The sequence below is a fragment of the Rathayibacter caricis DSM 15933 genome (assembly GCF_003044275.1).
GTDB classification, from domain to species: domain Bacteria; phylum Actinomycetota; class Actinomycetes; order Actinomycetales; family Microbacteriaceae; genus Rathayibacter; species Rathayibacter caricis.
This window is the reverse complement of sequence record NZ_PZPL01000001.1, coordinates 111890-167716: the sequence shown is the minus strand read 5'-3', so window position 1 is coordinate 167716 and position 55827 is coordinate 111890. Positions and strand designations below refer to the sequence as shown.

Here is a 55827-nt window from a genome sequence, read left to right as displayed (position 1 = left end):
CCGAGCTTCAGCTGGCAGGACCTGATCCACACGAGCGCCGCCGTGCTCGGCTTCGCGTCGGCGTGCGTCGCGATGCTGCAGCTCGCCACGGCGCGGGAGCGGCCGGCGGTCGCCCGCCTCTCGCTGATCGCCGGGATCGCGGTCGCGGTGGTCGCCGGCGCGGGCGCGATCCTCTCGCTCCTCCGGGTGTGGATGCGCCTGGGCGGTACGCTGGAGTTCGTCGCCACCGGGATCGCCCTGCTGTGGCTGGCGATCGTGGGCGCGGTGCTCGCGCGCGAGGAGCTCAGCTCTGCGCGAGCCAGTCGCGGACGTGTCCCCGCAGCAGCTCCGTCTGCCGCTGCTGGCCGTCGTCCCGCGGCGGGACCCGCTCGAGCCGTGCCTCCGGAAGACCTCTCGCCCACTGCTCCGCGACGGCGACCGGGTGCACCGGATCGCGCTCGGCGGCGATCACGAGCGTCCGCGCGATGACCTGCGCCAGCTCGGTGGAGTCGCGGTAGGCCGCGTTCCGCGGGATCTCGGCGAGGCGGACGGCGCGCTCCTCGGCCTTCGGCGCGCGGAACTGCTGCGCGAGCGCCTCGGCGCCCGCGGGCGACTCCTCCTGAGCGCGGTGGAAGAGCCCGGACGCGCGGAACACCCGCTCGCCGCGTTTGGCGCCGTGGTCGTGCAGCAGCTGGGCGAGGACGGGGAACACCGCGAGGTTCTCGGGAAGGGGCTCCGAGGTGAACGCGGGACGGACGAAGACGGCGCGGTCGATCGGCAGGAACCGCCGGGCGGCGAGGCGCAGGGCGATCGCCGCGCCCATCGAGATGCCGAGCACCGTGAGCGGCTTGTGCGCGGCTCCGGCCCGGACGACCTGCTCGGTGACCTCGTCGGCGAGGGAGTCGAGCGAGAAGTCGGCGCTCGAGCCCAGGAGCTCGGAGGCGCCGTGCGCGCGGACGTCGGGCGCGATCACCTCGCTTCCGGCGGGCAGCGCCGGACGGAGCAGCCCCAGCGGCTGGGAGCGGTCGCCGCCCAGGCCGTGGAGGAGGAGGACGGTCACCGCGCGCCCGCGCGGGTTCTCTCGTGCAGCTCGGCCATCAGCATGCCCGCGAGGCGGACCAGGACGTGGATCTCGTCCTCGTCGCGGTCGACCCAGCGGAACTCGGGCTCGGCGTCGATCGGGACGAAGTCGCGGTGCTGCTCCCAGACGACCAGCGTGCGCTCGGCCCCGAGCACGTACTGCTGCCAGAAGACCTGCCGGAGGTAGTGGCGCGGGATGCTGCGCCAGGGCTTGGTCGTGGTCTTGATCTCGCAGAGCTCCAGCCGGCCGTCCTCGCGCAGGCCGATGCCGTCGGGGGTGGCGAGGTGGCGTCGCTCCTGGCTCGCGTGGAAGAGGGTGCTGCTGGGTTCGATCTCGTGCTCGCGGTGCACCCATGCGGCGATCTCGGGCTCGCGGGCCCGGCCGTGGTCGGTGAACGCGTTGCCGCCGAAGCCGCTGCCGTAGAGCTTGTCGAGCGCGACGCGGTCGATCGCGGCGGCCGAGGAGAGGCGGGCCACATCCGTCGCCGTGATGCCCCGGGAGCGGGCGCGCAGCCAGGCGACGCGATCACCGGAGTGGGCGACGACGCGCTTCAGGTGCGGCGGCTCGGCCTCCCGGAAGACGGGCTGCGTCTCCCAGGGGAACGTGAGCTGCAGATCGGGCACCGATCCATTCTGCGCCCGTTCCCAGGCGCTGCCGAATCGGCACGCGGGGCTCCGGCGTTCGCCGAGCGCGAGATCTCGCAGGATCCGGAGGACTGCGGGTGCAGGTCAGGAGGCCGCGAGGAAGGAGTCGACGACCGCGGGGGAGAGGAGGTGCCGACGCACCATCAGGGCGGCGCCGCGGACGCCGCCGCCGCGGTCGCCGGAGGCCTGCACGATGTCGAGGGAGCGGGTGGCCAGGGGGAGGGAGCGGCGGTAGACGACCTCCCGGACGCCCGCGAGGACCTCGTGGCTCGCCTCCGCGATGCTGCCGCCGATGACGATGACCGAGGGGTTGAGCAGGTTCACGCAGGTGGCGAGCACCTCGCCGATGTCGCGGCCGGCGGCCCGGGTCAGCTCGACGGCCGTCGGGTCGCCCGCGTTCAGCAGCCGCACGACGTCGGAGGTGCTGCTCACGTCGCCGCCCAGCCGGCGGGCGATCGCGGAGCCGCTCGCGATCGCCTCGAGGTCGGCGTCGCCGTGATCGCCCGGCACCTGCACGTGCCCGAGATCGCCGGCCGCGCCCAGGGCGCCGCGCTGCAGCGCGCCTCCGCTGACGATGCCGGCGCCGATGCCGGTGGACACCTTCACGTAGAGGAGGTCGTCGACGCCGGCGTAGTGGTCGGCGTGCTCGCCCAGGGCCAGGAGGTTCACGTCGTTGTCGACGAGCACGGGCACGGGCAGGGTGCGCGCGACGAAGGCGGGGATGTCGAAGCGGTCCCAGCCGGGCATGATCGGCGGCTTCACCGGGCGGCCGGTGGCGTGCTCGACCGGCCCGGGGACGCCGACGCCGACGCCGGCGAGCGGGCCCGCGGCGGGGCCCCGGCGAGCAGGGCGGCGGCGGTGTCGAGTGCGTGGCCCAGGACGGCGAGCGGTCCGTCGGCGATCGCGATCGCCTCGCGTCTCTCGGCCAGGACGACGCCGTCGAGGTCGGTGAGGGCGATGGTCGCGTGCGCGGCCCCGAGGTCGATCGCCAGCAGGCTGCGGGCGCTCGGGTCGAAGGCGATGCGGGCGGCGGGGCGGCCGCCGGAGGAGGGGGCGTCGTCGCGCCGGACGACGAGGCCGGTGGCGGCCAGCAGGTCGAGCTGGGCCGAGACCGCCGCGCGGGGGAGCCCGGTCTCGGCGACCACGTCGGCGCGGGTGCGGGCGTCTCCGTCGGAGAGGAGGAGGAGCAGCTCGCCCTGCGCGCTCGTGGCGGAGCGGCGGCGGGTCGGCATGGCGGAAGTCAACCACAGCACCGGGCCTTCTGCTGGCGACGCAACCGACTTCTCCTGCGGAGTCGCGAAGTTCTGCTTGTTGCCGGTCAAAAGTCCGCGTAGGGTTCGGAGCACCCACGTTCGACGTCGATCAGGAGCACCCCCGGTGGCCACATCCACAGACCTCTCCGTCCAGCTCTACTCGGTCCGCGAGCCGCTCGCCGCCGACCTGCCCGCCACCCTCGACCGCCTCGCCGGCATCGGCTTCACGAAGGTCGAGCTCTTCTCGTTCGTCGACCTCGCGGAGGGCTACCGCTCGGCGCTGCCCGCCAGCGGCCTGACGGCACCCAGCGCCCACGCGCGCCTCCTCGGACCGCAGGAGGGCACCTCCGTCGACGAGATCCTCGACATCGCCGCGTCGCTCGGCGTGCAGACCGTGATCGATCCGCACGTGGACCCGACCCGCTGGACCACCGCCGACGACGTGAAGACGATCGCCGACGAGCTCAACGCGCTCGTCGACTCCGCCGCCTCGCGCGGGCTCACCCTCGGCTACCACAACCACGCGTTCGAGTTCGAGAACCGCGTGGACGGCCTCAGCGCCTTCGAGCACCTCGCGAGCCTGCTCGACGACCGGATCGTGCTCGAGCTGGACACCTACTGGGCCGCGGTCGGCGGCGACGACCCCGCCGCGGTGCTCGGCCGCCTCGGCGACAAGGTCCGCTTCCTCCACATCAAGGACGGCCCGGTCTCGAGCGACACGCAGGAGCAGCTTCCGGCCGGGAAGGGCGCGATGGACATCCCGTCGATCCTCGCCGCCGCCCCGCAGGCGCTCCCCGTGCTCGAGTTCGACGCCTACGCGGGCGACATCTTCGAGGGCCTGACCACCGGCTTCTCCTACGTCTCGGAGCTCTCCGCATGAGCGGCGCGGGACGCGTCGGCGTCGGCGTCATCGGCGCCGGGAACATCAGCACGCAGTACCTCACCAACCTCACGGTCTTCCCCGACCTCGAGGTGCTCTTCGTGGCCGACATCGACCTCGAGCGCGCGAAGGCCCAGGCCGAGGCGTTCGGTGTCCCGGGATCGGGCACCGTCGAGGAGCTGCTCGCGCACCCCGGCATCGAGATCGTCGTCAATCTGACGATCCCGGCCGCGCACGTCGAGGTCGCGCGCCGGGCTCTCGAGGCCGGCAAGCACGTCTGGACCGAGAAGCCCTTCTCGCTCGACCGCGACAGCGGCGTCGAGCTGCTGGCGCTGGCGAAGGAGAAGGGGCTGCGCGTCGCGACGGCACCGGACACCTTCCTCGGCGCGGGCCTGCAGACCGCGCAGCGGGTCATCGAGAGCGGAGCCATCGGCACGCCCCTCTCGGCCATCACGTTGTTCCAGGGCCCCGGCCCCGAGGGCTGGCACCCGAACCCCGAGTTCTTCTTCGCGCCCGGCGGCGGCCCGCTGCTGGACATGGGGCCGTACTACATCACGACCCTCGTGCAGAACCTCGGCCCGGTCGAGAGCGTCACCGCGGTGTCCTCGCAGGCGCGCACCACCCGCGTCGTCGGCTCCGGCCCGCGCGAGGGGACCGAGTTCCCGGTCACGATCCCGACGCACATCGGCGGACTGCTCCGCTTCGAGTCCGGCGCCTCGGCGCAGGGCGTCTGGAGCTTCGAGTCGAGCATGCAGCGGATGGGCTTCGTCGAGATCAACGGCTCCGAGGGCACGCTCGTGCTGCCGGACCCCAACATGCACGACGGCGAGGTCACCCTGTACCGCCGCGGCGAGAAGGAGCCGGAGGTCATCACGGCCACCGGCTCGACGTTCTCGCGCGGCACCGGGGTGCTCGAGCTCGCCCGGGCGATCCGGGCCGATCGGCCCGAGGCGGCGTCCGGCGACCTCGCGTACCACGTCACCGACGTGATGCTGTCGCTCCTCGAGGCGGCCGAGACGGGCGAGAAGGTGCTCGTCGAGAGCACCGTCGCGCCGCGCCCGGCGGTCCCCGAGGACTGGGACCCGAGCGAAGCGACCCTGGTCTGATGGGCGGAGCCCTGCGCGTCGGCGTGCTCGGCGGCGGGTTCATGGCCGCCGTGCACAGCCGGGCGGCCCGGAGCGCCGGCGCGGTCCTGGCCGGCGTCGCCTCCTCCAGCCCGGAGAAGGGCGAGAAGGCGGCGGGCGAGCTCGGCTTCGAGCGCGCTTACGCCGACGCGCGGGCGCTGATCGAGGACGACGACATCGACGTGATCCACGTCTGCACGCCCAACGCGTCGCACGCCGAGCTCGCCCTGGCTGCGATCGCAGCGGGGAAGCACGTGGTCTGCGAGAAGCCGCTGGCCGCGACGGTGGCCGAGGCGGAGTCGCTCGCCAGCGCCGCGTCCGCCGCGGGGATCGTCGCGACGGTGCCGTTCGCCTACCGGTTCCACCCGATGGTGCGCGAGGCGCGCGCCCGGGTCGTTGCAGGAGAGACCGGTCGACTGGTCACGGTGCGCGGCAGCTACCTGCAGGACTGGCTGCTGGGCGCGTCCGAGGACAATTGGCGCGTGGATCCGGCCGCCGGCGGGCGCTCGCGCGCCTTCGGCGACATCGGCTCGCACCTGGTCGACCTGCTCGAGTTCGTGACGGGCGAGCGGATCGAGGCTCTCGCGGCGATCACGAGCACGATCCACGCCGAGCGGGGCGGCCGCGCGGTCGAGACCGAGGACGTGGCCGGGGCGATCGTCCGTCTGGCGGGTGGCGCCGTCGGCACCCTGCTCGTCTCGCAGGTCACCGCCGGGCACCGGAACGAGCTCGTGCTGGAGGTGTCGGGACTCGAGGAGTCGCTGCGCTTCGAGCAGGAGCTGCCCGAGACACTCTGGGTCGGGCGCCGCGACAGCGCGGTGCTCGTGCCGCGCGACGGCGCGATCCTCGCTCCCGACGCGGCCCGCCTCTCGATCGTGCCCAGCGGGCATCCGATGGGCTATCAGGACGCGTTCGCCGCGTTCGCCCGCGACACCTACGCTGCGATCGCCGGAGCCGAGGTCGAGGGTCTGCCGACGTTCGACGACGGACTCCGCGCCGCCCGCATCACCCAGGCCGTGCTCGACGCGGCCGACTCCGGCGCCTGGGTCACCGTGCCCGGCGCGCTCTGACACCCCTGTCGTCTGACACCCCTGTCGAAGGAGACAGCGCCATGAGCGAGAAGACCTACGCCGCCACGCACCCGGTGACCCTGTTCACGGGCCAGTGGGCGGATCTGCCCTTCGAGGAGGTGGCGCGCCTGGCCTCCGAGTGGGGCTACGACGGCCTCGAGATCGCGGCGTCGGGCGACCACCTCGACCTCCGGCGCGCCGACGAGGACGACTCGTACGTCGCGTCGCGGCGCGAGATCCTGGACCGCCACGGACTCGAGGTCTTCGCGATCTCGAACCACCTCACCGGCCAGGCCGTCTGCGACGACCCGATCGACTTCCGCCACAAGGCCCTCGTCCGGGACTACACCTGGGGCGACGGCGACCCTGAGGGCGTGCGGCAGCGGGCGGCCGAGGACATGAAGCGCTCGGCCCGCGTCGCCCGCAAGCTCGGGGTGGACGTGGTCGTCGGCTTCACGGGGTCGAAGATCTGGCCGTACGTGGCGCAGTTCCCGCCGGTGCCGGCCTCGGTCATCGAGGAGGGGTACCAGGACTTCGCGACGCGCTGGAACCCGATCCTGGACGAGTTCGACGCCCAGGGCGTCGTGTTCGCCCACGAGGTGCACCCGTCCGAGATCGCCTACGACTACTGGTCGAGCGTGCGGACGCTCGAGGCGATCGACCACCGGAAGTCGTTCGGCTTCAACTGGGACCCGTCGCACATGATGTGGCAGAACATCGACCCGGTCGGGTTCCTCTGGGACTTCAAGGACCGGATCCACCACGTCGACTGCAAGGACACGCGGATGCGTCCGCAGAACGGCCGCGCGGGCGTGCTCGGCTCGCACCTGCCGTGGGGCGACCCGCGGCGCGGCTGGGACTTCGTCTCGACCGGACACGGGGACGTGCCGTGGGAGGACGCGTTCCGGGCGCTCGAGGCGATCGGCTACTCCGGCCCGATCTCGATCGAGTGGGAGGACGCGGGGATGGACCGACTGCACGGGGCGGCGGAGGCCGTGGGGTTCATCCGCTCGCTGCTCTGGAAGACGCCGACGGCATCGTTCGACGCGGCGTTCTCGAACCAGTAGAGGGACGGACCGGGGTCGGGGAGGCTACTCGGCGGCCTTGGCGGCGCGCTCGGACTTCAGGCGGGCCTGCTCGCGGCGCACCTCGGCGTAGCGGTTCTGCTCGACGCGGAGCCACTCGGGCACCTCGTCGAGGAGGGCCTGGATCTCGTCGGTCGTGAGCGCCTCGGTGAGGCCGCCGCGGGCGAGCCCCGAGATCGAGACGTTCAGCCGCGAGGCGATGACGGGACGGGGGTGCGGGCCGTTCTCGCGCAGCTCCACGAGCCACGCGGGCGGGTTCGCGACGAGCTCGTCGTACTGCTCGCGCGTGATCGCCGACTCCTGGAACTCCTCCGGAGTCGCGGGCAGGAAGATCTGGAGCTTCTTCGCCGCGGTCGCAGCCTTCATCGTCTGTGTCGCCTTGGCCATGCGGCAACCCTACCGTCGCGCGCACAGCGCCTACCCTGGACGGATGAGCGACGAGCCGGACACCCCGCAGCAGGACGCCGACGTCGTCGGGACGGAGCGCCTGGACGAGGCTGCGGTCGAGGGGGACGAGACGGACGCTGCTGAGGCGGACGCCGCTGAGACCGACACGGCTGCGACGGACGCTGCGGACGCGGACGAGCCGGCCGGCCCGGTCTTCTCGGTCGCCCTCGCGCCCGGGGTCACCCCGACGAAGTGGACGCGCATCTGGGGCGACCGCCGCGCGGACCTGCCGCTTCGCGTGCTGGCGCTCGACGAGGACGAGACGCCGCGCGCGCTGCTCGACGGCCGCGCGCAGGTGGCGTTCGTCCGCGGCGACGTCGACTCCTCCCTCCTCAGCGCCATCCACCTCTACGACGAGCAGCCGGTCGTGGTGCTCGGCCGCGAGCACGCCTTCGCCGACGCGGAGTCGGTCGACGTCGCCGACCTGGCCGACGAGCACCTGCTGCAGGAGCCGTCGGCGGTGCCGGAGTGGGCGGCCGTCGCGGTGGAGATCGCCGACGGCTCGCGGCGACCGCTGCCGAGGATGTCCGGACTCGACGACGCCGTCGAGCAGGTCGCCGCGGGCGTGGGCGTGCTGATCGTGCCGCAGGCCGTCGCCCGCGTGCACAGCCGCAAGGACGTGCGGGCGGTGCCGGTCTCAGGAGTCGCGCCGACCGCGGTGCGCCTGGCCTGGGTCACGGAGGAGAAGACGGACGACGTCGAGGACTTCATCGGCGTGGTCCGCGGCCGCAGCTCGAACACGACGCGCGGCACGGCCGCGACGCCGAAGGTCGAGTCGCGCGCGAAGGCGGCGAAGGCCAAGGCCCGCGAGGCGCGCGAGAAGGCGGAGAAGGCGGGCGGCGGGAAGAAGAAGCCCGCACGTCCGGGCCCGGCGAAGGCCGTCGTGCGGCGCACGCGGAAGCCCCGTGGCCGCTGACTGGAGTCTGCGGGCGGCGACCGCCGACGACGCGGAGTGGATCGCGGAGCTCCGCGCCGTCGTGATGCGGCCCGACCTCGAGCGGCTCGACCGCTACGACGAGCACCGCGTGCGGCACCGGTTCCTCGACGGATTCGTGCCCGAGCGCACCCGGGTGATCGTGGTCGACGGCGTCGACGTCGGCTGCATCGCCTCGCGCGTCGAGGACGACGCGGTCTGGATCGAGCACTTCTACCTCGCGACGTCCGCGCAGGGCCGGGGCACCGGCTCCGCTGTGCTGCGGCACGTGATGACGGAGGAGGCCCGGGCGGGGCTGCCGTTCCGGATCGACGTGCTGAAGCTCAGCCCCGCCCGGCGGCTCTACGAGCGCCACGGCTTCCGCTGGGAGCGCGCGGAGGAGTGGGACGACATCCTGGCGACGCAGGCGGGGGCCTGACCCTACGCTGGGACGATGCGCCACGGCATCGTCATCCTCCCGCAGGAGACCTGGACCACCGCCCGCCGCAAGTGGCAGTCGGCGGAGGGGCTCGGCTTCGATCACGCCTGGACCTACGACCACCTGTCGTGGCGCTCGCTCGCCGACCAGGTGTGGCACGCGACGATCCCCACGCTCACCGCGGCGGCGCTCGTCACCGAGACGATCCGGCTCGGCACCTTCGTCGCGTCGCCGAACTTCCGGCATCCGGTGCCGTTCGCGAAGGACGTCGCGACGGTCGACGACATCGCCGGCGGGCGCTTCGTGCTGGGCGTGGGCTCGGGAGGGACGGGCTTCGACGCGTCGGTGCTCGGGCAGCCCGCTTACGCGGCCCGGCAGCGGCACGAGCGCTACGTGGAGTTCGTGACGGCGCTGGACGTGCTGCTCCGGCACGAGGAGCCGGGCTCGGGCGGGATCGACATCGAGGGCGACTGGTTCACGGCCCGCGGGGCCCGGATGGTCGGCGAGCCGGCGCAGCGTCCGCGCGTGCCCTTCGTGCTCGCGGCCAACGGCCCGAAGGGTCTCGCGCTCGTCGCGGAGCGCGGGCAGGGCTGGGTGACCACCGGGCCCGAGAGCACGACGAGCGAGGAGTGGTGGTCGGCGGTGGCCGCGCTGAGCGGGCGGCTCGACGACGCGCTGGACGCGGCGGGGCGCGATCCGCGGTCGATCGAGCGGCACCTGTCACTCGACTCCGGGCCGCACTACTCGCTGTCGAGCGTCGACCTCTTCGAGGAGATGGCCGGGCGGGCGGGGGAGCTCGGATTCACGGACGTGATCTCGCACTGGCCCCGGGCCGACGGGCTGTACGCGGGCGACGACGAGGTGCTGTACGAGGTGGCGGCGCGGTTCTGAGGGGGCGTGCGCTGTCGGGGCTGCTGGTGACGTGGGTCTCGATACGCCCCTGCGGGGCTACTCGACCAGCAGCAGGTGAGGCGGGTGCGCTGTGCTTGCTGATCGAGTAGCGCGCGGAGCGCGCGTATCGAGATCGGCGGTGTCTGGAGTAGGTGGGTCTCGATACGCCCCTGCGGGGCTACTCGACCAGCAGCAGGTGAGGCGGGTGCGCTGTGCTTGCTGATCGAGTAGCGCGCGGAGCGCGCGTATCGAGATCCGCGATGTCTGGAGTGGGTGGGTCTCGATACGCCCCTGCGGGGCTACTCGACCAGCAGCAGGTGAGGCGGGTGCGCTGTGCTTGCTGATCGAGTAGCGCGCGGAGCGCGCGTATCGAGATCGGCGATGTACGGAGTGGGTGGGTCTCGATACGCCCCTGCGGGGCTACTCGACCAGCAAGGGGGGCGTCAGAGGAGGGAGCGCACGAGGCGGCCGACGACCGGCAGCTCGGTGAAGCCCTCGGACGCGAGGAAGTGGCGGCCGCCGGGGACGACGTCGACCGGGGCGCCGAGTGCCGACGCCAGGGCGTCCGTCGCGGTGGCCGGGACGAACGGGTCGTCGTCGGAGCGGACGACGTGCACGGCGCCGAGATGCGGGCCCGCCTCGGCGATCACGGCTCCGGGGTCCTCACCGAGGAACGCGTCCAGTGCGGGCAGGGCGGGCAGAGGCTCGACGAAGCCCGACACCAGTACCGCGGCGTCGACGCGAGTCCCGGTGGCGGCGATGGCGCGCAGGGCGGTCACGCAGCCGAGGCTGTGCGCGACCACGACCAGGCGGCCCGGCCCGCGGGCGGCTCCCAGTGCCTCCGCGACGCTTGAGCGCCAGGCGGCCGCATCCGGAGCCATCGCGTCGGGCAGGACGACGCGCGTCACCGTCGCGCCGAGCGACTCGGCCTCGCGCTCGAGCCACGGGAACCAGTGGGCGCGGACCGAGGCGCGGTAGCCGTGGACGATGAGCAGGTGCGAGGACATGCGGGGGACAACCGCGCGGCGCGCAGCGGGATTCCCGGTGACGCGGCGGTCACTCCTCCGAGGTGAAGAAGGCCTCGACGGCGCGGGTGAGCGCGACGAGGTCGTCGACGTGCGCGAGCTCGCGGGCGGAGTGCATCGAGAGCAGCGGAACGCCCACGTCGAGGGTCGAGATGCCGAGGCGCGTCGCGGTGAGGGGGCCGATGGTCGAGCCGCACGGGACGGAGTTGTTCGAGACGAACTCCTGGTACTCGACTCCGGCCTCCGCGCAGAGGCGGGACCAGAGCGCCGTTCCGCGCGCATCCGTCGCGTAGCGCTGCGACGCGTTGATCTTGAGCAGCGGGCCGCGGCCGGCGACGGGGCGGTTCACCGGGTCGTGCTTCTCGGCGCGGTTGGGGTGCACGGAGTGACCGGCGTCGGCCGACAGGCACCAGGAGGCGGCGATCGCCCGCACGCGCTCGTCGACACCGGCGCCGAGGGCGGCTCCGATGCGGGTCAGCACGTCCTCGAGGAACGGGCCGCTCGCTCCGGAGCGGCTCGCGGAGCCGAGCTCCTCGTGGTCGAAGGCGGCGAGGACGGTGATCCGAGCGGGCGGTGCGGCGGTGGCGCTCGCCGCGAGCAGGGCGACGAGACCGGCGTGGACCGAGCTGAGGTCGTCCATCCGCCCCGCCGCGAAGAGCGTGCCGTCGAGGCCGAAGCGGCGCGGCTCCTGCGTGTCGGCGGTCACCAGGTCGTAGCCGGCGATGTCGGACGCGTCGGCGAGTCCCGCCTCTGCGGCGAGGAGGTCGAGCAGGTCGACCTCGGACGCGTCGCCGAGGCCGAACACGGGGACGGTGTGCTTCTGCCGGTCGAGGGTGAGTCCGTCGTTCTGCTCGCGGTCGAGGTGGATGGCGAGCTGCGGGATGCGCAGGAGCGGACCCGTGCGGACCAGCAGCTCCCTCCCGTCGCGGGTCACGACACGGCCGGCGAGCTCGAGCTCGCGGTCGAGCCAGGAGTTGAGCAGCGGTCCGCCGTAGATCTCGACGCCGGCCTGCAGCCAGCCCTCGGAGCCGATCGTGGGGTTCGGCTTGAGCGTGAAGCCGGGGGAGTCGGTGTGCGCGCCGAGGATGCGGAACGGCGTGACGGCGGTCGCCGCGTCGGGGACGTGCCAGGCGATGACCGCGCCGTCGCGGACGACGAAGTAGCGTCCGGGGGCGTCGGGCCACGCCTGCGTCTCGTCGAGGCCGATGAAGCCGGCGTCGCCCAGGCGGCGGGCGGTCTCGGCCGCGGCGTGGAAGGAGGAGGGGGACGCGGTCAGGAAGTCGGCGAAATCGGCGAGGTGGGCGTCACGATCGATCATCCCTCCAGTGAACCATCCGCCTCTCGGGGTTCCGCGCGCGGAACTCGCGGATTCCTCCGGGGCGGGAGGCCTCAGCGCGCGACAGACCGGTAGCGGCGTCCGCGTCGACCGAGCACGATGCTCTCGCCGTGCACCTGGGCATCGAGAGAGGAGCCGCCGAGGGCAGCGGCCCGTCGCCTGGTCGGTGCCCTCGCCGCGGTGGCGTCTGTCAGCGCGCGGTGACGGTGGGGTGGGGGCGCCGACGAGAATCACGGCAGAGGCGCTCGCCGCGAGCGAGTCGCTTCGGGTGACGCGTCGCCGCGAGCGACGAGCTCGGCGAAGCCGGCGGGGATGACGGCGAGTGCGGTGTGCATCCGCATCACCACAGCGTGATCGATGCTCTCGCGGGTGCTGGTGCGGGAGGGGTCGTCGGAGCCGAGGACGAGGAGGCTGGTGCCGCCGGCCGCAGCGAGGAGGCTCTGGACGGTCTCGCCGTGCGCGAACCGGAGGTCTACGGCGAGTGCGGGGTGCTCTGTGCGCACAGACGCGACGACCTGCGCGATGTCGAGACGGAGGCTGTCGATCTTCTCCTCGATGCGATGGGCGGGGCAGTCGGCCGCGTCCTCCTCGATCGGGCGCAAACGCCAGCTCTGCACGATGCGGAGGGGCTCGGACCGACGGTCGGCTTCGTCAGCGGCGAAGGCCAGTGCGGCCACTGCGGCGGCGGACCCGTTGTACCCGATGACGATTCCCGGGGCGCCGTGGCTGGAGTCGATCGGCACGATGACGACGGCGATCGTCCCGCGTCGCGTCAGCACCATTCCGAGCGAGCGCTCGAAGCGGCGAGGGTGCTCGTTGCGCGCGTCGGTACCGACGACGAGGACGGTGCCGTCCTGGCAACGGCGCTCGAGTTGCTCGGCGGGGTCGCCGTGCAGGAGCTCGGCTGTGAAGCGGATCCCCGTACGGTCGCGCTGCAGGGTTGCGGCGAGGTCGACGAGTGCCGAGTGAGGGGTCGGGCGCTTCTCGGAGGGGGCGGTGACGTGGCAGAGGATGACATGGCGATCGAGCAGGTATTCGCGCGAGATCGCCCAGTCGAGTGCGGTGAGGGCGGCGGTGGTGCCGGCCCAGGCGACGAGTGTTGTCATGACGATGCCCTCGGCCGCTCGCGGGCCATGTCGCTGCGAGCGCGTCGACGAGGACCCTCAGGGGAGCCGTGATGGAGCGGAGCCCGGGGTGAGGAGAGTCCGCGGACGTGTGCGGCGCCGCCGACGACGAGCAGGTCGACGCCCTCCAGGCGGAGTGCGGCGTTGACGTCGACGACCTCGACGTCGAGAGTCTCGGCGAGGCCACGGCCGATCGCTTCGGCGATGCGGTGGGTGGTTCCGAACTGGGATTCGTCGACGACGAGCGCGCGCACGGGGTGCCTTCCGATGAGTGGCGGCGAGGGCCTCCGTCTCCACTCTGCGCTCTGTTCAGCGGGCGGGAGTAGGGCCGTTGGTCCCCTTCCGCCGCACGCTCCGCGATCCTGACCCGGCGACGTACGCTCGCCCGATGACGAGCCCGCATCGCACGCCCCTCCCCTTCACCTGGCACCAGAAGCACAGTCGGTCGCTGACCTTCGGCGAACGGGCGGCGGATGTGCTGCGCAACTCGATGGGCAGCTGGCGGTTCGTCTTCGGCTTCGTCGCGTTCATGCTCGTGTGGGCGATCGTGAACTCGTTCGCGGCGGGGTGGGACGAGTACCCGTTCATCCTCCTGAACCTGTTCCTGAGCATGCTCGCGGGCCTGCAGGGGGCGATCCTGCTGATCGCGGCGAAGCGTCAGGACGGCATCGCCGCGGCGCTCTCCCAGCACGATTTCGAGACCGACGTGACTGCGAGAGCCGACATCGAGGTGCTGCTCGAGATCAACCGCGAGCAGGCGCTGCTGCTGGAGGAGATGCGGGGGATCCTGCGTCGCCTCGACGAGCGGGCGCTCCCGGCGGTGCTGTGACCGGCCAGGCGCCGAGGACGAGGAACAGCAGGACGAGCCGGAGGACGACTGTCCCGAGGTGGATCGTGTGCAGGAACGAGCGATGAGGAGAGCGCCCGCGTCTCCTGTCGCGGAGCCCGGGACGTTCGGCCCTGTCCGCACGGTCCGGCTCGGGCGAGCCTGAAGGGAGCCGGACCCGGCTGCCAGCAAGGGATGCCTGATGAATGCACAGCTCGTCGTCGGATGGGACGGGTCCGCTTCGGCGCGACGCGCACTCGAGTGGGCACTGGCGCAGAAGGCCGAGTCGATCCTCCTCGTCGCGGTCGTCGACGGTCTCGACCGGTACAGCGGCAACGATCTCAGCGCCGATCCGCGCGCGGGCGGAGCCGTCTCGGTCGAGACCGCGGCCGCCGACGCGGAGCGAGCGAACCCCGGCGCCGTGGTGCACTCCCGAGTGCTGATCGGTCATCCGGTCGAGCAGCTCGCCCGCCTCTCCGGCCCCGGCACCCTGCTCGTCGTCGGCGACCGCCGACGCACTCTCCTCCCACTCCGCGGCGGCTGGAGCATCGGCGCCCGACTCGCCGGGAGAGCCGCCGGCCCCGTCGCGATCATCACCGAGGACACGGCGGGCGACGGATCCGGGGTGCTCGTCGGGATCGACGACTCCGACGACGCCCGCGCCGCGCTCGCGTTCGCCGCCTCCTGGGCGGCGCGCACGCAGCAGACGCTGCACGTCCTGCACGCCTGGCGCACGCCGTTCCTCTGGAACGACGGCGTCCCGCCCGAGACGCTCCTCGGGGACATCACGGCTCAGCACGCCGAGGTCCTCGCGGACGCCGTCGCCGAGGCGCGCCGGCTGCACCCCGGGCTGGTCGTCGAGGGCGTCGAGGTCGACGGGGTCGCGGCCCGATCTCTGCTCGACGCGGCCTCCGGTCGCGCGCTCCTCGTGGTCGGTGACGGAGGCGTCTCCCGTCTCGAGCGGATGCTGATCGGCTCCGTCGGCCACGACGTCCTCGTGAACCTGGCCGTTCCCACCGTCATCGTCGGCCGGCGCAGCCCCGCTCCGAAGCCGAAGCCGAAGCCGAAGCCGATCGTCGAAGCGCCCGCCCGGCGTCAGGCACCGACCCGCACCGTCGTCGCCTGGGGCGGTGACGCCCCCTCCCGATCCGCGGTCGAGTGGGCTCTGATCCGTGAGACGTCCGGGAGCGTCGAGGTGGTCATGATCGCCGACGAGTCCGCGAGCGTCCCCGATTCGATCGCCGCCGCCGAGGCGGTCGCGCTGGACGATCGGGAGCTCTCGCGGATGCTCGAGCAGGTCAGCGCCGCCGCTCCCGATGTCGCCCTGCACGGCCGGGTCGTCCGCGGCTTCGTTCTGCACACCCTTGCCGCGCTGACACGACCCGACACCCTCCTGGTCGTGGGGACGGAGGATCGCGAGGGCCCGCGGTTGCGATTCGGGCTCTCGGTCGGCGCTCATCTGCCCGCGCTGGCTCACGGGCCGTTCGCGATCGTGCCGCAGACCCTGGACCCGGCGCTGACCGGCGTCGCGGTCGGCGTCGACGGCTCGGCGGCGTCGAACGCGGCGATCGTCGTCGCCGCGGCAGAGGCGGCGCGACGCGGGCAGACGCTGCACCTGGTGCACGCGTGGACCGAGCCTGCCCTCTACGACAGCACCTTCCTCCTCGACGGCGAGTTCATCCGCTCGCTCGAGGCCGACCACCGCTCGATCCTCGACGCTGCGGAGCGAGTCGCTCGGGCGAGCGGTTTCGACGTGCGCATCGAGACGCACCTGGTCGGGGGCGATCCGGCGCACGCCCTCGCCCATCTGTCGCCGAAGGCGGCGACGATCGTCATCGGCACCCGCGGACTCTCGGGCTGGCGCCGACTGGTGCTCGGTTCCGTGAGCCGCGATCTGATCCTCAACCTCGACACGCCCCTCATCGTGGTCGGCCCCCCGGATGCGCGACCTCTCGATGCCGCCACGCGCGATCAGCACGAGGTGGTCTCCGCATGAGCATCCTCGATCTCCTCGAGACCGCCCCACCGGCCCGATGGCAGTCACGGGCACCGCAGGTCCTCTCGGAGCGGTCCCTCGACGAGCTGGACGCCTGGTGGCGCGCCGCGAACTATCTGTCGATCGGGCAGATCCACCTCCTCGACAACCCGCTCCTGCGCGAACCTCTCGCCGCCGCTCACATCAAGGCGCGCCTGCTCGGGCACTGGGGGACGACTCCGGGGCTGAACTTCGTCTACGCGCACCTCAATCGCGTCATCCGCGACCGCGATCTGAACGCGATCTTCGTCACCGGCCCGGGCCACGGCGGCCCGGGGATGGTCGCGAACACCTATCTCGACGGCACCTACAGCGAGGTCTACGACGACATCGACCGCAGTACCGACGGGATGCGCAAGCTGTTCCGGCAGTTCTCGTTCCCCGGCGGCATCCCCAGCCACGTCGCTCCGGAGACGCCCGGGTCGATCCACGAGGGCGGCGAGCTCGGCTACTCGCTCTCGCACGCCTACGGCGCCGTCTTCGACAACCCGGACCTGCTCGTCGCGGCTGTCGTCGGCGACGGCGAGGCCGAGACCGGTCCGCTGGCGACGAGCTGGCACGGGAACAAGTTCGTCGACCCGCTGCACGACGGCGTCGTCCTGCCGATCCTGCACCTCAACGGTTACAAGATCGCGAACCCGACCGTCCTCGCCCGCATCCCCGAACGCGAGCTCGAGCAGCTGATGCGCGGCTACGGGCACACCCCGTACCTCGTCTCGGGCGGCTTCGACGGCGAGGATCCGCGCGATGTGCACCGCCGCCTCGCAACGGTGATGGACCTGGCGTTGAACCAGATCGCCGAGATCAAGGCCGATGCGCTGTCGGGGCGACTCGACGGGCGGCCCGCGTGGCCGATGATCATCCTCCGCACCCCGAAGGGCTGGACCTGCCCCGCCTTCATCGACGGCCTGCCCGCCGAGAACAGCTGGCGCTCGCACCAGGTGCCGCTCGCGAACGTCCGCGACAACCCCGAGCACATCGCGGTGCTCGAGCGGTGGATGCGCTCCTACCGGCCCGACGAGCTGTTCGACGAGGCCGGCGCACCCGTGCCGCTCGTCACCGCACTCGCCCCGGAGGGGGCGCGCCGGATGAGCGCGAATCCCATCGCGAACGGCGGGCTGCTGCGGAGGCCGCTGCACCTGCCCGACTTCCGCGACTACGCCCTCGACGTGCCCTCGCCCGGAGCGACGACCAGCTCGGCGACGACGGTGCTCGGCACCTGGCTGCGCGACGTCATCGCCGCGAACCCGCACGACTTCCGCATCTTCGGACCGGACGAGACCGCGTCGAACCGGCTGCAGGCCGTGTTCGAGGTCACCGACAAGCAGTGGGACGCCCAGGTCCGCGTCGCCGACAGGGACAACCACCTCGCGCGCTCCGGCCGCGTCGTCGAGATGCTCAGCGAGCACCAGTGCCAGGGCTGGCTCGAGGGCTACCTGCTCACCGGCCGGCACGGGCTGATCAACTCCTACGAGGCGTTCGTGCACATCGTCGACTCGATGGTCAACCAGCACGCCAAGTGGCTGAAATCGTCTCGCGAGATCGCCTGGCGCCGGCCCGTCTCGTCGCTGAACTACCTGCTCAGCTCCCACGTCTGGCGGCAGGACCACAACGGCACCTCGCACCAGGACCCCGGCTTCATCGACCACGTGATGAACAAGAAGGCCGACATCGTGCGGGTCTACCTGCCGTTCGACGCGAACACCCTGCTCTCGACCTACGACCACTGCCTCCGTTCCGTCGACTACATCAACGTGGTGGTCGCCGGGAAGCAGCAGGAGGCGAACTGGCTGTCGATGCCGCAGGCGATCGAGCACTGCACCCGCGGCATCGGCGTCTTCGGCTGGGCCGGGTCGGAGATCGCGGGGGAGGAGCCCGACGTGGTCCTCGCCTGCGCCGGCGACGTCCCCACCCTCGAGGTCCTCGCCGCCGCGGCCCTGCTGCGCGCCGAGGTGCCGACGCTGAAGGTGCGGGTCGTCAACGTCGTCGACCTGATGCGCCTGCAGAGCGAGGGTGAGCATCCGCACGGGCTCAGCGACGCGGACTACGACGCCGTCTTCACCACCGACAAGCCCGTGATCTTCGCGTACCACGGCTATCCGTGGCTGATCCACCGGCTCACCTACCGCCGGCACGGGCACGCGAACCTGCACGTGCGGGGCTTCATCGAGGAAGGGACCACGACCACTCCGTTCGACATGGTGATGCTGAACGACCTCGACCGGTACCGGCTCGTCCTCGACGTGCTCGACCGGGTACCCGGGTTAGCGGCCCGCGAGGCGGGCGTCCGGCAGCGGATGCAGGACGCGCGACTCGAGGCCCGGGCGTACACGCGTGAGCACGGCGTCGACATCCCGGCCGTCGCCGAATGGAGTTGGACAGGGAGCGGCCCGCAGGGCGCGACCTATCACCGCGCCGATGTCCACCCGCACGGTCACGAGGCGGCTGAGCGGGCTGCCGCGCTCCAGTAGGTCGCGCAGGGGGGAAGGGCCGGGCGGTCATCGCCCGGCCCTTCCTCGATCCCCGACCCTCAGGCCGGGACGACCACTGCGGGGCCGGCCAGGTTCATCAGGACGTCGTGAGTCGTCCGTCCCACGGCTGCTCCGCTCCGCCCGCTCGACGCTGCGAGGACGAGCAGGAGACTGGTGGGGGCGGCGTCCGCGAGAGCGACGGCCGCGGGGCGTCGGAGTCCCCGCACATGGACGGCCAGCCCCGGCGCTGTCTCGATCGCCAGCCGGCGCGCGGCCGCGAGAAGGCGATCGGATGCGCTGACCGTGTCGACGTCGCGGTCGGCGCTGCCGAGGGGAATGCTGATGTCACCGTGGATCAGGGTCAGCTCCTCCCCGAGGGCGGCGGCCTCCGTCGCGGCGAACCGCACAGCGCGAGACCCCGCCGAGCTGTCGGCGACACCGACGGCGACGCCGCGCCGCGTCCGGCCGGAGGCCTCCGGGATGATCGCCACCGGGCAGAGCGCGCCTGCCACGAGTCGCAGGCTCCGCGAGCCGAACACACGGCCGCGGAGGAATCCGGTCTTGTGGCTGCCGACGACGACGATCGCCGCCTCGGCGGACGCGGTGATCAGCTGCTCCATCGCGTCGCCGAGGACCATCAGCCCGCGCACCCGCCCGATGCCCGCCTGCGAGCGAGCGCTCATGACGGCACGGTCGAGGACGGAGCGGGAGGCGTCGTCGCCATCACCGTCGCGACCCGATGCGTGCAGGAACGCGAGATCGAGGTTGAGACGCGCGGCTCGCTCGATCGCCCAGCGCGTCGCCGCGTCGCTGGGACCCGAGCCGTCGACTCCGACCACGACCGGATCAGGCATCACGTCACCTCCTCACCCGAGCCTGATCGAGGCGTGGGCCCGTCCCCAGGGCCGAACGTCCCGATACCCGGAGGAGCCCTCGTCGACCCCGATACCGCGAACGAGGTGGTCACTTCCCGGGAAACGGTTCCCCCGGTGAGGGGGCGCACGCGATCATGGAGTGCTGGGTCAGCCGACCGACGGCGGAGCGGAGCACGCATGCCCCATCTCGACCCGTCGTCAGGCGAGGGTCGCGTCGACGGTCCCCTCCAGGACGGCGTGCAAGGCCGCCTGCGAGCGCTCCTGCGCGCCAATCGCGCCGTCGTCGAGGACATCGACCTCCCGGCCGTGCTGCGCCGCATCGTCGATGCCGCCGTCGAACTCGTCGACGCCCGGTACGGCGCCATCGGCGTGATCGGGAGCGACGGGTCACTGGAGGAGTTCCTCCACGTCGGGATGGAGCCCGACCTGGTCGCCTCGATCGGTCACCTCCCGGAGGGCCACGGCCTGCTCGGCGCGCTCATCGGCGATCCGCACCCGATCCGCGTCCCCGACCTGACCGTCGACTCCCGAGCCGTCGGCTTCCCCGCCCGGCACCCGCCGATGAAGTCGTTCCTCGGCGTCCCGATCCGCGTGCGCGATCAGGTGTTCGGCAACCTCTATCTCACTGATTCCCGCGCGGGCGCCTTCACCTCGAACGACGAGCACCTCGTCATCGCGCTCGCGGCGACCGCGGGCGTCGCCATCGACAACGCCCGCCTCTACGCCGAGACGCGCCTCCGCCAACGGTGGGCGCAAGCAGCGGCCGAGATGACCTCGGCGATCCTCGCCCCTGACGACGACGACGTCATCGGCCTCGTCGCCACGCGCATCCTCGATCTCGCGGGCGCGGATCTCGTCGGCGTCGTCTTCCCGACCGAGGACCCCGAGCAGCTGCGCATCGGTGTCGCCCGGGGGGTGGGGGCCGAGGCGTTCGAGGGCCGGATGATCGACGCGCGCGACTCGATCTCGGGGAGCGTCCTCGCCGGCGGCCAACCACGGGTGCTCGATCGGATCATGACGGCGACGAACGGCGGCACGCCCACGTCCGGCGGCCCGGTCCTCGCCGTCCCCCTGATCGCCGCCTCCCGGGCGCTGGGTGTGCTCGTCGTGACGCGCCGGCCCGGGCGTCCGCTCTTCACCACCGCGGACGTCGAGATGGCGTCCGATTTCGCGGCCTACGTCAGCGTCGCGATGGAGCTCTCGGCCGCGCGAGCCGATCAGCAGCGGATGGCGCTGCTCGAGGACCGCGGGCGCATCGCGCGCGACCTGCACGACCACGTCATCCAGGAGCTGTTCGCCACAGGCCTCGACCTGCATCAGGCCGCCGGGGCGCTGCCGCCGGGACGGGCCGCGACGAGGATCGAGCGCGCGGTCGCGAGTCTGGACGAGAGCATCTCCCACATCCGGACGGTCGTGTTCGCCCTGACCGCGAACCACGACGGCAGCGGGACCGTCCGTCACCGGATCCTCGACCTCGCCAACGAGCTCGCGCCTGTTCTCGTGCGCACCCCGAACATCAGCTTCGCCGGCGCCGTCGATCTCCTCGTCGTCGACGACCTCGCAGATGACGTCCTCGCGGTCGCCCGCGAGGCCCTCACCAACATCGCCCGTCATGCGGAGGCGACCGTCGTCACTCTGCACCTGACCGTCGCCGACGGCGTCGTCGTCCTCGAGCTCAGCGATGACGGTGGCGGATTCAGGGAGGGCGGCCGGCGCAGCGGTCTGGCGAACCTCGAGCAGCGCGCTCGGGCTCGAGGAGGCTCGTTCACGATCACCAGCGTCCCCGGCGACACCCGCGTGCGCTGGAGCGTCCCGTTCCTCCCGACGATCCCCTCGGAGCAGTCATGACCCGCGTCTTCCTCCTCGACGACCACGAGATCGTCCGGCGGGGTCTCGCGGAGCTGCTCGGGTCCGAGCCCGACCTCGAGATCGTCGGTCAGGCCGGCACCGCCGCAGCGGGGCTCCGCGAGATCCTCGCACTGCGCCCCGACGTCGCCGTGCTCGACGTGCGCCTCCCCGACGGCAGCGGGATCGACGTGTGCCGGGACGTGCGCTCCCGCGATCCGGGCATCCGCTGCCTGATCCTCACCGCGTACGACGACGACGAGGCCCTCTCCGCGGCCGTCATCGCCGGTGCCGCCGGATACGTGCTCAAGGACATCCGTGGCAAGGGCCTCGTCGACGTCGTCCGCGCGGCCGCAGCCGGCGACATCCTCCTCGATCCGGCGATCGTCGCCGCGGTCGCCGCCCGCCTTCGCGGGGAGCACGGGGTCGACCCGCGCCTCGCCGGGCTCACCGAGCGCGAGCGGCGGATCCTCGCGCTGATCGCCGACGGCATGACCAACCGGCAGATCGGCGTCGAGCTCTCCCTCGCCGAGAAGACGATCAAGAACTACGTCTCCAGCGTCCTGAGCAAGCTCGGCCTCGAGCGGCGCACCCAGGCAGCCGTCCTGCAGACAGAGCTGCGCCCTCCCAGTCCGCGGTAGGGCCTGGGAGGGTGCAGTGGTGCGCCGTTCGATTCGGGTCAGACGGCGGTCTCGGTCGTCTCCTCGCGGGGGAGGACGATGTCGTTGATCCGCACGTTCACCGCAGTGACCTCGAGGCCGACGATGGTCTCGACCGCGAGGATGATCGCGGAACGGACGTCGGACGCGACCTTCTGCAGGCTCATCGGGTACTCGGCCGTGAAGGTGACGTCGATGCCGACCGTCTGCTCGGTCACGGCGACGGTGACGCCCTGGTGATGATTGACGGTGTTGAGTGCCCCGCGCACGGCACCGAGGACGCGGGTAGCGGCACCGCCCAGCTCGTGCACGCCGGTGACCTCCGACGCGGCGAGACCGGCGACGGTCGCGACGACGTCCTGGTCGATGGTCGTGGTCCCGAGCTCGCCGCCGGTGGCGGTGGTCGAGACGATCGGGTCCGCGGTCGTGGGTGTGGCGGCCATGACGGCTCCTTCTCCGCCCGTCACCGGGCATCGCGGAGACGGCTCACGATCGCGTGTCTGCGATCGTGCCGCCGTTCCTGCGATCGACGCTACGGGGCGGGCTCCCGCGGTCGTAGGGCCGAAGGTCCCGGGCCGGGTGAGCGCGGATCAGGGGTCGAGGTCACCCGGATCCGCGGCGGGCGCGTCGGCGCCCAGGATGAGCACCGTCCCGCCCGGGTCGACGGAGAAGGCGGCGGCGTGTTCGACGGTCATGGTGATCTCCTCAGGAGGTTCTTCGGAGCGGGTCGCTCAGGTGCGGGCCCACCAGGATCTTCACCGCGGTCTCCTTGCGGTCGATGAGGGTGTCGAAGCCGCCGTCGATCAGGCGTTCCAGCGGGATGCGCGCGGTGATGAAGGGGGCGAGGTCGACCTTCCCGGACTGGACGAGGGCGATGGTCGCGGGGTGGTCGTCGACGTAGGCGATGGTGCCGCGGAGATCGATCTCCTTCAGCACCAGCTTCTGCATGTCGATGCTCGCCCGGCTGCCCCAGATGGAGACGTTGACGATCACGCCCGCAGGCTTCACGGCGTCGATGAGCTGATCGAGGACGGCGTTGACGCTCGTGCACTCGAACGCGACGTCCACGCCGATCCCGTCGGTGAGCTCGTGCACGCGGGCCAGGAGGTCCTCGGTCGTCGGGTCGATGACGACATCGGCCACTCCTGTCTCGCGGGCCATCGCCTGCCGGGCGGCACCGGGCTCGGACATGATCACTCGAACGCCTTCCGCTGTGAGCACCGCGGCGAGCAGGAGGCCGATCGGCCCCGCTCCGCCGATGAGCGCCGTGTCGCCGCGCTGGGCCCCGCTGCGGGTGAACGCGTGGTGCCCGACCGCGAGGGGCTCGATCAGTGCCGCCTGATCGAGCGGGATGCCGCCGATCGGCTGCACCCAGCGCCGGTCGACGACGACCTTCTCGCTGAGTCCGCCCCCGCCTCCCGCGAGTCCGATGAAGCCCATGCTCGTGCAGAGGTTGTAGTGCCCGGCGAGGCACGGAGCGCAGTGCCCGCAGACGGAGTACGGCTCGACGACGACGTTCGCGCCGACCTCGAGGTCGGTCACCCCGTCGCCGAGGGCGGTGATGGTGCCGCTGAACTCGTGCCCCATCGTGACCGGCACCTGCTCGTGCGTCAGCGGGTGGGGGTGCCCGGCGGGCGGGATGAAGATCGGACCCTCCAGGTACTCGTGCAGGTCGGTCCCGCAGATGCCGCACCAGGCGACGTCGATCGCCACGGCCCCGGGGCGGAGCTCCGGCTCGGGGACGTCGTCGATGCGGATGTCGTGCGGGCCGTGGAAGCGTGCGGCTCTCATGAGGTCTCGATTCACGTGTCGGGAGGGAAGGAGGGGGAGGGTCCCGCTTCAGTAGGAGGAGACGACGATGTCGTTCTGCAGGTGCGTGATGCTGGGCGAGGACCAGGCGGCGCGCTCGGCGGCGCGACGCTCGGGCCAGCTGCTGACGGTGCCGCTGAGAACGAGCCGGGTGCCGTCGAGGTGCGCCTTGATGCGTCCGGCGTCGACCGTCGCGTCGCGCACGAGCGCGTCGCTGATCCGGACCAGGGCGTCCGCCGCGCTGGGTCGTGCGCGCAGGGTGATCATCGACAGGACGTCCTTGATGCCGGGGACGTGGGCGAGCGCGTCGCGGGCGCTCTGGCGCTCGAAGTCCCAGTGCACTTCTCCGGCGAGGACGACGGAGCGTCCGTGGATCTCGGCGGTCACGGTCTCGGGGATGAAGCGTCCGCTCGTGAGCGCGGTCTGCACGCTCTCGGCGAAGTCGCCGTCGCTGATCGACGCGGAGCGGGCGGAGTGGACGGTCAGCTCGTCGACGAGGGTGCGCACGCCGTGCACGCGGAGGGCCGCGGTGCAGGCGTGGAGGCGCTCGAGGTAGGTGGGGGTCTCGCCCGAGAGCGTGACCGCGCCGTGGTCGACGGCGACTCCGATCGTGGCGGCGTCGACGTCCGGAGTCCAGTTCAACTCGTCCTGCACGGCGAGCTGGATCTGGTGATCGGTGCGTGCGGGGGCTGCGAGGGTCATGATGCGTCCTGCTCCGTGATCGCGGAGACGGCTCGCGACCGTGCGTGTGCGCTGGTGCCGCCGCTCCTGCTACCGACGCTAGGCACCGCGCAGTCGCGGCCGTAGTGCCGAAGGTCCCGGAACCGCCCGGGCACGGATCAGAAGCCGGGACGTTCGCCTCTACCTCTCCGCCCTCCCTCCGCCCACGCTCGAGAGAAGACCTCACCGCCGCACCGCGCGGCACCGGGGTGGAATCGAGCGTCATGACCGCGCCCATCGTCGTCGGGCTCTCCGACTCCTCCCACAGCAGGGCCGCCCTCGACTGGGCTCTGCGCCGTGCGGAGCGCACCGGCACCCCGGTCCTGGCCGTCTTCGTCTCCGACACCGATGCCGCCGCAGGGCATCCCGGCGCGGCGAGCCTCCAGGCGGCCCACGGCGAGGTCGTCCTCGCCCGCGACGCCTTCGGAGCAGCGTCCAAGGCCCCCGACATCTCCGTCACCACCGCGCTGCGCCGCGGCCGCCCCGTCGACGAGCTGACCGAGGACGCCCGAGGCGCCCGGATGATCGTCGTCGGAACCCACGACGACCGGAACGGGGCGGAGCCCGGCACCCGGCACTCGCCCGCCGTGGACCTCGCCGCGCGCTCGACAGCCCCGGTCGCCGTCATCCCGACCCCGCAGTCAGGACATCACGGCGGCATCCTCGTCGGCATCGACGGATCGCCGGCCGCACGCGCCGCCGTGCTCTTCGCCGCGAGGGACGCGGCCGAGCTCGACGAGCAGCTCACCGTCGTCCACGTGTGGACACCGCTGCAGGCCTGGGTCCCCGGCTTCGTCCCCGACCAGGGCTTCTACGACCTGCTCCGGACCGCCAGCCTCGACCTGCTCGCCCTCGAAGTCGCCGCCGTTCACGCGCAGTTCCCGGACCTCGGCGTGCACAGCAGATCCGAGACCGGGGACCCCGCGACCGTGCTCACCCGTCTCGGGAAGGACGCCCTCGAGATCGTCGTCGGCGCCACCTCCCGTCACGGCCTCCAGCGTCTCCTGCTCGGCTCTGTCGCGTACGACACGCTGCGCGGCGCCTCCCGGCCCGTGATCGTCGTCCCCGACCCGGCGGTCTCCGGATGACACTCGACCGAGACCAGGAGACGCCCATGAGCACCCGATCGAACACCACCCTCGTCGAGCTGACCACTGAGGAGTGCTGGCGTCTGGCGCGCTCGACGGACATCGGCCGCCTCGCGGTCATCGATCACACTCCGTCCACTCGCGGCCCGAGCGCCACGATCGTGCCCGTCAACTTCCTCGTCCACGACGGAGCGATCTTCTTCCGCAGCGGCCCGGGCAGCAAGATGATGGACATCACCCAGCACCCGCGCGTCGCGTTCGAGTTCGACGGGCACCGCGGCCGGCGCTTCTGGAGCGTCGTCGTCCACGGCGACGCTCACCGGCTGAACTCCGACATCGACATCGAGAACTCGGGGATCCAGCAGCTCGAGGCGTTCCACGACGACGACAAGAACAACTTCGTCCGCATCGACGTCGTCTCGATCACCGGCCGGTCCTTCTTCCGCTGGCCCGTCTACCGCCTCCGCCGCGCCCTCCGCCTGCATCGGGCTCGTCGCCCCGGCCCGACCAGCCTGCGGACCGCGGACTAGTGGCGTGGTGAACACGATCTCGCGTGCTCGCGACGGCGATCTCGTGTTCAGCACGCCCTCCGCCGCGGAACCGGTCCGGGGCGGGGTCGTCGGCCGCCTCGCCGGCGAGCGGCTGCCGGGTCTCGCGCTGGTCGGCGCCGCGCTCGTCGTGGCGGGGACGATCGAGCCGACCGCACCGGCCCGTGTCAGCTCGACTTCAGCGCCTCGCGGAGCTTCACCCGCGAGCCCATCCGGAGCAGCGAGTTCGTGTAGATCGTGCTCGCCACCGCCATCACGGCGGTCGTCGCGACGATGAGGAGGGCGAGCGAGACCAGCGGCTCCCACCAGTCGGCCTCGCCGAAGAACAGGCGCACGGGCATCGCCACGGGAGCGCTGAACGGGACGTACGACAGGATCGTCATGACGAGCGCGTTGTCGCCGAAGAGCACGACGCCGAAGTACGGGACCATCACGAGCATCATCGCCGGGGTCATCACCGAGCCCGTGTCCTCCTGGCGCGAGACCAGTGCCGCTCCGGCGGCGAAGACGCTCGCGACCAGGACGAATCCGAAGACGAAGAAGACGACGAACCAGATCAGCGGAGCCGAGAGCAGATCGAGCAGCTCGGTCTGGCCGGTGATCGCCAGCCCGAGGGCGGACGCGGCGGCGATGGCGGCCGCCGTGCCGACTCCGATCACCGAGTTGCCGAGGATCTTGCCGGCGAGCAGCGCCCGGGCGGGCACGGCGGCGAGCAGGATCTCGACGATGCGCGACTGCTTCTCCTGGACCGTGTTCTGCATGATCGTCGCTCCCGAGCCGAGGACGGCGAGCATGAAGACCAGGCCGAACGCGAGCCCGATGAGGGTGCGCAGACCCGACGGGGTCTCGGAGGGCTCGAGCAGGGCGACTTCGGGGCTGACGGAGAGGGCCGAGATCAGGCCCTCGGGGGCCTCGTCGAGGGCGACGATCGAGAAGCCGAGAGCGGAGTCGTCGGGGACGAGGGCCGCGTCGACGGTCCCGTCGCGCACGAGGTCCTCCGCGTCGGCCTGCGTGGCGACCTCGGTGATCTCGAGGGTGCCGGAGTCGGTGACGGCGGAGGGCACGGATCCGACGACCGCGACCGGGGTCGCCTCGGCGGTGCGGTTCCCCAGCACGCTCGAGAGGACGATGCCGCCGATCACCAGGACGAGGGTGATCACGGTCGAGACGAGGAACGCCTTCGAGCGCACCTGCGAGAGGATCTCGCGCTCGGCGACGAGGAGCGTCGCGCCCCAGGTGCCGAGTCGCGCGTCGCGGGGTGCGTCCGGGTGAGGGGCGCTGCTGGTCGCGGGGGAGCCGGTGCTGGTGCTCGTGCTGGTGCTCATCAGGCTGCTGCTCTCTCGTCGGCACCCGAGGGTGCGCTGACCACGATGTCCCGGAAGATCTCTCCGAGGGTCGGCCTCACGGGCCGGAAGGCCGTCACGGTGCCCCGCTCGACCGCGGCGCGCAGGACGGCGTCGGCGGCGGCCGCGTCGGCGTGGAAGAGCGCCGACGTCCCGGCGAGCTCGGCCACCTCGACGCCGGGCAGGCCGCGGATCCAGCCGACGTCGCCGCTCATCTCGAGCGACCAGCGGTCGCCGGAGTGCTGGTCGCGCAGGGCCTCGCGCTCGCCGGCCGCCTGCACCCTGCCGCCCGCGATGATGACCAGGTCGTCGCAGAGGCGCTCGACCACGTCGAGCTGGTGGGAGGAGAACAGCACCGGCACTCCGCGCGCCGCGTGCTCGGCGATCACGGCGACGACCTCGTCGACGGCCAGCGGATCGAGCCCCGAGAACGGCTCGTCCATGATGAGCACGTCCGGGTCGTGCACGAGCGCCGCGGCGACCTGGACGCGCTGCTGGTTGCCGAGCGACAGCGCCTCGAGCTTGTCCCGCCGGCGCTCGATGAGTCCGAGCCGCTCGAGCAGGTCGTCGCCGCGCTGCACCGCGGTCGCCTTGTCGATGCCGTGCAGCCGCGCGAGGTAGGCCAGCTGCTCGCCGATCTCCATCTTGGGATAGAGGCCGCGCTCCTCCGGCATGTAGCCGAAGCCGTGCAGGGCGGCCTGGCCCACGGGCGAGCCGTCGAGCGTCACGGTGCCGGAGTCGGGGCGGAGGACCCCGAGAATCATGCGCATGGTCGTGGTCTTGCCGGCGCCGTTGCCGCCGACGAAGCCGGTGAGGCGCCCTCGGGCGACGTCGAAGCTGACGTCGTCGACGACGCGGCGCTCGCCGAAACTGCGACTGATGTTCTGCACGCTGAGCATGCGACCTCCCCGGGATCCGTTGACACCTCCACGCTAGGAGCGGGCCGCGTCGAGCGCTTCCGGCCCGGGGGTGAACCGGTGTCTCCGCCTCGAGACGGAGGAAGGGGTCAGCCGACGAGGCCGGACCGGTAGGCGTAGACGACGGCCTGCACCCGGTCGCGCAGCGCCAGCTTCATCAGCACGTTCGACACGTGGGTCTTCACGGTCGCGCGGCCGACTCCGAGCAGGTCGGCGATCTCGTCGTTCGAGAGCCCCTGCGCCATCAGCCGCAGCACCTCGACCTCGCGCGGGGTCAGCTGGTCGGGCTCTGTGCCGCTCGGCGCAGGGGTCCGCACCCGGTCGGCGGCCACCGCGCGCTCGATGACCGCGCGGGTCAGCTCGGGCGCGAGCAGCGCCTCCCCGGCCGCGATCGCCCGCACCCCGTAGACCAGGTGCTCCGGAGGGGAGTTCTTCAGCAGGAACCCGCTCGCGCCGGCGTCGAGCGCCTCGAGCAGGTAGTCCTCGCGGTCGAAGGTGGTCAGCATGAGTACGCGCACCGGCGACTCCGGATCGGCGAGCAGGCGTCTGGTCGCCTCGATCCCGCCGATGCCCGGCATCTCGACGTCCATGCACACCACGTCGGGGCGTGTCCTCGCGACGAGCTCCAGGGCCTCCTCGCCGCTGGAGGCCTCACCGACGATGTCGATGCCGGGCTGCACCGAGAGGATCGTGCTGATGCCCTGGCGCATCAGGGCGTGATCGTCGACGAGGACGACGCGGACGTCGCTCATGCCGCGACCCCGAGGGGGACGGCGACGCGGACGACCCAGCCGGAGCCGGCGCGCGGCCCCGCCTCGAGCACGCCGTCCAGCGTGGCCGCGCGCTCGCGCATGCCGACGAGGCCCAGACCTCCGTTGCGCTGCCGGGGGCCGGGGCGGCCGAGCCCGTCGTCGGCGACCTCGAGCTCGACGGCGGACCCGCCGTAGCGCACGTGCACCCGCGCGCGCGTGCCCGGCCCGGCGTGCTTGAGCACGTTCGTCAGCGACTCCTGGGCGATGCGGTAGAGGTTCAGCCCGACCAGCGGCGGCACGGCGAACGGCTCGCCGACCTGCTCGAGCGTCACCCGCAGCCCGGCCGCCTCGGCGTCGGCGATCAGCGCTGGGAGGGAGTCGAGGCCGAGCGACGCGGTGACCGGGTCGAGCACCGACTCCTCGTCGCGGAGCGTGCCGAGCAACTGGTACAGCTCGCCGACGGCCGCGCGCGACGTGCCCTCGAGGGCCTCGAGCTGGCCGCGGGCCCGACCGGGATCCGAGTCGAGCAGGGTCCGCGCCGCCGCCGCCTGGACGCCCATCAGCGAGACGTGGTGGGCCACCGCGTCGTGCAGCTCCCGGGCGATGCGGAGCCGCTCGATCGTGATGGCCTGCCGCGCGACCTTCGCCTGCTCGTCCTCGAGCTGGCGGGTGCGGAGGTCGGTCAGGGCCCGCTGGCGCGCCGAGGCCCAGGCGTGGTTCCCGAACCACCAGGCTCCCGCGAAGTAGAGGATGTTGATCAGGATCTGCTGGAGCAGGTACGCGGCGACCGGGGTGAGCGCACCGATGCCCGCGCCCTCGAACTCGAGGTCCTGCGTGCTCGCGCGGAAGAACGTCACGAGCAGCCACACGGCCATGACGATCACCAGCACGCCGCGGGTCCAGTCGGCCCGCGCCCGCCTCGGCTCCCAGGCCCCGACGCTGTACATCGCCATGAAGAGGGCGATGTTGCTGATGGTGAGCTCGGGCACGCGCAGCTCGCCGACCAGCAGGAACGCCACCGAGGTGACGGCGAGGACGGGCACCGGGGCACTGCGGCGGAAGGCGAGCGGCAGGATCACGAGGGCGAGGAGGCCGATGCTCAGCGCCGGCTCGGCGCCGTCCGGGTACATCCCGATCGCGCGCCCGAGGACCAGCGAGAGGATCGAGGCGCCGAACAGGGCGGCGGCGGTCGCGGCGTCGGCCCGGCGCTGATCGGCCGTCACCGACGGCCTCCGCCACTGGCGTGAATCGGGATCGGCTGTCATCTCGCGGCCAATCTACCGGGGCGCCGCCGTGGCCGCCGGGACGGGAGGGAGGGCGACGATCAGCACGACTCCGGCACTGCGCCGATCGGCGCTCCGGCGGAGGAGAACTCTCTGGGAGGAGGCTCGGAGAACGGGAATCCGTACCCCCCGACAAGGGCGAGCGTGTAGATTTCGCGTTCCCGTGATGCGGTTGCACTCCTACTGTGAGGCGACCGCGGGCATCGGCTCCCGGCAGCAGCCGCCAGGAGTAGCAGCGCATGCGTCGTCAGTCCTTCCTCTCGTCCCTCGTCGCCGGGGCGGTCCTCGTCGCCGGTATCGGGCTGAGCGTCGTGGTCGCGCCGACCTCGTCGGCCGCTCAGGTCTTCACCACGGCGTGCTTCACCTCGCCGAAGGTCGAGAAGGCTCTCGACTACACGGTGCCGGCCGGCGTGACCACGGTGCGCGCGATCCTGAGCGGTCAGAAAGGCGGCGGCTCCGCGCCGACCTCGATGAGCGGCATCCGCCTCGCGGGGGAGGGATCGAAGGGTGGGAGCGGCTCGACGCTCGTCGTGGACGTGGCCGTCACTCCGGGACAGGTCCTGCAGATCGGGCGCCTGAAGGGAGCCCCGGCGGGGGCGGCCGGATGGTCGGCGACCAGCCTGCAGGGTCGCGGCGGCATCGGCGGCGACGCGCAGTACCTCTCGACCGTCGGGTCCGACGGCTGCCAGCACGGTCTCGCCGTCGCCGGCGCCGGCGGCGGTGGCGGAGGGTCCACCGCGCGGGGCGGTGACGCCGACGCCGGCAGCGGTGCCAAGCCCGGCGCGAACGGCGGCACGAACCGCGAGGTCGACGGTGGTGGCGGTGGCGGCGGCGGTGCGAACTCGGGCGGCAACCCGGGTGCGGCCGGATACGCCACGTTCAACACCTGCAGCAGGGGGAACGCCGGCCAGTGGGGCGTCTTCCTGAACGACGGGAAGGGCGGCGATGTCGGCAGGGTCATCGGCGACGGCGCCTACAACTGCGGCGCCTACAATCTCAGCGGCGGCGGCGGAGGCGGCGGCTGGTGGTACGGCGGCGGCGGGGGCTCGTCCTATACGGCGGGTGACGGACTCGATCCGGCCAACCATCCGGGAGCCGGCGGCGGCGGGTCGAGCTACGTGCACCCGAGTGTCACCAAGGTCGCGCAGAGCGTCGGCCCGACGTACCCCGACCCCGTGATCGCGCCGGTGTACGACACCGCGACCACCGTCACGACGACGCCGACGTGGTCGACCGCGGGCCAAGAGGTCGTCATCACCGCCCGGGTCACCGTGCCGAGTCTGGGCCGACCCGTGCCGGCCGGGGGAACCGTCGAGTTCTCGACGGGTGCCGGCGTCACGAAGGTGCCGGTCGGCGCGAACGGCGAGGCCGTGCTGCGCACCGGGAACCTGCCGCAGGGGTGGAACGACGTCCGGGCGACCTATCCCGCCGCCTTCAGCTGGGAGATGGCGACCCGCGGGAGCTCGTCGGGAGAGCCCGTGCTGCGGCACGAGGTCCGCGCGTGCGCCCCGGCACCGGTCTTCCGGCAGCAGCCCATCGACGACGTGATCGTGACCGGCCGGCAGCACACCCTCGACGCCTGGTGGGTCACGTCGTCGGTCTACGGCAGCATCCCCGTGATGTCGTGGGAGTCCTCCCGCGACGGCGGAGCGACCTGGCAGGTCGCCGAGGGTGAGGCGACTGTCGGGAGCGCCTCGACCCAGCTGGTCGTCCCGCCGCACACCCGGCCCGAGACGGTCCTGTACCGCGTCACGGCCACCACCTGCGGCGGTCGGACGATCAGCAACCAGGTGACGGTGACGGTGATGGGAGCCCACTTCGATCTGTCGACGCTGCCGCCGAAGACGTACGGAGACACCTTCGACATCAGCGGCTACGCGCAGGCGGTCACCCAGCCCGCGCGCTCGATCGTCTTCAGCAGCAAGACGGCCGAGTCGTGCACGGTGAGCGGCTCGACCGTCACCGTGACCGCGGCCGGGCTCTGCACGATCGGGGCGAAGGTCGATCCGATGACGCCCAACGGGTACCCCGCCGAAGCGCTGCAGAGCTTCACCGCGAAGCCCAAGGCCCTCACCGTGACCGCGAAGTCCTTCGACCATCCGCGCAATTCGCCGGCACCGGCCTTCGGCTGCACGGCGCCCTTCCTCGGGTCCGACACCTGGGTCACTCCGCCCACGCACGGCGTGTACCGCCAGATCGTCACCGCGACGGACATCATCTACCGGCCGACTCCGAACTGGGCGAGCCTGACGGGCACCTACTCGTACTTCACCACCCGGTGCTACGGAGGGGCCGTCGACGCCAACTACACGATCGCCGGGTACAAGGACGGCGCGTTGCGCATCGTCGCCCCGCTGCCCGTCCCGGTGAAGGTCACCGCGGCGTCGCCGACCGTCTCGTACGGCTCCGCTGCTCCCGAGATCACGGCCGCCGTCGGCGCCGGCCTCGTCGGCACTCTCTCGTGCAGCGCGTACGCGACGACCGACACGGCCTTCACCTCGCCCCTCGCCCTCTCGAGCACGACTCCGGCCGGGCGCTACACGACGCACTGCTCCGGTCTCACGAACCCGACCGGCCCCATCGCCTACGTCGACGGCACCCTCACGGTGACTCCGGCCGTGCTCACGGTCACCGCGTCGAGCCCTCCGACCGGGGCGCACGGCGTCGCGACGGCTCCGGCGATCACCTGCACCACCACCGGGTTCCTCGGCTCCGACCGCTTCCTCACCGAGCCGAGAGGCCGCTTCTCGAACGAGGACGGCGTGGTCGTGATCGACGCCACGACGCCCGTCGGCAGCTACGCCACCACGTGCGCCGGAGGCGATGCGGGCTCGAACTACAGCATCACGTCGGTGCCCGGCACCTTCCTCCTCGAGGACCGGAGCGGCCCGGTGGTCGCCGTGCCGGCGACCGTCGTCGCCGAGCCGACGAGCGTCTCCGGTGCCGTCGTCACCTACGCCGCCCCGGCGCGCGACGCGGTCGACGGCCCCGTCGACGCGACGTGCGCGCCCGCCTCCGGAACCGTGTTCCCCATCGGCGACACCACGGTGACCTGCTCCTCCGTCGATGCCGTGGGCAACACGGGAACGGCCGCCTTCACCGTCACCGTGAAGAAGATCGAGCAGATCGTCGCGTTCACCTCGCCGCGCCCCGCGAGGCCGGTCGCGCTCGGCAGCTACACGCCGTCCACGACGGGCGGCGCCTCCGGGCTCCCCGTGGTGGTCGGAGCGACCGGTGCCTGCTCGGCCGCCGACGGCGTCGTGACCTTCACCCGGTCCGGGCTGTGCACGGTGACGGCGGAGCAGGCGGGGAACGCGTTCTACGCCTCGGGCGCTGAGTCCTTCGACCTCACCGTGGCCAAGGCGACGCAGACCATCACCCCCGTCCTCCCCGCCCGGGGAGTGCTCGGCACCACGGACGTCGTGTCCGCAACGGCGAGCTCGGGACTGCCGGTGGCGATCAGCACCTTCTTCGGCTGCACGGTCGCACCCGACGGGCAGGGCCGGCAGATCCTGACCTACACCGAGGGCAACACCTGCGCAGTGCAGTTCGATGTCGCGGGCGACGACGTCCACGAGGCCCCGGACTCTCTGGTGCGCTTCATCCTGCTCGACCGGATCCCGCAGGCGATCACGTTCACCTCGACCCCTCCTTCCCGCGTCTTCACCGACGACACCTACACCGTGCAGGCGACCGGCGGAGGATCGGGCAACCCGCTCGAGATCTCGATCATCGAGAACGGCACCTGCACGATCGAGTACTCGACAGTGACGTTCTTCGGCGACGGGTACTGCACGGTGAAGGTGGATCAGCGCGGCGACGAGCGGCACAGCGCTGCTCCGCAGGCGCGTCAGGTCATCACCGTCGGGACGCCGGAGGGCAACCTCCGGTTCGGCGGCGAGCCGCCGCGCATCGCGAAGGTGCTCGAGACGTACACCCCGGTGATCGTTCCCGGTCCGTCGTCGGGAGTGCCCGTGCTGTCCGCGAGCGGTGCGTGCTCGCTGATGGCCGACGGGACGACCGTCCGCAACGACAAGGCGGGGCTCTGCCGGATGGCACTCGACCAGCCCGGTGACGGGTACTGGCCCGCGCGCCGTGCCGAGGCGGACATCTCCGTCGTGAAGCTCGAGCAGACCGTGCGGATCACCACGACGCCGCCGGTGAACGCGGCGGTCGGAGGCACCTACACGCCCGCCATCACTGCGGGCGCCTCCGGCACGACCCCGTGGATCATCACCAGCGTCGAGTGCTCGGTGAAGGACGGCGTCGTCACGTTCTCGAAGAAGGGGATCTGCCTGGTCGCCGCCTACCAGAACGGCACCGAGCAGTACGAGAACGCGCGACCCGACACCCAGTCGATCGAGGTCGGCTACGCGCCGGGCTCGGTCGGGATCTCGAGTCCCGTCCCCACGGGGGCGGCGGTCGGAGGATCCGTCACGCCGGTGCTCGTCCGGGGCCCGTCCACCGGGCCGGCGCTGCTCGCGGCATCGGGCGCCTGCTCGCTGGGCGAGAACGGCGTGGTGTCGTACGACTCCGCGGGCACCTGCACCGTCGTCGCCACCCACTACCGCGACGACACCTACGGAACCGCGCGGGCCGTGCAGACCTTCGAGATCACGAAGCTCCCGCAGATCGTCGCGTTCACGTCGACCGCTCCGGCCACGGCGCTCGTCGACGCGACCTACCGGCCGACCGCTGACGGCCGCGCCTCCGGCAGTGCCGTCGTGATCGGAGCGACCGGGTCGTGCGCGATCGCGGACGGGCTCGTGACCTTCACCGGCGCGGGGACCTGCACGATCACGGCGGACCAGGCGGGGGACGACCGGTACTCGGCGGCTCCGCAGGTGTCGCAGCGCGTCGCAGTCGGTCTCGTGGCGGGCACCGTCGCGTTCGGCGGCGACGCTCCGGCGGAGGCCCGGGTCGGCGGATCGACGACCGTCGCGGTCGTCGCCGGGCCGTCCAGCGCCCCTCCGGTGCTGACGGCGTCCGGTGCCTGCTCGGTCGGACCCTTCCGACTCGTGTCCTACGACGCGGCGGGCACCTGCACGCTCACGCTGAACCAGGCGGGCGACGCGCGCCACGGCGCGGCTCCGGAGGTCGTCCGGTCGTTCGAGATCACGACGACCGCCCAGGTCGTGGCGTTCACCTCGCAGGCGCCGGCCTCGGCGCTCGCGGGCGGCACCTACCGCCCCACGGCGACGGGTGGCGCTTCCGGTCGGCCGGTGCAGCTCGGTGCGACCGGAGCCTGCTCGATCGCGAGCGGAGTCGTGACCTTCACCGGGTCCGGCACGTGCACCGTGACCGCGGATCAGGCCGGTGGAGTCGGCTACTCGGCGGCGCCTCAGGTGTCGCAGACGATCGCGGTGGGGCTCACGGCGGGCACGGTCGCGTTCGGCGGCACCGCTCCCGTGGGCGCCAGGGTCGGCGGCTCCAGCACTCCGAGGATCGTGGCCGGGCCGTCGAGTGCCCGTCCGGTACTCACGGCGTCGGGCGCGTGCTCGGTATCGGCGGGAGTCGTCTCCTACGACACCGCGGGCACCTGTGCGCTGACGCTGAACCAGGCGGGCGACGCGGTGCACGCGGCGGCCCCTGAAGCGACCCGCACGTTCGAGATCGCCGCTCTGGCGCAGACGGTGACGTTCACGTCCGACGCTCCGGAGTCGCCCCTCGTGGGCGGCACGTATCGGCCGACCTCCGCGGGTGGCGCGTCGAGCGCGCCCGTGGTGCTCGGAGTGACCGGGTCGTGCGCGATCGCCGACGGAGTCGTCACCTTCACCGGGTCGGGCAGCTGCACGATCACCGCGGACCAGGCGGGCGACGCGCGCTACGCGGCCGCTTCGCAGGTCTCGCAGACCGTCGAGATCGGCGTCTCGGAAGGGACGGTCGCCTTCGGCGGCGTCGCTCCGACGGATGCCCGCTTCGGCGGGTCGTTCACTCCGGTGATCGTGCGCGGACCCTCCAGCGTTGCGCCGGTCCTCGCCGCAGCGGGTGCGTGCTCGGTCGACTCGGGCGTCGTGTCCTACGACGCGGTGGGCACCTGCACGCTGACCCTCGATCAGCCGGGTGACGCGGAGCACGGCCCCGCGGACCAGGTCGTGCGGGCGTTCGAGGTCGGGAAGGCCGTTCAGACCGTGGCCTTCACGTCCGAGGCCCCCGCTGCGGCGGTCGCGGGCGGCACCTACACGCCGGCGGCGACCGGTGGATCCTCGAGCGAGCCCGTGGCGTTCGGCACCGATGGCTCCTGCTCGATCGAGGACGGTGTCGTGACGTTCTCCGGGTCCGGCGCCTGCACGGTGACCGCCGATCAGGCCGGTGACGACACCCGCGAGCCCGCTCCTCGGGTGTCGCAGACCATCGCGGTCGGTCTGACGGCGGGCACCGTGTCCTTCGGAGGCACGGCTCCCGCGGACGCGCGGGTGGGCGGCTCGTCCACCCCCGTGATCGTGCGGGGACCCTCGAGCACGGACCCGGTGCTGACCGCATCGGGCGCGTGCTCGACGGCGTCCGGAGTCGTGTCGTACGACTCCGCGGGCACCTGCACCCTGACGGTGGACCAGGCGGGCGATGCCCGCCACGGTGCCGCCCAGGCGGTGCGCACGTTCGAGGTCGCGGGGAGGCAGACGCAGACTCTGGCCTTCACGTCGACCGCTCCGGCGGCGACGGCCGGAGGCGCCGCGTACGTGCCGACGGTGGCCGCGGCCGGATCCAGTGCCCCGGTGGTGCTGGGGACGACGACCCCGACGGTCTGCTCCGTGACGAACGGGACGGTGAAGTTCCTGAAGGCCGGTACCTGCAAGATCACGGCATCCCAGGCCGGGGACGCGTCCTACGAGGCTGCGCCGCGCGCGACGCAGTCGGTCGTGGTCGCGGCGCCGGTGAAGGTCGTGAGGAAGGCGCAGACGATCGCGTTCACGACCACGATGCCGACCTCGCCCGATCGGGGCATCGCGTACCCGGTGGCGGCGACCGCTTCCTCCGGTCTGCCGGTGGCGCTCACGGCCTCGGGCAGCTGCACGCTGGCGTCGACCGGGCCGGGCACCGCGACGGTGACGCTGACGGGGACGTCCTCCTGCACGGTCACGGCCGCGCAGGCCGGGGACTCCGTCTGGTCGGCGGCGCCCGCGGTGAAGCAGACGCTGCAGATGAAGCTGTTCACGCGAGCGGATCTGACGGTGGCGGTCGCTCCGGCGTCGGGGCTGTCGGCGACGGCTCCGCTGTCGGTGAAGGTCACCGTGAAGAACGTCGGCACGCGTGATGCGGCGGCGACCACGACTCGCGTCGTCGTGACCGGGACGGTGACGTCCGCTCCGGGCGCCGTCAAGACTGCCGGGTCGGTCGCGGGCACCACGGTGCTCACCTGGAAGACCCCGAGCGTGACGACCGGGAAGAGCATCGTCTACACGGTCGCGCTCGCGAGCCGCCCGGCGTCGACCACCGTCGAGGCCAAGGCGTGGTCCGTGGTGTCGGACCCGACTCCGGGGAACAACATCGTGAAGCGCACCCTGAAGTAGGGCGCTCCGTCGTCCGCCGGTGAGGGAACCCCGGACCGTCGAGACAGCCCGTTGCACCGGGACGTCTCGACGGTCCGGGGTTCCCTCGTGCCCCGTCGGGTTCCGTGGAAGGGTGGGTGCATGAGTGCCGACGGAGTCCGCCGAGTCGACTTCCTCCCGTGGGAGTACGACCCCGACTCCGCCGACGGGGCAGCGCAGGCCGAGCGGCTGGGGGAGCTGGCCTCGGGGGGAGCCGTGATCGGCGACCGGGTGTTCGTCGCGGCGAGTGCCGCCGTCTTCTGCGACCGGCTGTCGATCGGCGACCGCAGCTACATCGCCGCGCACGCGTACGTCACCGGCGACGTGACGAGCGGAGCCGACTGCTCCGTCAATCCGTTCGCCGTGGTCCGCGGCGACGTGCGGATGGGCGACGGCGTCCGGATCGGTGCGCACACCTCGATCCTGGGCTTCAACCACCTGATGGAGCCGGACGCCCCGGTCTTCACCCAGGGCCTCTCGAGCAGGGGGATCGTGCTCGGCGACGACGTCTGGATCGGCTCGCAGGCGACGATCCTCGACGGAGTGGTCATCGGCGACCACGTCGTGATCGGCGCCGGCTCGGTGGTGACGAAGAGCGTCCCGGACCACGCGGTGGTGGCGGGGAATCCGGCCCGCGTCCTCCGCGACCGGCGGGCGCCGGCTCGCGACGCCGAGCTGCGGGAGGCGCTCCGGCGCTTCGGGGACACGGCTCGGGCCGAGATCCCCGCGGTGCTCGCGCGCTGCTTCGAGGACGGCCGCTTCGTCGACCGGCCCGGCACGGCCGCTGCGCCGACCGTCCGCCCGTGGGCCGACGCCGTCGAGCTCGCCGATCTGCTGCTCGACGCGCCGCCGCCCGGGTTCGACGCCGCGGACCTGATCCGACGGCTGACGGCGAGGCAGGATCCGGCGACGGGGCTGGTCGCCGACGGCGACCTCTCGGACGCCGGTCTCGAGCGGGCGCGGACCTCGTCGGAGCCGCTCTCTGAGGAGCCGCTCTCGGCGTTCGACGGGCCGGCGAGCTACCACGTCCTCAGCGTCGGCTACGCGGTGCGGCTGCTCGGCGGGCGGACGCCTCACCCGATCCGCGCCGTCCACGAACTCGCGGGGGCCGACCTGACCGCGGCCCTCGACGCCCGTGACTGGGCCGCCGGCGCCTGGGGATCCGGTGCCGCGGTCGACGCGCTCGCGACGGCGTGCGCCGTGAACGTGCTGGACCACTCCGACGCCTTCGACGACGGGGGAGCCGGGCCCCTCGCCACCCTGCTCGGCTGGGCGGTCGCCCGCGCGGACCCCGCGACGGGTCTGTGGGGGACGGTGCTGCCCGACTCCGAGTCGCCGCGGCTGCAGGCGGTGAACGGCTTCTACCGGCTGACCCGCGGACTGTTCGCGCAGTTCGGAGTGCCGCTGCCGTATCCGGTCGCAACGATCGACACCGTGCTGCTGCACGCCGCCGACCCGTACCTCTCGACCCCCGCGGGCTGGACGGCGTGCAACGTGCTCGACATCGCGCATCCGCTCCGGCTCGCCGCGCAGCAGACTCCGCACCGCCGCGCCGAGATCGCGGAGTGGGCGCGCGGGGCGCTCGAGCAGGCGCTCGGCCAGTGGGTCCCCGGCGAGGGGATCGCGTTCGCGCCGCGGTCCGACGGCGCGGACGGCGTGCCCGGGCTGCAGGGGACCGAGATGTGGCTCGGGATCGTCTGGCTGCTGGCCGACCTGCTGCAGGCGTCGGACGCGCTCGGCTACCGCATGCGCGGGGTGCACCGGCCCGATCCGCTGGTGGTCCTCCCTCCGGTGGCGCGATCGGGATCGGAGGCGAGCGCGTGAGCGAGACGACGGAGATCCTGCACCGCGACGGCAGCCTCCGCGGCCGCGGCGGCATGCTCGACGGGGAGATGCACGGGTTCTGGGAGTGGTTCCGGCTCGACGGCACGCTGCTGCGCAGCGGCACGCTCGACCACGGGCGGCAGCTCGGAGTGTGGACGACGTACGACCGCTCGGGTGCGCCGTACAAGGAGACGCGGTTCGGGGAGTGAGCCGGGGCTGCAGCACGTCGACCCCCGCGGCCGTCCGCTAGGGTCCGAGGATCGCGAGCGCCCCAGCGCCCCGCCCGAGAGGAGCCCCGACGTGCCCGACCTCGAGATCCGACCCGCGCAGAGGTCCGACGCCGCCACGATCCTCCGGTTCGTCCGCGAGCTCGCCGTGTTCGAGGAGTCCGAGAGCGAGGTCGTCGCGACCGAGCAGTCGATCGAGGCGACCCTCTTCGGCGACTCGTCGACCGCGCACGCCCTCATCTGCCTCGCCGACGGCCTCCCGATCGGCTTCGCCGTCTACTTCTTCAACTACTCCACCTGGCAGGGCCGCAACGGCCTCTACCTGGAGGACCTCTACGTCTCTCCCGAGCACCGGGGCGCCGGCGCCGGCACGGCGATCCTCCGGCGCCTCGCCAACCTCGCCCTCGAGAACGACTGCGGCCGGTTCGAGTGGAGCGTGCTGCGGTGGAACACCCCCGCGATCCGCGTCTACGACGGCATCGGCGCGACGCCCAAGACGGAGTGGCTCGGCTACCGCCTCGCCGGCGACGCCCTCGAGGCGTTCGCCCGGGGAGGGGCCCGCTGACCTGTCCCTCCGGGACGAGCGGTGTCAGGCTTCGGCTCCGTCCTCCGGCGAACGGGTGCTGATCGGGGCCTGCGGAGACGTGAAGGCCCGGTTGGCGTCGTCTCGGATCCTCAGCCCGCGACGAGTGGACTCGATCCGGGGGCTGAGGAGCTCGGCGACCCCGTTTGGTGTCGAACGGGCGCTGGGAGTCCTGGCGAGTGGGCACGAAACGGACTCCCGGGGGAGCGGGGCTGCGTCCGCGAGCCAGGCGCAGCGGCGGTCGGCTGACCGCGGTCCCGCTCGTAGGATCGGGGAGGACGCGCGCGCCGCACGTCCCTCCGGCCGCACGTCGTCCCCCGACCAGCGGCCCCCGGACGAGAGGTGCACCGTGGAGGAGACACCCGTCGCCCCGTCGCGCGCGCGGCTCGCCCGGGTCGCCGACGAGGCGGGAGTGTCGATCTCGACGGTCTCGAAGGTGCTGAACGGCCGGGCCGACGTCGCGCCGGGCACCCGCAGCAGGGTCGAGGCGCTCCTGGACGCGCACGACTACCGACGCCGCGGCGAGGGCTCGCGGTCGACGTACCTCGAGCTCGTCTTCCACGAGATCGAGAGCGCGTGGTCGACGCAGATCATCCAGGGGGTCGAGGCGGTCGCCCGCGAGCACGGCATGAGCGTGGTGCTGACGCTGAGCGGCGACCACCGCTCGCCGGGTCCGGAGTGGGTGACCGGCGTCCTCGCGCGGCGGCCGGCGGGCGTTGTGCTCGTCCTGTCAGGGCTGCCGGAGGAGCAGAAGCGGCGTCTGCGCGCCGCCGGCATCCCGTTCGCCATCATCGATCCCTCCGGCGACCCCGCCCCCGACGTGCCGTCGGTCGGGTCGGCGAACTGGATGGGCGGAGTGCTCGCGACGCGGCACCTGCTCGACCTCGGGCACACGCGGATCGGAGTGATCACCGGTCCGCCGGACATGATGTGCTCCCGCGCGCGGCTCGACGGGTTCCGGTCCGCGATGGGCTCCGCGGGGGTCGAGGTCGACGAGTCGCTCCTCCGCTTCGGCGATTTCCACGTGCCCGGGGGGCGCGACCACGCGCTCGAGCTCCTGTCGGGCCCGACCCCGCCCACGGCCCTGTTCGCCGGCTCCGATCTGCAGGCCCTCGGTGTCCTCGAGGCGGCCCGGATGCGGGGGCTCCGCGTGCCGGAGGACCTCTCCCTGGTGGGGTACGACGACCTGCCGATCGCGGAGTGGACCTCGCCGCCGCTCACGACGGTGCACCAGCCGCTGCGCCTGATGGGCGAGGAGGCGACCCGACTCGTCGTGCGTCTGCGCGACGGCGATGCGGCGCAGCTGCGGATGGACCTGGCGACGACGCTCGTCGTGCGCGGCTCCACTGCGCGGATCTGACCCGCGACTCCTCGGCGACCGCCGCCGTTCGTTGTGACGAGCAACAAACTGTTTCGAAAACAATTGACCCCTCCGAAGGGGGTCGGTTACCGTCCAGTCACCAACAGATTTCGACACTGAGGTCGAAACTTTCGAGAGGTGCTGTTCGATGAAGAACGATCCCATCCGGGACGACGACCGGATCACTCCGGTCACCCCCTGCCGCCTCATCGCGGCCCCCACCGCCCGGCACCGCCGCGGCCTGCTCGCCGGCGCCACCGCGTTCGGCCTGCTCACCGGCGCCCTCGTCCTGCCGTCGGCCCAGGCGGCCGAGACCGCGCCCGCAGTCCTCCTGCAGGAGGACTTCGAGGACGGCGCCTACGACCCGCTCGTGCAGAACGGCGGACCGACGCTGTCGGTGGTCGCCGAGGGCGGCGACCGCGCGCTGCTCGTGCAGGGCCGCGCGAACGACTACGACGGAGTGAAGACGCCGGCGAACCTGCTGCAGCCCGGCGGCTCCTACACGATGTCGGCCCAGGTGCGGCTCGCCGCTCCTGCCGGCACCACGGCCTCCGCGCGCTTCGTCGTCGAACCCACCTACTCCTGGGTGGGGAACACGACCGTGACCGCCGACGCGTGGACCACCGTGAGCGGCACCTTCTCGGCTCCGGCCGGTGCCGACCCCGCGACGCTCCGCGCCTACCTCGGCACCAGCGCGCTCACAGGGCCCTACGACTACCTCCTGGACGACATCGTGATCACCGGCACCGCGGCTCCCGCGCCCGTCACCTGGCAGCCCACCCCCGACGCCTCGTTCGTGCCCGGAGGAGCGACCGCCGCCACCACGACGCCGGTCACCGCCGCGCGCGGCACCGGGAACCGGGTGGCGCTCACCTTCGACGACGGCCCCAACCCGGGCGAGACCACCGCGATCCTCGACCTGCTGAAGGCGCAGGGCATCCGCGCCACCTTCTGCATCATCGGGCAGAACGTCCAGCAGGCGGGCGGAGCGGAGCTGCTGCGGCGGATCGTCGCCGAGGGCCACACCCTCTGCAACCACGGCACCTCCTACGCCGACATGGGCTCGTGGACGCAGGCGCAGGTCGAGACCGACCTCAAGGCCAACCTCCGCATCATCCGCGAGGCCGTGGGCGACCCGGCGCTCGCCGTGCCGTACTTCCGCGCTCCCAACGGCAGCTGGGGCGCCACCGGCGCGGTGGCCGCGGCGCTCGGGATGCAGCCGCTCGGGCTGGGCTCGACCATCTCGGACTGGGACGGCAACGACCTCAGCGAGGCGACGCTGACCGCGAACCTCCGCGCCGCCTTCACTCCGGGTGCGATCGTCCTCGCCCACGACGGCGGAGGCGACCGCAGCAGCACGGTGAAGGCGGTCACGACCGTGGTCACCGAGAAGGCCGCCGAGGGCTGGGAGTTCGTGCTGCCCCAGGGCGGTGCGACGGCCGCCGTGCAGCCGGGCGTCTCCTCCGACTTCGAGGGCGGCCTCGACGGCTGGGCGGCCCGCGGCGACGGCGTGCAGGTCGCGGCGAGCACCGACGCGCGGACCGGATCCGGTGCGCTGCTCGTCACGAACCGCACGCAGCCGTGGCACGGCGCGACGCTCGACGTCACCGAGGGCCTGCCCGTGGGAACGGCCGTCGGCGTCTCGGTCTGGGCGAAGCTCGCTCCGGGCGAATCGCCCGCGGGGCTGGAGATCTCGGTTCAGCGCGACAACGGAGGCGCCAGCGCTTACGAGGGCGTCGCCGGAGCCGGCGCGCAGGTCACGGCCGACGGCTGGGTCCTCCTGCGCGGCACCTACACGCTGGCGGCCGCGGCCGACCGGGTGCAGGTCTACGTCGAGGGCCCGGTGGGGGTCGACTTCCTGCTCGACGACTTCGTCCTCGAGCCGATCGTCGAGAAGCCCATCCAGACCGACGTGCCCGCGCTGAAGGACGTGCTGGGCGCCGCCGGGATCGAGCACGTGGGAGTCGCCATCGACGCCCGCGAGACGGTCGGCACCGCCGCGGACCTCCTCCGCAAGCACTACAACGCCTTCACGCCCGAGAACGCCGGCAAGCCCGAGAGCGTGCAGCCCGTGGAAGGGCAGTTCGCCTTCACGCAGCTCGACCAGCTGCTCGACTTCGCCGACGCCGAGGGCATCGAGGTGTACGGGCACGTGCTGGCCTGGCACTCGCAGACCCCGGCGTGGTTCTTCCTCGACGGAGACCGGCCGCTGACGAGCAGCCCCGCCGACCAGGCGCTGCTGAAGTCCCGGATGCGGGCGCACATCGCCGGCATCGCCGCGCACATCGACGCCCGCTACCCCGACGGCGACAGCCCGATCTGGGCCTGGGACGTCGTGAACGAGGTCATCGCGGACGGCGACACCGCGAATCCGCACGACATGCGCGACAGCCGCTGGTTCCAGGTGCTGGGCGAGGGCTTCGTCGACGAGGCGTTCCGTCTCGCCGATCAGTACTTCCCGGACGCCGAGCTCTTCATCAACGACTACAACACCGAGATGCCCGAGAAGCGCGCGGACTACGTGGAGCTCATCGCGGCCCTGCAGGCCCGCGGGGTGCCGATCGACGGAGTGGGCCACCAGGCCCACGTGGACGTCGCCCGGCCGGTGCAGTGGCTCGAGGACTCGATCGAGGCGGTCGAGAAGCTCGATCCCACGCTGCTGCAGGCGATCACCGAGCTCGACGTGAACGCGTCGACCGAGAACCAGGGCGCCGACGTCAGCGGCGCCCCGGTCGACCCGTACAGCCCGGCGTTCGAGAACGACGAGGACGCGGCGGCCGAGGTGGGCTACTACTACCGCGACCTGTTCGCGATGCTCCGCGAGCACGACTCGTCGATCGAGTCGGTCACCTTCTGGGGCATCAGCAACGCCCGCACCTGGCTGCGGACGTGGCCGATGGCCCGCCCGTGGGAGCAGCCGCTGCCGTTCGACGACGACCTGCAGGTCGCGCCGGCCTACTGGGGCATCGTCGACCCGACGAAGCTGCCCGCCCGCCCGGCCGACGTGCTCGCTCCGCGCATCGCCGACGTGCCGGACGTGCACGCCGTCTCGAACGGAGCGTCCGGAGTGAAGCTGTCGTACACGCCGCCCTCGGCGATCGACACCCGCGACGGAGCGGTCCGCCTGGTCTGCAGCCCGCCCAGCGGCAGCCGCTTCTCGATCGGCACCACGACCGTGACCTGCACGGCGAAGGACGCGGCCGGCAATACCCGGACGAGCAGCTTCGACGTGATCGTCACGAGGAAGGTGCCGGGCAAGCACTGATCCGCATCGCCGGCGCCGCCCCCGTTCCCCGCTCGCCGCGGGGGCCGGGGGCGGTGCCGTGCCCGTGCCATGCTGGCCGGAGGCGTCGGCCCGCAGGGCCGAGACGGGGGAGTGATCCGGATGAAGCGAATCAGAGAGATCCTGAGCAGGCTGCTGAGTCGCAGGCGCCCTCCGCTGCCACCGGACCCGTTCGGCGAGCCCGGCGGACCCGTCGTGACGAAGCGGACTCCCGACTCCGTCGCCCTCGGCCAGCTGCCGATCAACCAGGTCCGCGCGAACCTCTGAGGGTCACCCGCGGTCAGTCGTCGCTGCTCAGCCGCGCGAGGATCGCGCCGTGGGGACGGGGCCCGGGCGCCTGCTCCGTGCGGGTGTGCGTCTCGAGGATCTCGAAGCCGGCGGCGCACAGCTCGTCCGCGAGTGCCTCCGGTGGCCATCGGTACGCCGTGGTGATCGCGTGGTCGAAGGCCTCCACTCCGGGGCCGGTGAAGAACCCCACGAGGAGCGTCCCGCCCGGCCGGAGAACGCGCGCGAACTCGGCCAACGCGCGCGGCAGGACGCTCGGCTGGTGGTGGATCAGCGAGTACCAGGCCAGAACCCCGCCCAGGGTGCCGTCCTCCTCCTCCAGGGCGTCGATGTCGCCGACGGCGAAGGACGCCTCCGGGTGCGCCCGTCGAGCGAGCTCGACGAAGGCCGGCACGCGGTCGACGCCGCTGATGTCCAGACCCAGCCCGGCGAGGTGGGCCGTCCACTGCCCGGGGCCGCAGCCGGCGTCGAGCAGGCGTCCCTCCGCGCTCCGCGCCCACGACGAGACGAGGCGCTCGTCCGAGGGGTGCACCGAGGACATCGAGCCGAAGAGCTCGGCGTACTCGTCGGCTCGGGCGGAGTAGGAGTCCACGACCTCTGGGCTCGACGACGAGCATGCCTCGGCGAGCAGGCGCAGCGCCTTCGGCCCGACTCCGTGCAGGGTCGCCAACTCAGTGAGATCGCGTCCGCGGAGGTCCTCGAGCGAGCGGATGCCGACGGCCGCGAGCGCCCGGGTGGCGGGGGCGCCGATCGCGGGAAGTGCGGTCATGTCGCGGCTCCGTTCCCGTCGGCGCCCCACCGCCCGAGCGCGGCGATCGCCTCGCGCAGCGCGAGCCCGCGGTCGGTCAGCGCGTAGGCGCGGGTGTTGTGCCGGAGGGGCAGCCGGGTCAGCACGCCGGCCGCCTCCAGCTCGCGCAGGCGGGTCGCCAGGATGTTCGTCGGCACGCCGAGGTCGCGCTGCAGGTCGCCGTAGCGCTGCGGCCCGTCGAGAAGACGCTCCACGATCAGCAGGGCCCATCGGGCGCCGACGACCTCGAGGGCCGCGGAGAGATCGCTCACTCCGCCGGATCGACGTCCGGCTTCATCCAGAACGGCGAGTAGTGGTAGCCGTCGACGTCGTCGAACTGGCGCTGGTACATGAAGGGGTAGTCGTCGGTGTCGCCGACCCGCCCGCCCGCGGCGGCGGCCCGCTCGACCAGCTCGTCGACGGCCTCGCGACTGGGGAGGTCGAACGACACCGTGACCTTCGAGGGCGTGCCGGGCCCGCCGATGAGGTCCTCGGTGCCGCCGACGCCCGCGTACATCTCGCGGCTGCCGAGCATCACGTACTGCTCGGGCGCGATCGCGAAGCACGACACGTTGTGGTCGGACATGTCCGTGTTGAGGGTCCAGCCGAGGGCCGTGTAGAAGGCGGTCGCGCGCTCGACGCTGTCGACCGGGCAGGTGATGAAGAGGCTCATGCGAGCCATGCTTGCAAAATGCAAGCACGAGAGCAAGAGGCGCGGCGGTCTCTCCGAAGCCGCCCTCAGACCCTCCGCCAGCGGTCCTCGCCCATCGGGCGCACCCACTGCTGGCGCGGGCCGTCCGCCTCGCGCGCGCTGTCGGTGAGGCGGAGTGTGCTGTCGGGTGCCCATCCGGCGATGACCGAGCCGTAGGCGTCGCCGACGGGGATCAACCGCGTCGCGGCGGAGAGGTAGCCGAAGGTCGTGAGGTGCACGGCGTCCCAGGCGGCCGCGACGCGCTGCCAGTCGGGGATCAGCCAGCGTCCGTCCCACCCGGTCACGCGGTACCAGTCGTGCCGGCGGGAGGCGGTGACCTCGGCGGGGTTCGCGCGGCAGAGCTCGGCCCAGTCGGCCGCCGAGCCGATCTCGAGGGTGCGTCCGTCGCCGAACACCGGGATCACGGTGGCCGCGTCGAGCCCCGCGGAGTCCTCGACCAGCTCGAGCAGATCCTCGATCCGCGACTGCGTCTGCAGCAGACGGAGGGGGAGGGACCACCAGGTGCCGGAGAAGCGGGCCTGCGGGTCGGTCGGCCGCTCCCGTTCCTCGTCGGCGCGCAGGTCCGTCGCCCACTCCTCCAGGAGTGCCGCGGCGCCGACGGGCAGGGGCCGACCGGAGTCGGGGCGCCAGTCGACCGCCCACTGCTCCGACCCGCGGGGCCGCGTCCACTCCGCGGCGACCGGTGAGGCGAGCACGTCCTCCGCGACCCGGACGAGTGCCGAGCGGACCGCCGGCAGCGACGCGAGCATGTCCTGCCCGTTCGGCTCCTGCCAGTACCAGGCGGAGTCGACACTCGCGCAGAGCCCCTCGCGGAGGACGTCGTCGGGGACCGCCCCACCGGGAAGCGCCTCGATCGCGGCGGCGACCTCCTCCGGACCGGGATCGGGGGCCTCGGGCTCACCCGAGTCGCCGTCGGAGGCGGTGAATCGGACGCTGGTCCCCTGGTCGAAGGCGAGAGAGGCGAGGAACGCGACCATCCTCACGGCCGGGTCCGCTCTCATCGCCACCTCCAGGCAGAGCCGTCGGCCCCGCGGGCCGCTCAGGAGGGTGTCCACCGCGTCGTCCATGGAGCCACTATGACCGTCCCCGCAGCGCGCCGCGCCGGTCGGGGCGGCACGATCGTCCTCCCCGCGATCCCTCGGCCCGCCGTGCTCGCCGACCCGCCATCACCGACGGTGATCAGTCGGGGCTGTCCGCGTTGATGTTCGACAGGGTGCTCAGGACAGCGTCCTGGTCGGCTGTGGAGAGGCCGGTGCCGCGGAAGTCGACGACGAGGGGATCGATCTGATGGACGGACCCGCCAGCTCCGTCCACGTAGTCACCGGCGGAGGATGCGGAGTCGAACTTCAGGACCACGAGATCCTCGGAAGCGACCGCCTGGAGGCAGCCGACCAGGCCTGCGCAGACCTCGTCGCTCACGACCTCGAGGCCGCTCAGGGGCTCCCACTCCGTCCAGCGGTCGTCGGCGAACTCCTCGACGTCGATCTGCTGGCGGGAGTACTCGTTGCTCAGGAGCGCGCAGCCGCCGAGCGCTGCGGCGAGGAGGACCAGTGCCGCGGCGCCTCCGGAGCGACGGAGTCCGGTCGCGGATCGGGTGCGTGCGGTGCTCGTCGGCATGCACCGATCGTGCCAGGTGGGTCGAGATCCGGCGTCGCCCGCGGGTAGGAGACCCCGTGAGCGGCCCGGCCGCGTCAGGTCAGGCGTTCGAGAAGGCGCACGGCGACCTCGTCGCCCAGGTCCTTGCCGAGCGCCTTCCGCAGCTTCGCGCTGATCGAGAGCATGTGCCCGCCGGCGCCGGTGGGCATCAGGCTTGCCGTCACCGGCTCGCCGTCGACGGTCGCGCGGATCTTCACCGCCTTGCCGGTGCCGAACAGCTCCACCGAGCCGGGCACCTCCACGCAGGACCAGAGCTCGCCCTTCACGGTGACGCCGATCGGCGCGGTGAAGGCGATGTCCAGGGGACCGGGGCTGGTGCTCATCGGGGGCTCCTCGTCGCGCGGCGGTGCGGTGCTCGAATCCGAGCGTAGCCAGCGGAGGGGGCGCGGTCGGCTGGAGTGCGGGTCGGCTGGAGTGCGGGGCGGGGAGGAGAGGAGAGGAGAGGAGAGGAGAGGAGGCAGATCTTCGGGGGGACGTGGGTCTCGATACGCCCCTTCGGGGCTACTCGACCAGCAAGCAGTTCGGGGCTGTTCGACCAGCAAGCAGTTCGGGGCTGTTCGACCAGCAAGCAGTTCGGGGCTGTTCGACCAGCAAGCAGTTCGGGGCTGTTCGACCAGCGAGCGGTTCGGGGCTGCTCGACCAGCGAGGAGGGGGCGATCAGTCCGCAGCGGGGAGAGGGCGGCGACGCTCGACGATGTCGGCGGACAGGACGGCGAGGTCGATCCGGAGCCGCCGCGCCTCGCGCTCGAGGATCGCGAGCGCGTCGTCGGGGGAGACCCGCAGGCCGGCGCCCACGAAGCCGGCGGCCTGGTGCACGACGGCCGCGTGCCGCGACAGTGCGGACGAGACGATCGTCGGTTCGTCCGGCGGGTTCGGAGCGTCGCTGTCTCCGGGACAGGAGCCGGATGTCGGCATCAGAACGCGTCGAGCTTCGAGTCGGGGCGGCGAACGCTGCGCATCCGGAAGCGGGTGCCTCCGTCGGTGGTCGGGATGCCCGTCGAGGCGTCGGTCGGCTGCTGCACTCCCTCAGTGTCAGTACGGACGACGGGTCCGTGCACGGGGCTTGCGAGGCTAGGCGGACAGAAGGTATGCCGTTCCTGTCTCGGGGCAACGCGTCGGCACGCATCACAGGCGCGGAAGGACCACTACGCGGCGCAGGGGCAGCCGGACCGACGGGACTCGGGCATCCGGACGTCCTCCGCCTTCAGGGGGAGTAGCGTCGGTCACCTCCCTACTTCGGTTCTCATGACCTGTCCGCTCCTGTCGCGGATTCGATCCCGCGGATCTCCGCGCCGGCTGCACCGCGCTTCCGCGGGCCGCTCGACCGAGGAAAGAGGACGTGACCATGGGTGCACTGATCTTCGGCGCATGGCGCCGCCGGATCGAGTTCGACGACCGGACGCTCTCGCACGTGCGGACGGCCGTCGGCATGCGGATATCGCGAGGAGTTCCGTTCCGGCTGACCTGGCGGACGCTTCACGAGGCGGAGTACCGCTCGCACGCGATCCTCGTCCAGCCCGCCGCGCTGCTCGAGTACCGTTTCGACGATTCTCGACTGGTCGTCCTCAACCGGCTGTGGCTGCATGAGCTTCTGAGGCCGGGGCTCGGCCGGGACATGGTCGTCACAGACGAGCCGAGGGGGATCCGGCGGTCGGACGGCACCGATCCTCCCGCCTCGTCGCAGGCGCCGTGACGGATCCGCCCGCCGCGGTGACCGCGAACGGGTCCCGTCCCGGCACCGCCGCCCGTGGCGGCCATCCGTCGCCCTGGAGAACTGACGCCGAGTACCTCATCGAGCAGGGGTGGTGATCATTCGGGGTCGTAGCCGCCCTCGCCGTCCCACTGGTCCAGGCCCTCGCGGACCGGAGTGATCGCCCTGCGGTCGGGGCGCCGCCAGGTCGAGGTCGCCGCGTCGGCCCAGGCGGTGGAGGAGCGGGGGTCGGCGTCGTAGGACGCCCAGAAGCGCGCGTGTCGAGCGGCCTCCTCGAGGAGACCGTCGGCGTCTGCGCCGAGTCGGTGCGACCCGGCGTCGACGGCGGCCAGCGATGCGGAGGGGCGTGGGGGCGGGGTGGAGACACCCGTCGCGGTGCTGAGGAGTGCGGTCATGCTCGGACCCTACGCCTCGGCCGGGGGTGCGGACGAGACCGCCCGATACTGCTCGCCCGGAACGACTCGAAGTCCCGCGAGCGGTGGGGTGCCGGGTCCGGTCTTCGCGTCGACGGCGCAGATGCGCGTCGATTGTCGGAGAAAGCACACGCGCGCCGGGTCGTTGGGCGTAGCCTCCACCCCGACCCCATCCGGACCCCCTTCGCGTGGCAACGGCATCCACCCCGGATGCACCCGACGGCAGGATCCTCATGGGACGACTCGTCTACGACTCGCGGCTCGACGTGCACTTCGACGACCGCGTCCTCGCTCATCTGCAAGCCGTGATCGGGATCCGGCTGCGCCGAGGTGAATCGTTCTACCTCTCCTGGAAGGACCTGCCGAACGTGGGCAACGGCCGCTCCTCGATCTGGCTGGATCCCAGGATCGCGCTCTGCTTCCGCTACGGCAGCGGGCCGGCGGTCGTGATCGACGGGGACAGGGTCAGGCGATGGGTCGCCGACTCCTACTCCCCGGGCGGGCTCCGCGTGACGGAGGATCCCGTCTGATTCGCCGAGCGCGGGAGCGTGTCGGCGTCCGACCCGCGGGCGGTGGTGCGGGGGACCCGTCTCAACGCCCGAGCGGCCTGGTACTCACTCCCGTGCGTGGGTCGGCGGGTCGAAGTCGAGGTCGAGATCGACGTCGTCGCGGTGCTGCGCGGCGATGTCGGCGGCCGACTCGACCACGGGCCGCGCGACTCCGAGAGCGCCGGCGAGTTCGGTGAGGTGCTGCACGAGGGCGTCGTCGGTGAGCTCGCTCGCCGACTCCTCCTCGGGTGTCTCGGAGAAGAGCTGGCTGGAAGGGCCGATCAGGATGGAGGCCTCGCCGCGCTCGCCGGTCGACAGCAGCACCGGGATGTCCACCGTCGCCGACGACTGCTTCCCCGCGAGTGCCTGGGCGTAGGCGAGGACGGCCTGGGCGATGTCGGTCCCGGTGAGGACGGAGTCGCCGGCGTAGAAGATGCGCTGCATCCTCTCGTTGTACTCGCGTCGGTCCGCCGGCGCAGGGGATTGCGGTGGCACGGTCGCCCGTGGAGGCGACACGACCGCGTCACCAGGGGCGGGCGGATCCGTCGGCGCCGAGCCGGTAGAGAGCGGTGCTGACCGGAGCGGCGTCGCCGGACTCGTAGAGGCCGCGGGCGAGCTCGCGGAGGCCCTCGACAGCCTCGGCGTCGTCCGTCCCGCAGAGGTGCATCGCGACGCGCTGCCCGATCGCGACCACCGGGTCGCCGGCCACGAACTCGTCCACGAGCGCGTGCACGACGTCCGCGCGCAGGATCAGGGACGCCGCGAGGTCCTCGCTGCCCTCCGGCATCTCGAGGCGGAACCGCCCGTCGCCGCCCGACGCGACGGGGGCGATGCGCGCGAGCCAGGCGAGCGACTCCTCCGCGACCGCCGCCTCGGTGAGGCCGAGCCGCTCCGCCGTCGCCGGGGTGACGTACTCCCACGCCGCCTCCCGCTCGAGGACGTACGCCACGATCAGTCCCGAGTCGTGCACTCTGAGCAGCGGGCCGTCGGACCGAGAGCGCAGGGATGCGGCGGCGCGATCGTCCATCACCAGCGGGTACAGCGGCACGGCGTCGGCACCGACGCGCGCGGTCCCCGCCACCGGATCGACGACCACGGGAACGGGATCCGGGTCGGCCGGACGTCGTCGGGAGAACAGTCCCACGTCGGTTCCTCTCTCGAGCGGCCGCGGTGCTGCGGAGGCAGGACCCATCCTGTCGCGGTCCGGCACACGGCGCCCGAACGGGGTGCCCCGGTCCGCGTTCCCACCGCTGGGGCGACCGCACGAAGAGCCTTTCCGCCCTGCCGTGACCCGCTGATGGGGGGCCGCAGAGGGGATCCGCAGCACCCGGCAGCCATCGGGTAGGCGGTTACCGTGAAACGTGCCCCGCTTCCGACGCCTCTCCGCGCTCGCCCTCGCGGCAGTGGTGTCCGGGCTCGTCGGATGCTCGGGCCCGTCCGCCGGGGCGATCGCGTCGTGCGTCGTCCGCCCCGCCGCCGAGATCGTGCCCGCGGAGGGCACGCTCTTCGGAGTGAACCTGGACTGGGGAGCCGAGACGCTGAAGGAGTACAGCACGGCTCTGGGCGAGCGCCCGTCCGTCGCGGTGGCCTTCGCCGATCTCCCGCTGACCGCGGGGGAGCGCGACGAGGTGCACGCGGCCGCCGAGCAGCTGCGGGTGAACGGCGGGACGCTCCTGCTCACCCTGGAGTCGATCGGCGGTCTCGCCGCGGTGACCGACGACGTCGCTGCCGACATCGCCGACCTGGCCGCCGCGGTGAACGAGCGGGGCGTGCCGGTCATCGTGCGGTTCGCGCACGAGATGAACGGCTCCTGGTACGCGTGGGGGCAGCAGCCGACGGCGTACGTCGAGACGTTCCGGCGGGTGGCGGCGGCCGTGCACGCGGACGCTCCCGGGACGGCGATGATGTGGGCGCCCAACAGTGCCGAGGGGTACCCCTTCTCAGGAGGTGCCTCCGCCGCGCAGCCGGGGACCGCGGACTTCGCCCTGCTCGACACGACCGGCGACGGGGTCCTCACCCTCGACGACGACCCCTACGCGCCGTACTACCCGGGCGACGACGCCGTCGACTGGGTGGGCATGTCGCTCTACCACTGGGGCTCCGCGCATCCGTGGGGCGAGAACGAGCTGCCCGAGCCCGGCAAGTTCGCCGCGCAGCTGACCGGCACCTACAGCGGGGCTGCGGGTGACGAGACGGCGGCGCCGGACTTCTACCGGACGTACGGAGTCGAGCACGGGAAGCCCGTCGCGATCCCCGAGACGGCGGCGCTCGTCGTGCCGCGGGGCGACCCGGAGGGGGAGCTCGCGATCAAGCAGGCCTGGTGGCGGCAGGTCCTCTCGGAGGACGTCGCGACGCGGTTCCCGAGCATCCGGATGGTCAACTGGTTCGAGTGGGACAAGTTCGAGCCCGAGGTGCAGGACGAGGTGCACTGGTCCGTCCTCGACGACGACGAGACGCGGAGGGCGTTCCGCGCCGATCTGCCGGACGGGCTCGTCTACTCCGACCTGTCCGAGCGCTGCACGACGCCTCCCGCGCCCGTCGGCTGATCCGGGGCCGGCGCGGCTCAGCTGTGCGTCGTGTTCTCCCGCATCTCCTCGAGGGTCAGCTCCGGCGCGCCGCCGGCCGCCGCCGGGTCCATCCAGACGAAGTCCCAGTGGTGGCCGTCCGGGTCGTCGAAGCTCTTCGAGTACATGAACCCGTGGTCCTGCTCGCCGGCGGGCGTCGCGCCCGCGGCGAGGGCCTTCGCGTGGATCGCGTCGACCTCCTCCTTGCTCTCGGCGCTGAGGGCGAGCTGCACCTCGGTCGAGGTGGTGGCGTCGATGATCGACTTGCTGGTGAACTCGGCGAAGAACTCCCGGGTCAGCAGCATGGCGACGATCGTGTCGCTGATCACCACGCTGACGGCGTTCTCGTCGCTGAAGCCCTCGTTGATCGAGTAGCCGAGCGATTCGAAGAACGAGCGGGAGCGGGCGAGATCGTCCACGGCCAGGTTGACGAAGATCATGGTGGGCATCGGTGCGCCGTTCCTCTCGGGGTGCCGGCGGCTCGCCGCCGCCGATCGTCCCTGAATGATGATGAGGCGCTCGAGACGGTGTCAAGCGACGGGGACGAGTGGTGCGGCCCGGATCCGGCGGGCACGACAGCTATCGCGCCGGGACGTCCTTCCCTACTGTGGGACCGACCACGGGTCCGCAACGGTGCAGGCCGGGAGGCGCGCGTCGTGGCGATCGTGAGGAGCTGGCTGATGAGACGGTCGATCGAGGCGCTGGTCGTGGCGTGCATCGCGGTGATCGCGATGGTGTCGGCACCCCTCGCGGCGAACGCGGCCCCCGCGGATCCGATCGAGTTCACCACGACTCCTCCGGAGTCCTACCACTACTGGCACTTCGGCAGCTTCGACGAGCCTCTGTCCGTCGACAGCGGAGTGCGCACCTTCGTCGCCGATCCCGGTCTGCCCGTCGACGAGACGGTCCGCTGCTGGTCCTCGACCTCGCAGCAGGAGTACGTCGAGCAGACCAGGACCGAGGCGGAGTGGGCGGAGTCGCCGACCATCACCCTCCCCGCCGACTTCACCGTCGATCCCGGCGACCTCGTGGAGGTGACCTGCACGACGGGCCAGGAGGAGTACTACTCGGGCTTCTACGTCCGCTGGAGTCTGACCGCGGTCGCCGGCGGGAGCGCGACGAAGACGCTGCCGAACGATCCGTCGACGGCCTGGTCGCGCCACTCGTACAACTACGTCAGCCCCGAGCAGCCGACCGTGGTGCCGGCCCGTCTCGGAGACGCGGTCCGCGTGACGGGGCCGACGGGCACGTTCCTCCCGGATCAGACCCTGAAGGGCGCGTTCGGGCTCGGCGACCCCCGGATCGGATTCGACTACCTCTACTTCTCGGAGGATGCGGTGGTCTCGGCCGACGGATCCACGCTGACCTTCACCCTTCCCACCGACGTGTACCCCCTCTTCAACGACGAGATCCTCTACGCGCGCTTCGCGACCGGACCGACGACGGACGAGTTCCCGGACGGGGAGACGAGCGACCGGACGGTGTGGTGGGGAGGCTTCGACGTCAGCGCCGATGCACCCCTCGCGGACTCCTCGACGCGGATCGGGCTGGCGCTGAGCACCGCCCTCTCGGTGCAGCGGGTCCGCGCGACCGCTGTCGTCACCGTGCCGGACGCGTCCTCCCCGGCCGGGCCCGTGACCTTCCTCGTCGACGGGGAAGTGGTCGCGACGGCGGCGGTCGGCACCGATACGCGGAGTCGCGCCTCGGTGCTGCTGCCGCGGCTGCCGCGAGGGAGGCACCTCGTCACGGTCGAGTACGGCGGGAGCAGTTCCGTCTCGCCCTCGGTGAGCGCTCCCGCGCGGCTGCGCATCCTGTTCTGAGCCGGGGCGACAGGTCTCAGGCGGGGTCGGGGTACGTGAGGAAGTCCAGGTCCGGCAGGTCCG

At 72.4% G+C, this 55827-nt stretch carries 54 protein-coding genes and 1 pseudogene (2 of these 55 only partly in view); 26 read left to right on the top strand and 29 right to left on the bottom strand.

The genetic code is table 11. The features are described 5' to 3' along the window. Positions 1–252 (top strand): annotated as a pseudogene (locus tag C1I63_RS00765) (DUF998 domain-containing protein) (its annotated part extends 333 nt beyond the left edge of the window); the annotation flags it as partial. A gap of 31 nt (positions 253–283) precedes the next feature. Here C1I63_RS00765 and C1I63_RS20070 read toward each other — a convergent pair. From C1I63_RS20070 to C1I63_RS20310, 4 genes are all read right to left on the bottom strand, one after another. After that, a complete protein-coding gene (locus C1I63_RS20070) occupies positions 284–1039 on the bottom strand; it encodes an alpha/beta fold hydrolase (RefSeq protein ID WP_244906939.1) in 756 nt (251 codons plus the stop codon). Next, entirely contained in the window at positions 1036–1683 is a 648-nt protein-coding gene (locus C1I63_RS19600; RefSeq protein WP_170116280.1) for a YqaJ viral recombinase family protein, read from the bottom strand. Before C1I63_RS19600 ends, C1I63_RS20070 begins: the two co-directional genes overlap by 4 nt. A 105-nt stretch (positions 1684–1788) precedes the next feature. After that, positions 1789–2466 carry an ROK family protein gene (locus C1I63_RS20315; RefSeq protein ID WP_342353099.1) on the bottom strand — a complete coding sequence of 226 codons (678 nt, stop codon included), beginning with the start codon at positions 2464–2466 and terminating at the stop codon, positions 1789–1791. Next, a complete protein-coding gene (locus C1I63_RS20310) occupies positions 2463–2936 on the bottom strand; it encodes a MarR family transcriptional regulator (RefSeq protein ID WP_342353098.1) in 474 nt (157 codons plus the stop codon). The genes C1I63_RS20315 and C1I63_RS20310 overlap by 4 nt, the downstream gene beginning before the upstream one ends. A 145-nt stretch (positions 2937–3081) precedes the next feature. Here C1I63_RS20310 and C1I63_RS00750 point away from each other — a divergent pair, with 145 nt between their 5' ends. From C1I63_RS00750 to C1I63_RS00735, 4 genes are read left to right on the top strand one after another with little or no spacing between them, the layout of a single operon-like run. After that, on the top strand, positions 3082–3837 hold the full coding sequence (locus C1I63_RS00750; protein WP_244906938.1) for a sugar phosphate isomerase/epimerase family protein: 756 nt from the start codon (positions 3082–3084) through the stop codon (positions 3835–3837). Beyond that, on the top strand, positions 3834–4943 hold the full coding sequence (locus C1I63_RS00745; protein ID WP_055790655.1) for a Gfo/Idh/MocA family protein: 1110 nt from the start codon (positions 3834–3836) through the stop codon (positions 4941–4943). Before C1I63_RS00750 ends, C1I63_RS00745 begins: the two co-directional genes overlap by 4 nt. Continuing rightward, positions 4943–6031: a Gfo/Idh/MocA family protein gene (locus tag C1I63_RS00740; protein ID WP_107573399.1), complete on the top strand. Its 1089-nt coding sequence runs from the start codon at positions 4943–4945 to the stop codon at positions 6029–6031. The genes C1I63_RS00745 and C1I63_RS00740 overlap by 1 nt, the downstream gene beginning before the upstream one ends. Positions 6032–6072: 41 nt before the next feature. After that, positions 6073–7098 carry a sugar phosphate isomerase/epimerase family protein gene (locus C1I63_RS00735; protein WP_170116279.1) on the top strand — a complete coding sequence of 342 codons (1026 nt, stop codon included), beginning with the start codon at positions 6073–6075 and terminating at the stop codon, positions 7096–7098. A 24-nt stretch (positions 7099–7122) separates the two neighbouring features. On the opposite strand, the gene C1I63_RS00730 is transcribed toward C1I63_RS00735, so the two are convergent. Then, positions 7123–7503 carry a DUF5997 family protein gene (locus C1I63_RS00730; protein ID WP_055790667.1) on the bottom strand — a complete coding sequence of 127 codons (381 nt, stop codon included), beginning with the start codon at positions 7501–7503 and terminating at the stop codon, positions 7123–7125. Positions 7504–7546: 43 nt separating this feature from the next. Between C1I63_RS00730 and C1I63_RS00725 the strand changes: the two genes are divergently transcribed. The 3 genes from C1I63_RS00725 to C1I63_RS00715 are packed head-to-tail and all read left to right on the top strand — an operon-like array spanning position 7547 to position 9806. Further along, positions 7547–8479, top strand: a complete 933-nt coding sequence (locus C1I63_RS00725; protein ID WP_107573398.1) for a LysR family transcriptional regulator substrate-binding protein — start codon at positions 7547–7549, stop codon at positions 8477–8479. Then, entirely contained in the window at positions 8469–8915 is a 447-nt protein-coding gene (locus tag C1I63_RS00720; protein WP_244906937.1) for a GNAT family N-acetyltransferase, read from the top strand. The genes C1I63_RS00725 and C1I63_RS00720 overlap by 11 nt, the downstream gene beginning before the upstream one ends. A gap of 15 nt (positions 8916–8930) precedes the next feature. Beyond that, positions 8931–9806, top strand: a complete 876-nt coding sequence (locus C1I63_RS00715) for an LLM class flavin-dependent oxidoreductase (protein WP_107573397.1) — start codon at positions 8931–8933, stop codon at positions 9804–9806. A 443-nt stretch (positions 9807–10249) separates the two neighbouring features. Here C1I63_RS00715 and C1I63_RS00710 read toward each other — a convergent pair whose 3' ends face one another. The 4 genes from C1I63_RS00710 to C1I63_RS00695 form a co-directional block, all read right to left on the bottom strand. Then, positions 10250–10813: an RBBP9/YdeN family alpha/beta hydrolase gene (locus tag C1I63_RS00710; protein ID WP_107573396.1), complete on the bottom strand. Its 564-nt coding sequence runs from the start codon at positions 10811–10813 to the stop codon at positions 10250–10252. Positions 10814–10862: 49 nt separating this feature from the next. After that, positions 10863–12149 carry a M18 family aminopeptidase gene (locus C1I63_RS00705; RefSeq protein ID WP_107573395.1) on the bottom strand — a complete coding sequence of 429 codons (1287 nt, stop codon included), beginning with the start codon at positions 12147–12149 and terminating at the stop codon, positions 10863–10865. Between the two features lie 248 nt (positions 12150–12397). Continuing rightward, a complete protein-coding gene (locus C1I63_RS00700; RefSeq protein ID WP_107573394.1) occupies positions 12398–13273 on the bottom strand; it encodes a universal stress protein in 876 nt (291 codons plus the stop codon). Then, on the bottom strand, positions 13270–13545 hold the full coding sequence (locus tag C1I63_RS00695; RefSeq protein ID WP_107573393.1) for a hypothetical protein: 276 nt from the start codon (positions 13543–13545) through the stop codon (positions 13270–13272). Before C1I63_RS00695 ends, C1I63_RS00700 begins: the two co-directional genes overlap by 4 nt. A gap of 134 nt (positions 13546–13679) precedes the next feature. Here C1I63_RS00695 and C1I63_RS00690 point away from each other — a divergent pair, with 134 nt between their 5' ends. The 3 genes from C1I63_RS00690 (at position 13680) to C1I63_RS00680 (ending at position 18623) form a co-directional block, all read left to right on the top strand. Further along, positions 13680–14120, top strand: coding sequence for a DUF1003 domain-containing protein (locus C1I63_RS00690; protein WP_244906936.1), 441 nt, complete (start codon positions 13680–13682; stop codon positions 14118–14120). A gap of 199 nt (positions 14121–14319) precedes the next feature. Then, positions 14320–16113 carry a universal stress protein gene (locus C1I63_RS00685; protein ID WP_107573392.1) on the top strand — a complete coding sequence of 598 codons (1794 nt, stop codon included), beginning with the start codon at positions 14320–14322 and terminating at the stop codon, positions 16111–16113. Beyond that, positions 16110–18623: a phosphoketolase family protein gene (locus C1I63_RS00680; protein ID WP_107573391.1), complete on the top strand. Its 2514-nt coding sequence runs from the start codon at positions 16110–16112 to the stop codon at positions 18621–18623. The genes C1I63_RS00685 and C1I63_RS00680 overlap by 4 nt, the downstream gene beginning before the upstream one ends. Before the next feature lie 59 nt (positions 18624–18682). Here C1I63_RS00680 and C1I63_RS00675 read toward each other — a convergent pair whose 3' ends face one another. Next, positions 18683–19477: a universal stress protein gene (locus C1I63_RS00675; RefSeq protein ID WP_107573390.1), complete on the bottom strand. Its 795-nt coding sequence runs from the start codon at positions 19475–19477 to the stop codon at positions 18683–18685. 198 nt (positions 19478–19675) lie between these two features. Here C1I63_RS00675 and C1I63_RS00670 point away from each other — a divergent pair, with 198 nt between their 5' ends. Next, on the top strand, positions 19676–21346 hold the full coding sequence (locus C1I63_RS00670; RefSeq protein ID WP_107573389.1) for a sensor histidine kinase: 1671 nt from the start codon (positions 19676–19678) through the stop codon (positions 21344–21346). Further along, positions 21343–21984, top strand: coding sequence for a response regulator (locus C1I63_RS00665; RefSeq protein ID WP_107573388.1), 642 nt, complete (start codon positions 21343–21345; stop codon positions 21982–21984). The genes C1I63_RS00670 and C1I63_RS00665 overlap by 4 nt, the downstream gene beginning before the upstream one ends. Before the next feature lie 38 nt (positions 21985–22022). On the opposite strand, the gene C1I63_RS00660 is transcribed toward C1I63_RS00665, so the two are convergent. From C1I63_RS00660 to C1I63_RS00650, 3 genes are all read right to left on the bottom strand, one after another. Then, entirely contained in the window at positions 22023–22445 is a 423-nt protein-coding gene (locus C1I63_RS00660; RefSeq protein WP_107573387.1) for an Asp23/Gls24 family envelope stress response protein, read from the bottom strand. 262 nt (positions 22446–22707) lie between these two features. Then, positions 22708–23793, bottom strand: a complete 1086-nt coding sequence (locus C1I63_RS00655; RefSeq protein ID WP_107573386.1) for a 2,3-butanediol dehydrogenase — start codon at positions 23791–23793, stop codon at positions 22708–22710. A gap of 48 nt (positions 23794–23841) precedes the next feature. Further along, positions 23842–24513 carry a BON domain-containing protein gene (locus C1I63_RS00650; RefSeq protein WP_107573385.1) on the bottom strand — a complete coding sequence of 224 codons (672 nt, stop codon included), beginning with the start codon at positions 24511–24513 and terminating at the stop codon, positions 23842–23844. A gap of 242 nt (positions 24514–24755) precedes the next feature. Here C1I63_RS00650 and C1I63_RS00645 point away from each other — a divergent pair, with 242 nt between their 5' ends. Both C1I63_RS00645 and C1I63_RS00640 read left to right on the top strand, forming a co-directional pair. Next, complete coding sequence (locus C1I63_RS00645; RefSeq protein WP_107573384.1) at positions 24756–25619, top strand: universal stress protein; 864 nt, start codon at positions 24756–24758, stop codon at positions 25617–25619. Positions 25620–25645: 26 nt separating this feature from the next. Then, positions 25646–26149 (top strand): pyridoxamine 5'-phosphate oxidase family protein, encoded by a 504-nt coding sequence (locus C1I63_RS00640; RefSeq protein ID WP_170116278.1) that lies wholly within the window; start codon positions 25646–25648, stop codon positions 26147–26149. Between the two features lie 185 nt (positions 26150–26334). On the opposite strand, the gene C1I63_RS00630 is transcribed toward C1I63_RS00640, so the two are convergent. From C1I63_RS00630 to C1I63_RS00615, 4 genes are all read right to left on the bottom strand, one after another. Beyond that, positions 26335–27492 carry an ABC transporter permease gene (locus C1I63_RS00630; protein ID WP_107573382.1) on the bottom strand — a complete coding sequence of 386 codons (1158 nt, stop codon included), beginning with the start codon at positions 27490–27492 and terminating at the stop codon, positions 26335–26337. After that, positions 27492–28409 (bottom strand): ABC transporter ATP-binding protein, encoded by a 918-nt coding sequence (locus C1I63_RS00625; protein WP_107573381.1) that lies wholly within the window; start codon positions 28407–28409, stop codon positions 27492–27494. Before C1I63_RS00625 ends, C1I63_RS00630 begins: the two co-directional genes overlap by 1 nt. A 107-nt stretch (positions 28410–28516) precedes the next feature. Continuing rightward, on the bottom strand, positions 28517–29179 hold the full coding sequence (locus C1I63_RS00620) for a response regulator (protein ID WP_107573380.1): 663 nt from the start codon (positions 29177–29179) through the stop codon (positions 28517–28519). Next, a complete protein-coding gene (locus C1I63_RS00615; RefSeq protein ID WP_146168328.1) occupies positions 29176–30444 on the bottom strand; it encodes a sensor histidine kinase in 1269 nt (422 codons plus the stop codon). Before C1I63_RS00615 ends, C1I63_RS00620 begins: the two co-directional genes overlap by 4 nt. Positions 30445–30701: 257 nt before the next feature. On the opposite strand from C1I63_RS00615, the gene C1I63_RS00610 reads away from it, so the two are divergent. From C1I63_RS00610 to C1I63_RS19595, 7 genes are all read left to right on the top strand, one after another. Next, positions 30702–37973 carry an MBG domain-containing protein gene (locus tag C1I63_RS00610; protein WP_107573378.1) on the top strand — a complete coding sequence of 2424 codons (7272 nt, stop codon included), beginning with the start codon at positions 30702–30704 and terminating at the stop codon, positions 37971–37973. Between the two features lie 120 nt (positions 37974–38093). Next, a complete protein-coding gene (locus C1I63_RS20235; protein ID WP_107573377.1) occupies positions 38094–39815 on the top strand; it encodes an acyltransferase in 1722 nt (573 codons plus the stop codon). Then, entirely contained in the window at positions 39812–40024 is a 213-nt protein-coding gene (locus tag C1I63_RS00600; RefSeq protein WP_107573376.1) for a toxin-antitoxin system YwqK family antitoxin, read from the top strand. The genes C1I63_RS20235 and C1I63_RS00600 overlap by 4 nt, the downstream gene beginning before the upstream one ends. A 91-nt stretch (positions 40025–40115) precedes the next feature. After that, positions 40116–40607, top strand: a complete 492-nt coding sequence (locus C1I63_RS00595) for a GNAT family N-acetyltransferase (RefSeq protein ID WP_107573375.1) — start codon at positions 40116–40118, stop codon at positions 40605–40607. 367 nt (positions 40608–40974) lie between these two features. Then, the gene (locus C1I63_RS00590; protein ID WP_107573374.1) at positions 40975–41985 is read left to right on the top strand and encodes a LacI family DNA-binding transcriptional regulator; all 1011 of its coding nucleotides are present in this window, start codon (positions 40975–40977) and stop codon (positions 41983–41985) included. 148 nt (positions 41986–42133) lie between these two features. Continuing rightward, positions 42134–45250: an endo-1,4-beta-xylanase gene (locus C1I63_RS00585; RefSeq protein ID WP_107573373.1), complete on the top strand. Its 3117-nt coding sequence runs from the start codon at positions 42134–42136 to the stop codon at positions 45248–45250. Between the two features lie 120 nt (positions 45251–45370). Then, positions 45371–45535, top strand: coding sequence for a hypothetical protein (locus C1I63_RS19595; RefSeq protein ID WP_170116277.1), 165 nt, complete (start codon positions 45371–45373; stop codon positions 45533–45535). 13 nt (positions 45536–45548) lie between these two features. Here the strand turns inward: C1I63_RS19595 and C1I63_RS00580 are convergent, their stop codons facing one another. The 7 genes from C1I63_RS00580 to C1I63_RS00550 form a co-directional block, all read right to left on the bottom strand. Further along, entirely contained in the window at positions 45549–46322 is a 774-nt protein-coding gene (locus C1I63_RS00580; protein ID WP_107573372.1) for a methyltransferase domain-containing protein, read from the bottom strand. Then, the gene (locus C1I63_RS00575) at positions 46319–46612 is read right to left on the bottom strand and encodes a winged helix-turn-helix transcriptional regulator (RefSeq protein ID WP_107573371.1); all 294 of its coding nucleotides are present in this window, start codon (positions 46610–46612) and stop codon (positions 46319–46321) included. Before C1I63_RS00575 ends, C1I63_RS00580 begins: the two co-directional genes overlap by 4 nt. After that, complete coding sequence (locus C1I63_RS00570; protein WP_056868010.1) at positions 46609–47013, bottom strand: VOC family protein; 405 nt, start codon at positions 47011–47013, stop codon at positions 46609–46611. The genes C1I63_RS00575 and C1I63_RS00570 overlap by 4 nt, the downstream gene beginning before the upstream one ends. A 65-nt stretch (positions 47014–47078) precedes the next feature. Continuing rightward, positions 47079–48119 (bottom strand): hypothetical protein, encoded by a 1041-nt coding sequence (locus C1I63_RS00565; RefSeq protein WP_107573370.1) that lies wholly within the window; start codon positions 48117–48119, stop codon positions 47079–47081. A gap of 112 nt (positions 48120–48231) precedes the next feature. Then, a complete protein-coding gene (locus tag C1I63_RS00560) occupies positions 48232–48669 on the bottom strand; it encodes a hypothetical protein (protein ID WP_107573369.1) in 438 nt (145 codons plus the stop codon). Between the two features lie 74 nt (positions 48670–48743). After that, positions 48744–49031: a DUF1905 domain-containing protein gene (locus C1I63_RS00555; RefSeq protein WP_107573368.1), complete on the bottom strand. Its 288-nt coding sequence runs from the start codon at positions 49029–49031 to the stop codon at positions 48744–48746. A 334-nt stretch (positions 49032–49365) separates the two neighbouring features. Further along, entirely contained in the window at positions 49366–49623 is a 258-nt protein-coding gene (locus C1I63_RS00550) for an ANTAR domain-containing protein (protein WP_107573367.1), read from the bottom strand. Positions 49624–50053: 430 nt separating this feature from the next. Between C1I63_RS00550 and C1I63_RS00545 the strand changes: the two genes are divergently transcribed. Next, positions 50054–50401, top strand: a complete 348-nt coding sequence (locus C1I63_RS00545) for a DUF7882 family protein (RefSeq protein WP_107573366.1) — start codon at positions 50054–50056, stop codon at positions 50399–50401. Between the two features lie 116 nt (positions 50402–50517). Here the strand turns inward: C1I63_RS00545 and C1I63_RS00540 are convergent, their stop codons facing one another. Next, on the bottom strand, positions 50518–50814 hold the full coding sequence (locus C1I63_RS00540) for a hypothetical protein (protein ID WP_107573365.1): 297 nt from the start codon (positions 50812–50814) through the stop codon (positions 50518–50520). 251 nt (positions 50815–51065) lie between these two features. On the opposite strand from C1I63_RS00540, the gene C1I63_RS00535 reads away from it, so the two are divergent. Continuing rightward, positions 51066–51362, top strand: coding sequence for a DUF7882 family protein (locus tag C1I63_RS00535; protein ID WP_107573364.1), 297 nt, complete (start codon positions 51066–51068; stop codon positions 51360–51362). A gap of 84 nt (positions 51363–51446) precedes the next feature. Here the strand turns inward: C1I63_RS00535 and C1I63_RS00530 are convergent, their stop codons facing one another. Next, complete coding sequence (locus tag C1I63_RS00530) at positions 51447–51824, bottom strand: hypothetical protein (protein WP_107573363.1); 378 nt, start codon at positions 51822–51824, stop codon at positions 51447–51449. 79 nt (positions 51825–51903) lie between these two features. Further along, the gene (locus tag C1I63_RS00525; protein ID WP_107573362.1) at positions 51904–52524 is read right to left on the bottom strand and encodes a hypothetical protein; all 621 of its coding nucleotides are present in this window, start codon (positions 52522–52524) and stop codon (positions 51904–51906) included. 217 nt (positions 52525–52741) lie between these two features. On the opposite strand from C1I63_RS00525, the gene C1I63_RS00520 reads away from it, so the two are divergent. Beyond that, positions 52742–53926 (top strand): glycoside hydrolase family 26 protein, encoded by a 1185-nt coding sequence (locus C1I63_RS00520; protein ID WP_244906935.1) that lies wholly within the window; start codon positions 52742–52744, stop codon positions 53924–53926. Positions 53927–53943: 17 nt separating this feature from the next. Here the strand turns inward: C1I63_RS00520 and C1I63_RS00515 are convergent, their stop codons facing one another. Continuing rightward, complete coding sequence (locus C1I63_RS00515) at positions 53944–54393, bottom strand: VOC family protein (protein ID WP_107573361.1); 450 nt, start codon at positions 54391–54393, stop codon at positions 53944–53946. Positions 54394–54624: 231 nt separating this feature from the next. On the opposite strand from C1I63_RS00515, the gene C1I63_RS00510 reads away from it, so the two are divergent. Beyond that, positions 54625–55764 (top strand): Ig-like domain-containing protein, encoded by a 1140-nt coding sequence (locus C1I63_RS00510; RefSeq protein WP_146168327.1) that lies wholly within the window; start codon positions 54625–54627, stop codon positions 55762–55764. Positions 55765–55780: 16 nt separating this feature from the next. Here C1I63_RS00510 and C1I63_RS00505 read toward each other — a convergent pair whose 3' ends face one another. After that, on the bottom strand, positions 55781–55827 hold the end of the coding sequence (locus C1I63_RS00505) for a hypothetical protein (RefSeq protein ID WP_139344463.1). It continues 304 nt past the right edge of the window; the window shows 47 of its 351 coding nt (coding positions 305–351); its start codon lies beyond the right edge, outside the window; the stop codon is at positions 55781–55783.

Coding starts and splice junctions, on each gene's coding strand:
- C1I63_RS00660 (WP_107573387.1), bottom strand. CDS start 22,445: ATGGCCGCCACACCCACGACCGCGGACCCGATCGTCTCGACCACCGCC.
- C1I63_RS00680 (WP_107573391.1), top strand. CDS start 16,110: ATGAGCATCCTCGATCTCCTCGAGACCGCCCCACCGGCCCGATGGCAG.
- C1I63_RS00740 (WP_107573399.1), top strand. CDS start 4,943: ATGGGCGGAGCCCTGCGCGTCGGCGTGCTCGGCGGCGGGTTCATGGCC.
- C1I63_RS00535 (WP_107573364.1), top strand. CDS start 51,066: ATGGGACGACTCGTCTACGACTCGCGGCTCGACGTGCACTTCGACGAC.
- C1I63_RS00685 (WP_107573392.1), top strand. CDS start 14,320: ATGAATGCACAGCTCGTCGTCGGATGGGACGGGTCCGCTTCGGCGCGA.
- C1I63_RS00725 (WP_107573398.1), top strand. CDS start 7,547: ATGAGCGACGAGCCGGACACCCCGCAGCAGGACGCCGACGTCGTCGGG.
- C1I63_RS00580 (WP_107573372.1), bottom strand. CDS start 46,322: ATGACCGCACTTCCCGCGATCGGCGCCCCCGCCACCCGGGCGCTCGCG.
- C1I63_RS00705 (WP_107573395.1), bottom strand. CDS start 12,149: ATGATCGATCGTGACGCCCACCTCGCCGATTTCGCCGACTTCCTGACC.
- C1I63_RS00540 (WP_107573365.1), bottom strand. CDS start 50,814: ATGACCGCACTCCTCAGCACCGCGACGGGTGTCTCCACCCCGCCCCCA.
- C1I63_RS00730 (WP_055790667.1), bottom strand. CDS start 7,503: ATGGCCAAGGCGACACAGACGATGAAGGCTGCGACCGCGGCGAAGAAG.
- C1I63_RS00555 (WP_107573368.1), bottom strand. CDS start 49,031: ATGAGCACCAGCCCCGGTCCCCTGGACATCGCCTTCACCGCGCCGATC.
- C1I63_RS00645 (WP_107573384.1), top strand. CDS start 24,756: ATGACCGCGCCCATCGTCGTCGGGCTCTCCGACTCCTCCCACAGCAGG.
- C1I63_RS00735 (WP_170116279.1), top strand. CDS start 6,073: ATGAGCGAGAAGACCTACGCCGCCACGCACCCGGTGACCCTGTTCACG.
- C1I63_RS20310 (WP_342353098.1), bottom strand. CDS start 2,936: ATGCCGACCCGCCGCCGCTCCGCCACGAGCGCGCAGGGCGAGCTGCTC.
- C1I63_RS00700 (WP_107573394.1), bottom strand. CDS start 13,273: ATGACAACACTCGTCGCCTGGGCCGGCACCACCGCCGCCCTCACCGCA.
- C1I63_RS00745 (WP_055790655.1), top strand. CDS start 3,834: ATGAGCGGCGCGGGACGCGTCGGCGTCGGCGTCATCGGCGCCGGGAAC.
- C1I63_RS00550 (WP_107573367.1), bottom strand. CDS start 49,623: ATGCCGACATCCGGCTCCTGTCCCGGAGACAGCGACGCTCCGAACCCG.
- C1I63_RS00710 (WP_107573396.1), bottom strand. CDS start 10,813: ATGTCCTCGCACCTGCTCATCGTCCACGGCTACCGCGCCTCGGTCCGC.
- C1I63_RS20235 (WP_107573377.1), top strand. CDS start 38,094: ATGAGTGCCGACGGAGTCCGCCGAGTCGACTTCCTCCCGTGGGAGTAC.
- C1I63_RS00655 (WP_107573386.1), bottom strand. CDS start 23,793: ATGAGAGCCGCACGCTTCCACGGCCCGCACGACATCCGCATCGACGAC.
- C1I63_RS00530 (WP_107573363.1), bottom strand. CDS start 51,824: ATGCAGCGCATCTTCTACGCCGGCGACTCCGTCCTCACCGGGACCGAC.
- C1I63_RS00560 (WP_107573369.1), bottom strand. CDS start 48,669: ATGCCGACGAGCACCGCACGCACCCGATCCGCGACCGGACTCCGTCGC.
- C1I63_RS00640 (WP_170116278.1), top strand. CDS start 25,646: ATGAGCACCCGATCGAACACCACCCTCGTCGAGCTGACCACTGAGGAG.
- C1I63_RS00675 (WP_107573390.1), bottom strand. CDS start 19,477: ATGCCTGATCCGGTCGTGGTCGGAGTCGACGGCTCGGGTCCCAGCGAC.
- C1I63_RS00545 (WP_107573366.1), top strand. CDS start 50,054: ATGGGTGCACTGATCTTCGGCGCATGGCGCCGCCGGATCGAGTTCGAC.
- C1I63_RS00570 (WP_056868010.1), bottom strand. CDS start 47,013: ATGAGCCTCTTCATCACCTGCCCGGTCGACAGCGTCGAGCGCGCGACC.
- C1I63_RS00665 (WP_107573388.1), top strand. CDS start 21,343: ATGACCCGCGTCTTCCTCCTCGACGACCACGAGATCGTCCGGCGGGGT.
- C1I63_RS00615 (WP_146168328.1), bottom strand. CDS start 30,444: ATGACAGCCGATCCCGATTCACGCCAGTGGCGGAGGCCGTCGGTGACG.
- C1I63_RS00565 (WP_107573370.1), bottom strand. CDS start 48,119: ATGGACGACGCGGTGGACACCCTCCTGAGCGGCCCGCGGGGCCGACGG.
- C1I63_RS00715 (WP_107573397.1), top strand. CDS start 8,931: ATGCGCCACGGCATCGTCATCCTCCCGCAGGAGACCTGGACCACCGCC.
- C1I63_RS00630 (WP_107573382.1), bottom strand. CDS start 27,492: ATGAGCACCAGCACGAGCACCAGCACCGGCTCCCCCGCGACCAGCAGC.
- C1I63_RS19595 (WP_170116277.1), top strand. CDS start 45,371: ATGAAGCGAATCAGAGAGATCCTGAGCAGGCTGCTGAGTCGCAGGCGC.
- C1I63_RS00610 (WP_107573378.1), top strand. CDS start 30,702: ATGCGTCGTCAGTCCTTCCTCTCGTCCCTCGTCGCCGGGGCGGTCCTC.
- C1I63_RS00620 (WP_107573380.1), bottom strand. CDS start 29,179: ATGAGCGACGTCCGCGTCGTCCTCGTCGACGATCACGCCCTGATGCGC.
- C1I63_RS00690 (WP_244906936.1), top strand. CDS start 13,680: ATGACGAGCCCGCATCGCACGCCCCTCCCCTTCACCTGGCACCAGAAG.
- C1I63_RS00515 (WP_107573361.1), bottom strand. CDS start 54,393: ATGCCCACCATGATCTTCGTCAACCTGGCCGTGGACGATCTCGCCCGC.
- C1I63_RS00625 (WP_107573381.1), bottom strand. CDS start 28,409: ATGCTCAGCGTGCAGAACATCAGTCGCAGTTTCGGCGAGCGCCGCGTC.
- C1I63_RS00670 (WP_107573389.1), top strand. CDS start 19,676: ATGCCCCATCTCGACCCGTCGTCAGGCGAGGGTCGCGTCGACGGTCCC.
- C1I63_RS00650 (WP_107573385.1), bottom strand. CDS start 24,513: ATGACCCTCGCAGCCCCCGCACGCACCGATCACCAGATCCAGCTCGCC.
- C1I63_RS00510 (WP_146168327.1), top strand. CDS start 54,625: ATGAGACGGTCGATCGAGGCGCTGGTCGTGGCGTGCATCGCGGTGATC.
- C1I63_RS00585 (WP_107573373.1), top strand. CDS start 42,134: ATGAAGAACGATCCCATCCGGGACGACGACCGGATCACTCCGGTCACC.